Source organism: Agarilytica rhodophyticola, from assembly GCF_002157225.2.
GTDB lineage: Bacteria > Pseudomonadota > Gammaproteobacteria > Pseudomonadales > Cellvibrionaceae > Agarilytica > Agarilytica rhodophyticola.
The window spans coordinates 1,707,058-1,764,728 of record NZ_CP020038.1 but is presented as its reverse complement, the minus strand read 5'-3'; the positions used below and the strand labels follow the sequence as shown (position 1 = coordinate 1,764,728).

General features: G+C 38.7%; 35 protein-coding genes and 1 pseudogene (1 of these 36 running past the window's edge). 27 read left to right on the top strand and 9 right to left on the bottom strand.

Annotation, left to right across the window (positions count from 1 at the left end; genetic code table 11):
* Nucleotides 1-12: 12 nt before the first annotated feature.
* The 8 genes from BVC89_RS07340 to BVC89_RS07300 all read left to right on the top strand — a co-directional run bounded on the left by BVC89_RS07340 (nt 13) and on the right by BVC89_RS07300 (nt 16,254).
* Nucleotides 13-522, top strand: a complete 510-nt coding sequence (locus BVC89_RS07340; RefSeq protein WP_086930564.1) for a hypothetical protein — start codon at nt 13-15, stop codon at nt 520-522.
* Between the two features lie 976 nt (nt 523-1,498).
* Nucleotides 1,499-1,909: a hypothetical protein gene (locus tag BVC89_RS07335; protein ID WP_086930563.1), complete on the top strand. Its 411-nt coding sequence runs from the start codon at nt 1,499-1,501 to the stop codon at nt 1,907-1,909.
* A gap of 499 nt (nt 1,910-2,408) precedes the next feature.
* Entirely contained in the window at nt 2,409-3,899 is a 1,491-nt protein-coding gene (locus BVC89_RS07325; RefSeq protein ID WP_086930561.1) for an outer membrane protein assembly factor BamB family protein, read from the top strand.
* Entirely contained in the window at nt 3,887-14,152 is a 10,266-nt protein-coding gene (locus BVC89_RS07320) for an Ig-like domain-containing protein (protein ID WP_086930560.1), read from the top strand. Before BVC89_RS07325 ends, BVC89_RS07320 begins: the two co-directional genes overlap by 13 nt.
* Before the next feature lie 23 nt (nt 14,153-14,175).
* Nucleotides 14,176-14,640: a hypothetical protein gene (locus tag BVC89_RS07315; protein WP_158657829.1), complete on the top strand. Its 465-nt coding sequence runs from the start codon at nt 14,176-14,178 to the stop codon at nt 14,638-14,640.
* 278 nt (nt 14,641-14,918) lie between these two features.
* On the top strand, nt 14,919-15,359 hold the full coding sequence (locus BVC89_RS07310; RefSeq protein WP_103654242.1) for a hypothetical protein: 441 nt from the start codon (nt 14,919-14,921) through the stop codon (nt 15,357-15,359).
* The gene (locus tag BVC89_RS07305) at nt 15,323-15,715 is read left to right on the top strand and encodes a hypothetical protein (protein ID WP_086930557.1); all 393 of its coding nucleotides are present in this window, start codon (nt 15,323-15,325) and stop codon (nt 15,713-15,715) included. Before BVC89_RS07310 ends, BVC89_RS07305 begins: the two co-directional genes overlap by 37 nt.
* Nucleotides 15,706-16,254, top strand: a complete 549-nt coding sequence (locus BVC89_RS07300) for a hypothetical protein (RefSeq protein ID WP_086930556.1) — start codon at nt 15,706-15,708, stop codon at nt 16,252-16,254. Before BVC89_RS07305 ends, BVC89_RS07300 begins: the two co-directional genes overlap by 10 nt.
* Nucleotides 16,255-16,385: 131 nt before the next feature.
* Here BVC89_RS07300 and BVC89_RS07295 read toward each other — a convergent pair whose 3' ends face one another.
* Entirely contained in the window at nt 16,386-16,862 is a 477-nt protein-coding gene (locus BVC89_RS07295; protein ID WP_086930555.1) for a lysozyme, read from the bottom strand.
* A gap of 98 nt (nt 16,863-16,960) precedes the next feature.
* Complete coding sequence (locus BVC89_RS07290) at nt 16,961-17,167, bottom strand: hypothetical protein (protein ID WP_086930554.1); 207 nt, start codon at nt 17,165-17,167, stop codon at nt 16,961-16,963.
* A gap of 144 nt (nt 17,168-17,311) precedes the next feature.
* On the opposite strand from BVC89_RS07290, the gene BVC89_RS07285 reads away from it, so the two are divergent.
* Nucleotides 17,312-19,201 carry an RHS repeat-associated core domain-containing protein gene (locus BVC89_RS07285; RefSeq protein ID WP_086930553.1) on the top strand — a complete coding sequence of 630 codons (1,890 nt, stop codon included), beginning with the start codon at nt 17,312-17,314 and terminating at the stop codon, nt 19,199-19,201.
* 83 nt (nt 19,202-19,284) lie between these two features.
* Nucleotides 19,285-19,863 carry a hypothetical protein gene (locus BVC89_RS07280; protein WP_158657828.1) on the top strand — a complete coding sequence of 193 codons (579 nt, stop codon included), beginning with the start codon at nt 19,285-19,287 and terminating at the stop codon, nt 19,861-19,863.
* Between the two features lie 93 nt (nt 19,864-19,956).
* Here BVC89_RS07280 and BVC89_RS30700 read toward each other — a convergent pair whose 3' ends face one another.
* Nucleotides 19,957-20,037 carry a SymE family type I addiction module toxin gene (locus tag BVC89_RS30700; RefSeq protein ID WP_086934546.1) on the bottom strand — a complete coding sequence of 27 codons (81 nt, stop codon included), beginning with the start codon at nt 20,035-20,037 and terminating at the stop codon, nt 19,957-19,959.
* A gap of 86 nt (nt 20,038-20,123) precedes the next feature.
* Between BVC89_RS30700 and BVC89_RS07270 the strand changes: the two genes are divergently transcribed.
* The 5 genes from BVC89_RS07270 to BVC89_RS07250 all read left to right on the top strand — a co-directional run bounded on the left by BVC89_RS07270 (nt 20,124) and on the right by BVC89_RS07250 (nt 24,871).
* Nucleotides 20,124-21,707, top strand: a complete 1,584-nt coding sequence (locus tag BVC89_RS07270) for an RHS repeat domain-containing protein (protein ID WP_086930551.1) — start codon at nt 20,124-20,126, stop codon at nt 21,705-21,707.
* The gene (locus BVC89_RS07265) at nt 21,688-22,233 is read left to right on the top strand and encodes a hypothetical protein (RefSeq protein ID WP_086930550.1); all 546 of its coding nucleotides are present in this window, start codon (nt 21,688-21,690) and stop codon (nt 22,231-22,233) included. The genes BVC89_RS07270 and BVC89_RS07265 overlap by 20 nt, the downstream gene beginning before the upstream one ends.
* A 520-nt stretch (nt 22,234-22,753) precedes the next feature.
* A complete protein-coding gene (locus BVC89_RS07260; protein ID WP_086930549.1) occupies nt 22,754-23,290 on the top strand; it encodes an RHS repeat domain-containing protein in 537 nt (178 codons plus the stop codon).
* A complete protein-coding gene (locus BVC89_RS07255; protein WP_158657827.1) occupies nt 23,217-24,227 on the top strand; it encodes an ImmA/IrrE family metallo-endopeptidase in 1,011 nt (336 codons plus the stop codon). The genes BVC89_RS07260 and BVC89_RS07255 overlap by 74 nt, the downstream gene beginning before the upstream one ends.
* Nucleotides 24,228-24,235: 8 nt before the next feature.
* Nucleotides 24,236-24,871 carry a hypothetical protein gene (locus BVC89_RS07250; RefSeq protein WP_103654241.1) on the top strand — a complete coding sequence of 212 codons (636 nt, stop codon included), beginning with the start codon at nt 24,236-24,238 and terminating at the stop codon, nt 24,869-24,871.
* A gap of 81 nt (nt 24,872-24,952) precedes the next feature.
* Here BVC89_RS07250 and BVC89_RS07245 read toward each other — a convergent pair whose 3' ends face one another.
* Nucleotides 24,953-25,222 (bottom strand): hypothetical protein, encoded by a 270-nt coding sequence (locus tag BVC89_RS07245; RefSeq protein ID WP_086930546.1) that lies wholly within the window; start codon nt 25,220-25,222, stop codon nt 24,953-24,955.
* A gap of 683 nt (nt 25,223-25,905) precedes the next feature.
* Between BVC89_RS07245 and BVC89_RS07240 the strand changes: the two genes are divergently transcribed.
* The 4 genes and pseudogenes from BVC89_RS07240 (at nt 25,906) to BVC89_RS07225 (ending at nt 32,597) form a co-directional block, all read left to right on the top strand.
* Complete coding sequence (locus tag BVC89_RS07240) at nt 25,906-26,637, top strand: hypothetical protein (RefSeq protein WP_086930545.1); 732 nt, start codon at nt 25,906-25,908, stop codon at nt 26,635-26,637.
* An 800-nt stretch (nt 26,638-27,437) separates the two neighbouring features.
* Nucleotides 27,438-30,320, top strand: a complete 2,883-nt coding sequence (locus tag BVC89_RS07235; protein ID WP_158657826.1) for a S8 family peptidase — start codon at nt 27,438-27,440, stop codon at nt 30,318-30,320.
* Between the two features lie 116 nt (nt 30,321-30,436).
* A pseudogene (locus BVC89_RS30060) lies at nt 30,437-31,033 on the top strand (helix-turn-helix domain-containing protein); the annotation flags it as partial.
* A 1,183-nt stretch (nt 31,034-32,216) separates the two neighbouring features.
* Nucleotides 32,217-32,597 carry a hypothetical protein gene (locus tag BVC89_RS07225; protein ID WP_086930543.1) on the top strand — a complete coding sequence of 127 codons (381 nt, stop codon included), beginning with the start codon at nt 32,217-32,219 and terminating at the stop codon, nt 32,595-32,597.
* Nucleotides 32,598-33,092: 495 nt separating this feature from the next.
* Here BVC89_RS07225 and BVC89_RS07220 read toward each other — a convergent pair whose 3' ends face one another.
* Nucleotides 33,093-35,954: an FAD-dependent oxidoreductase gene (locus BVC89_RS07220; protein ID WP_086930542.1), complete on the bottom strand. Its 2,862-nt coding sequence runs from the start codon at nt 35,952-35,954 to the stop codon at nt 33,093-33,095.
* 1,374 nt (nt 35,955-37,328) lie between these two features.
* Between BVC89_RS07220 and BVC89_RS07215 the strand changes: the two genes are divergently transcribed.
* A complete protein-coding gene (locus tag BVC89_RS07215; protein WP_158657825.1) occupies nt 37,329-38,483 on the top strand; it encodes an FG-GAP repeat domain-containing protein in 1,155 nt (384 codons plus the stop codon).
* Nucleotides 38,484-38,633: 150 nt separating this feature from the next.
* On the opposite strand, the gene BVC89_RS07210 is transcribed toward BVC89_RS07215, so the two are convergent.
* On the bottom strand, nt 38,634-39,938 hold the full coding sequence (locus BVC89_RS07210) for a hypothetical protein (protein ID WP_086930540.1): 1,305 nt from the start codon (nt 39,936-39,938) through the stop codon (nt 38,634-38,636).
* Between the two features lie 507 nt (nt 39,939-40,445).
* On the bottom strand, nt 40,446-41,246 hold the full coding sequence (locus BVC89_RS07205; protein WP_086930539.1) for a 2OG-Fe(II) oxygenase: 801 nt from the start codon (nt 41,244-41,246) through the stop codon (nt 40,446-40,448).
* 892 nt (nt 41,247-42,138) lie between these two features.
* On the opposite strand from BVC89_RS07205, the gene BVC89_RS07200 reads away from it, so the two are divergent.
* The 4 genes from BVC89_RS07200 to BVC89_RS07185 all read left to right on the top strand — a co-directional run bounded on the left by BVC89_RS07200 (nt 42,139) and on the right by BVC89_RS07185 (nt 46,673).
* A complete protein-coding gene (locus tag BVC89_RS07200) occupies nt 42,139-42,780 on the top strand; it encodes a hypothetical protein (protein ID WP_086930538.1) in 642 nt (213 codons plus the stop codon).
* A 505-nt stretch (nt 42,781-43,285) separates the two neighbouring features.
* Nucleotides 43,286-43,615 (top strand): hypothetical protein, encoded by a 330-nt coding sequence (locus BVC89_RS07195; RefSeq protein ID WP_158657824.1) that lies wholly within the window; start codon nt 43,286-43,288, stop codon nt 43,613-43,615.
* Nucleotides 43,616-44,651: 1,036 nt separating this feature from the next.
* Nucleotides 44,652-45,242 (top strand): hypothetical protein, encoded by a 591-nt coding sequence (locus BVC89_RS07190; RefSeq protein WP_086930536.1) that lies wholly within the window; start codon nt 44,652-44,654, stop codon nt 45,240-45,242.
* A gap of 678 nt (nt 45,243-45,920) precedes the next feature.
* Entirely contained in the window at nt 45,921-46,673 is a 753-nt protein-coding gene (locus BVC89_RS07185) for a hypothetical protein (RefSeq protein WP_086930535.1), read from the top strand.
* Nucleotides 46,674-47,034: 361 nt separating this feature from the next.
* Here the strand turns inward: BVC89_RS07185 and BVC89_RS29610 are convergent, their stop codons facing one another.
* Complete coding sequence (locus tag BVC89_RS29610; RefSeq protein WP_158657823.1) at nt 47,035-47,199, bottom strand: hypothetical protein; 165 nt, start codon at nt 47,197-47,199, stop codon at nt 47,035-47,037.
* Nucleotides 47,200-47,781: 582 nt separating this feature from the next.
* Nucleotides 47,782-49,812 carry a hypothetical protein gene (locus BVC89_RS07180; protein WP_086930534.1) on the bottom strand — a complete coding sequence of 677 codons (2,031 nt, stop codon included), beginning with the start codon at nt 49,810-49,812 and terminating at the stop codon, nt 47,782-47,784.
* Nucleotides 49,813-52,093: 2,281 nt separating this feature from the next.
* Here BVC89_RS07180 and BVC89_RS07175 point away from each other — a divergent pair.
* The 3 genes from BVC89_RS07175 to BVC89_RS07165 all read left to right on the top strand — a co-directional run.
* The gene (locus tag BVC89_RS07175; RefSeq protein WP_086930533.1) at nt 52,094-53,140 is read left to right on the top strand and encodes an acyltransferase family protein; all 1,047 of its coding nucleotides are present in this window, start codon (nt 52,094-52,096) and stop codon (nt 53,138-53,140) included.
* Between the two features lie 570 nt (nt 53,141-53,710).
* Nucleotides 53,711-53,986, top strand: a complete 276-nt coding sequence (locus tag BVC89_RS07170) for a hypothetical protein (protein ID WP_086930532.1) — start codon at nt 53,711-53,713, stop codon at nt 53,984-53,986.
* A 1,943-nt stretch (nt 53,987-55,929) separates the two neighbouring features.
* Nucleotides 55,930-57,671, top strand: the 5' portion of a protein-coding gene (locus BVC89_RS07165) for a DUF1800 domain-containing protein (RefSeq protein WP_158657822.1). Its footprint extends 142 nt past the window's final position; the window shows 1,742 of its 1,884 coding nt (coding positions 1-1,742); its start codon is at nt 55,930-55,932; its stop codon lies off the right edge, out of view.

Here is a 57,671-nt window from a genome sequence, read left to right as displayed (position 1 = left end):
CCTAGACCATTAATGCAAAATCAATTTTTTAAGTGGCCGGTGAAGAAAAGAAGCAGAGAATATGATAACGAGACTATAGGTCATGCTAGAGCACCTGCTATTAGAGGCCGCAAAATAGATCGTTTGAGTAACGAACAGCTCAAGCGTCGTGAGTTAACATTTCATAATGGTAGAGTTTTTGACTCTAAAGGAAATCGATTTGATACACGTGATTCGACAGAAAAAATGATAGGTAGGCCACGAGTGAAAACTGACAAGGCAAACTTTATTATGACAGGGAATGGAAAAATCCGAGTAGATAAACATCCGACCGTTGGCAAAAGGCATCATACGTCTTTAGCAAGAAAAGGAGGTGCTGTCGCAGGTGCTGGTAAAATAGCTGTATATAATGGTCATTTAGTCGATGTTACAGATGAGAGTGGCCATTATAAAACTACTCGTAAAATGATGAAAAATGTGGAGAGGCAATTTAAAGAGAATGGTATAAATACTACAGGAAAATTTACCCGTTTTTTTAGTTAGACAAGGTTTGATGATATACCCACAACTAAGAATTAATACTAGTTAAAACGATTGTCACACGTAATTATTTTGAAGCAATAAAACCCTTAGTAAATTTTTTATCAAGGGTTTTGTTCTTTAAAGATAATGAAATACTACAGAATTTTCTCACATAAAAATGGAGTTTTAAATAGATATTTCTAAGCTGCCTATACGGCAGTGAACAATACAAAAACCACAATAAGCATCTGATTATTAAAGAACTTTTATGCTTTTTAGCATAAATACCCTTTTTTATTTTCTTACATCAAACCCACGTAAAATGCGGACTGTGGTGATACTCGAAAAAAAGGGTACAACCGAAGAATAGTGTAAATGAACAATTACTCATCTCACAAAGACTAAGGTGACAATATTTATACTAACAGCTTGGCACCTATATTTTCATTCTGAGCGCGACAAACTCTCATTTACACCAGAGGCCTTTAAAAAAGTATCTTCTAGTTTCACTTAAGAGCCAATATGAATGCAGGATAATAATAAGTTAAGTTTTTCACAAAACATGTCATATGATTGGTGCATACTCAAATATGTATGATAAAGACACTAGTAATTTGCTGGCTTTATATAAGACTCACTCTATATCAATTCAATTTAGCTGAAGTATTTTCAATCTATTGTGACTTACGTGAAAACTTAAGCAGCTTCACAGTCTCACATAAAAAATATAACAGAGAATAATAATAAAGCTTATCGATGAGATGCATCATGGGATCGCACTATAGAATTACACATTACTTTAGAGCCCTAACGCCAGGAATTAAAAAGGTCTTACGTATTTTTGGTAATTAAGCGACGAATGCCTCGGTGAGTGTTGTCGCACGATGGGTAAAATCGGGGTATATCCCTTGCGATAAAGTATAGGAAGTGATGCTGTTGGATAGCGCCGATTTATTGGCAAAGTTAGGCCATTACAGTGTTTTTGGTATCGAGGTTAATGCGGTGCATTATACCCATCCCTATTAAGTTCCGTTTTCATAATTCTCTTGAAGAAGGGCAACTGTTGCCTATTCCCGATCTTATCGTCGACTACGGGTGTATGCTGTTGAGTGAAAAGTCTTACCGTATTTTTTACGCAATGCTGGCAGAGCATGGAGAATTCTTACCCATCTATTCCGGCAATACACGAGCTTATCTTTATAACCCGCTAAAAGTTGCCAAACAATTTAATGGGCTAGATATAAAAAAATCTACAAAAAATGAATATGAATACGATAACTATCTCGGGATTTATTGCCGACACGATTTTAGCGACACGGTGATGCGTCATAACTTGCGCGGTATTGTTTTTGAAGAAAACATTGCTTTGTCATTTCCAGCAGACCCGGCAGTCTTGGCCGAAGACTAATAATCAATAATCTATGGGGGAGCAAGACCAAGGAAGACGAACACTCAGCAAGGACGCTTTTTTTATCTGTTACACATTACGACCAAAGTCGCATACGCGGCACGAATTATCACAACCTACATTTATAGTTAACATCAACATTATTCACATGTTCATGAGTTATTCATGTTTCTACGTGTAAGGAGCTATGTTGTATGAAAAAAATTCATATAGCTAATATGTCACCTAAAACACTGTATTTTAATACACCTTATGTTAAAATTTTCGACAAGTTAGTGTTTATTTTTCCATATTTTTCTCGAATAACGCGGTGTAATTTTTTAAAAAAATATATTGATATACCGTGTTTTCGCAAAGGTTTAGGAAGCCGATATTTAACGTTTAAGGATACATCACATGTTTATCGTCCAGTAAAGTATTTAATCCCAACGACACATACACATAACATACCTTATGGTGAGGTATTTCTGTGTGCTTTTCATTTATACAAGGAGGATGTATGAATCCCTCTCGCCTTACTATTTCTTGTTGTTCTTTTATTTTTGTGAATATAGAAAAGAAAAGGACATATAACTTAATCAACAAAGCTCTTCTATTCGTCTGTTTTTTTTCGATGACTTACACTTTATCTCGTCCTGCTTATGCGGATATTGTCCCTTTAGATATTTCTCTAGGCGTTAATTACGATGGCTATATTTCCAATGCCGAGGCGAGTCATGCGGCATTATACGATCCACCTTCAAGTTGGGGATTTGTCAGTCGAGATGTTGGTCGTGTCTTTGGCGAACATCAACTGGGCTTTTGGGGAACCTATAGTTGGGATAATCAGAGTGATTCTGGTTTACCTGTAAGTGGTGAGTTATCGACTAACTACGGTATTTTTCGCCTTAATACCTCACGTGACGCAGCACCTCAAGCGGGCTTTGTACTGCCACCGCAAGGATCAACACCACAACTTTCAACACACCCCAATGTTGTGCGAGCACATCGTCCTCATAGCCCATCGCTTGAGCATCCTGGTGCTGCTGTTGACGTTACTTTACCCATAGAGCAACACGCCCGTTACGCCTCCATTAATTTTTTAATGTCAGGTAGTGGCAATAAAACAATGCTCTATGCCCTTTACGACAATGGGCTAGGAGATGTGGATCGCGTATTGATTTATGACTCAATGGGCATCCCTGATCCGGAAGTACAAGAGATCGGGTTTCCTGAACCAAGAAGTGTCAGCACGAATAATCCGGATCTTGTTTCTGCGTTGAGGATGGATAATCGCTGGGAGAATTATGAGGGGCGCTCTCATATTCGTCCAGGCATTACCCATATTTGGACATTTGCTTCCCCGTTAGCGCTTGACTCTTCACGTACATTACGTGGATTTACCTTAGCCGTTTATAACGAAGATATTTGGAAAGCACGCTCCGCATTTATTTATGCGGCGTCGGCGGATCGACTCAACGTGCCTGCCCTCAGTTCAGCGGCGAAAGCCACCACCATTGCTGAAGATGGCTCACGCTATGTCAGTACGCATAATAATTTATTACGAAAAATTGATAACAATGGTGCTGAGCTTTGGTCACAGTCGTTAGGACTAATTAATAGCGAACCGCTCATCGGTGCTAGTAATACATTATTTGTCGGTTCTACCAATGCTCATGTATACAGCATTAATGCCGACGCAGGTAATGTGTTGTGGTCAGCCGATACACAAGGCGCGGTTGCTGGTCTTGCCTTTAATAATGAAAAAAATACAGTATTCGCCATTACTCAAAATGGTTGGCTTTACGCCTTCGATTTAAATGGTACTGAACTGTGGCGTTTACGCCTTAATGTATCGGCCAATGCCACCGTCAATGCTGCCCCCATCGTTTCCCCTGCAAGTGCACCCACGGATTATCTTTATATCAAAGATAGTGAAGGACGTTTGTATGCAGTGGAGCCTGCCAATCCATTACAGAACAGGGAGGCGAGTGTCGTATGGGTACGTTAAATTCTAAAAACGTTGTTCACCGTAGCATGAATAAAAATGATCATATTTTTGCTGGGAGCTTTTTAGCAATGAACCTGCATAATCTTAAATTTTTTCACTATATTTTATTACCATTATTTTTTGTCTTTAGTCCATTCGTAAGCGCACAACAATCCTATTTTAATTTTCTTGATGTGGAGAATGTCAGCGGATCGGGTTCCACAGCCACTTATACCGATACTAATGGCACTTACAGAATTTCTTATTCCTTCCCATTTATCCCTAACATCGATGCAACACGCTTAACGGCAACGCGCACCTTTAATGGCCAACAAACACGCTTGGATTTTGGGTACGTGGATGGTGAAACACGCACCATTACGCTCAACCATGATAACGGTGTGTATCGGTATTATGCTGAGTCGGAAATTAATGATCATGGTGATCCTGATGGTGGCGGAACGGATATTGATCTCATCGGCACTATTACGGTCATTCGTCAACTAGGTTCCATGGGAACCATTTCGTTACCCAACTACTGTATTAATAGTTATACCGTTAGTTGGCCAGCGGTCTCAGCAGCGAATCGTTACGATATTGAAGAATCTTCTAATGGGGGGAGCACATGGACACGTTTAACCAATCCGGCTGGCGCAAGTGCCACCTCAATTTCACGACCCGGCATTAACACCGGCGAAGAACGTCGGTATCGCGTGCGCGCCTATTATGATCAACAACCCAACACACGCACGCCATGGCAAACTTCTGCCCGTTGCCAAGGGAATATTAGGCCGAGTGTTTCATTGTTCTCTCCTAGCAATGGCCACTACCAATTATTGAACCAAGTACTTCTACTGTCAGCCAGTGCGACCGATACCAACGGCTCCGTCTCCTACGTGGATTTTTACCACGGCACAACACGTATTGCCCGTGATACCAGCGCACCGTTTACCGCTCAATGGACACCCACACAATCAGGTGCACAAACACTGGAGGCTCGCGCTACCGATAACCATGGCGCCACCACACGTTCAACCGCTATCACGGTCAATGTGCACACACGCCCCACCGTATTTATTAATAGTCCCGCACCTAACACACAATTTGATGTGGGAGACAGTGTGTCCATCGGCGCAACCGCCAGTGATGATGGCACCATCACCCAAGTACAGTTTTTTCGCAATGGCAGTATCATCAGCACCGATACCAGCGCACCTTATACCGCCACGTGGACAGTCTCCGCTTCGGGTTTACATTCCATTACCGCACAAGCCACCGATAATCACGGCATCACCAGTGCTTCTTCGCCAGTCGTGGTGATTGAAGGGATTGAACAAACCGCACCTAATTCAGCACCGACAGGATTAGCGGCAGACACTGGAGTAAATAACAGCACCGGGATTTACACACTCAGCTGGAATGCAGTAACAGATGCGAATGAATACGAGCTACAAGAATGCCGTTTAGCGACCTGCAGCGATGGCGATTTTACCCGCGTGATTCGCTCCGCCAATCGTGCCGCCTCTTTTACCGGCTTAGGCAATGGCAGCTACACCTATCGCGTCAATGCCTGTAATGATGTGGGGTGTTCAGCCTTTAGTGCCCCTTATACGGTGACTATCACCTTACCGGTACCACAACGCCCCGGCCCCACCTATTTAAAAACTTCAGCAGTATGTGCCAACGGTGCTACCAGTGGCCAAAGCACTGGCGCTTTCGAGATCTGTTGGGATGCGGTTACAGAAAACCTGGATCACTACTTAGTGGAAGAACAAATAGGGACTGGCCCTTGGCAGCAAATCGCCAATCAAAGCGCAACATCACTTGTACTTAATAATAAAACCACCAATACCTATTCCTATCGTGTGCTGGCCTGTAATGATCAAAACGCCTGCAGTACGCCTGGAGGGATTTTATCCGTTAGTGTGATTGATACTCCGGTGATTTACAGCGCATCACTCGCTTGCGATGGCACCTGTGTGTCGATTGCTGGGACGGGCTTTGATACGAATACGCAAGTGGCTGTGAGTTCTATTACAACCAGCCCGTTAAACCAAACGTTTAGTTCACCTGAATTAATCGTTAACAACGATTCCCTGCAATTGCCTATCGATGATGCCTTGGTGATTGATGCCTTAAATAACCTTGGCGGTTTGTCATTAGCGGTGGTCAACACCACCAATAATAATCGCGCGAGCACACAGGTCTATCCCAATAATGCATCACCGGAACCTGCCGTCAATAGTGGGCCACCTACCATCAGTGCTAACGGGATTATTTATATTGGCCGTGGTGATCAACTGTATGCCTATGACAGTGCCGGTACGCTTATTACGGGATGGCCAGTGGATATTCAAGAACCGATTACCACCCAGCCTGCCCTTTCTGTGAATGAAAATACCGTCTACGTGGGCGGCGGTGATCGCCACCTTGTGGCGGTGGGTGGCGCTGAAGATGTACTCAGTGGCCAAATCCATTGGCAATTCCCCGCAGCAGGCGCGGTGGCTTCACCTCTAGTAGATCAATATGACTTTGTTTACGCGGGTGCGATGGACAGCCGTTTCTATTCCCTTGGCACCGATGGCCAGGTTCGCTGGACATATAACGCCACTGCCGGTATTGCCGAAAAGCCAGTGATTTATGGGGATTACAGTCTGTCCTTTAGTTCTGTGGATGGGCAATTGCATCAGCTACGGGCTGGGGTGATCGGGCCGGAGCAACTCAACTGGCAAAGTATCGATCAATCCTTATTGCGTGATTATTTAAGCACTGTTGGCGAAGACTTTGAGCAGTTTGTGGTGGACGGTTGGGATGCTACCGAACTCTTTCAAGTGGGGCGTTTATTTGAAGGCTTATTGCGTCGTCATCCTGATAAAGAAACACTCACATTCTGGACCTATGCCTTACTGCCAGATTATGGCGCGACCTTAGAAGAGGTGACGGAAGCCTTTTTAACCTCTGATTCCGGTGTTGCCCTTTACGGCGGTTTAACCGACTTCCTCTATGTGGGTGCTCTGTATGAGAATGTGTTAAATATTACCGAGTGGGTGGATACACCCGAATATCAAGCAGACCTCGCAGCACTCACCAGCGGTGCACTTACGCGCACGCAATTAGCCATGCAGCTAGTCGGCAGCGAAACCTTCTCTACCCGCGTTGACCAAGAATTACTGCGTATTTTCCAAATCTTTTATGGCTTTTGTTTAGAAGCCAATTGCGACTTTTTACTGGACAGCGATAACGATGGCCTGGGCGATCAGTGGGAACTCACACACTTTGGCGACCTCACCAGCCAAAGCGGTGATGGGGATGCCGATGGCGACGGCTTGACTAATTATCAAGAGTACTTAGCCAATAGCAGCCCTGCCTTGGGCGCACCGGATGCAGCGCCTTTGCCTGCCAGTAAACCGGAAGATCCTGATACCAGCATATCCGATGCCATCGGCTCTATTGAAGGCCAGTTTCGGGTCAATGAGCAGGGTTCTGCTACCTACACGATTCCCATTACCACGATGGCGGGCACCGCCGGTGTTGCCCCGAGTTTTTCTTTGCATTATACCAGTCAAAACAATCGTGGAATTGCGGGCAAAGGCTGGGGGCTAAGTGGTTTATCAAGCATTAGCCGCTGCCGTCAGACGCTAGGACGCGATGGTGTTGCATTGCCGATTACCTGGGGAGAAAGAGACCGCTTTTGTCTGAATGGCCAGCGCTTAGTACTAACCTCTGGCGCATCCTATGGCGCTGTAGGGGCGACCTATAAAACTGAAATCGATAGCTTTATTACAGTCACATCTGTTGGCGGTAGTGCGGGTGCTCCAGAGTATTTCACCGCTGTGGCTAGAGACGGTTCCCTCACTACTTACGGTTTTATTGAAGGTGACAACAATGCCCAACAAAGGACGTTCGATAACGCACATACGCTAATGTGGGTACAAAACCAATTTAAAGACAGTGTGGGCAATCGTATTGAGTATGTGTATGCACAAACAGCAGGTAATGATCATCGAATTGCTTCTGTCCATTATGCTTACGGTAATGGCGATCAAGCCAATGCCGCCGTCTTCTTTGATTACGAAGACCGTCCTGATATTGAACGCTTTAATTTAGCCGGTTATGCCTTTGAGAGTACAAAGCGACTCGCGGCTATCCGCGTACAAAATACAGTGAATAAAACACCTAGCGAAGTGCGACGGTATGATCTCAACTATGCGCCGTATCCCGCTGATGCCCATGTGCAAACCAGCCTCTTAGAAAACATAGAAGTGTGCGCCGGAGATGTATGTTTACTTCCAACAGTGTTTGCTTGGACACCGTCAGGGGAAGGACAAGAGCTTACGGATTTTGACACCACAGAATTTAGCGATGCCGGTTTGCTAGTAGACTATAAGTTTGCCGATTTTAATGGTGATGGTGAGCAGGATATTGTCTTTTTACATACCTCGCCAATGGGCGATCAACAAACGGTCAACTATGCCATGTCTGTGGCAGGCGAACTTGTCGCACAACCGTTTGCATCGGGAAGAACGAGTGAAATTTTACCTGATGTTGTTGGCGGTAGCTTTTTCTCTCGTGCCGCTGCTCAAATTCTAGTACTGGACTACAACGCTGATGGGCGTATGGATCTCGCCACCTATAGCGCCAGTGCTGGGGGTTGGCAGCTGTATATATCGACGCCCACATCGAGCGGTTGGCGGTTAAAAAATCTTGGTGCAGACCATTTCCTAGATGCGAATTCCACATTGCTTTTTCTTGATATTGATAGCGATGGCTTATCCGATGCCGTATATCTTAACCGTCAACAACAGCGCTTAATAATAAGGCGATTAAAGCCTGGCAACGGTGCTATCGAGAGCGATACTTATTTTGCGTTCGGTGCCGAGGAAAGCTTTTCGATTGATCCTCCTGCAGGTATTGAAGATGATATCGACGATGTTGATCAAATTGCCATCGCTACGGGGGATGTGACAGGTAATGGGCAAGCCGAACTGATGCTGCGCTACCGCTCCATTCACGAGGAACAAGGGACATTCCAGTTTTACTATCATATATACACCTTCGGTGAGAGTGCATTGCTTCCTTGGGGCAGCAGTATTTATTTAGAAGAATTGGAGCCAAGCACCACCGCACCGGAACAGTTTCCCCGTGTTAACCTTCAGGATCTAAATGGCGATGGCCTCGCCGACCTCACCTACTATTTTAAAGGACGGCTGAACTATTGGATAAATGACGGTTTACAATTTGGCACGAAGCAATCATTGTCTATTCGCGGGCCGAGTATCGACGACTATGATCGGGCGCCCACGTTTGTCGACTATGATAATGATGGCGATCTCGACCTGATATACCATGCGTTTCCCACCGCCAATATTCGTATGTATCGTTGGGATATTCACACACACGCATTTTCCATCGATACAGAAAACATTCGACGCGGTGTGACGACAGATCCTGAAGAGACTAACCGAGAAAACCATATCTTCTTTGATAGTAATGGCGATGGCCATCTGGATTATCATCGCTATCGCAGTGAGTCTGGTCGGTTGTTACGATTTTTAAGCACCCAGTCCAGCCCTCGCCATGTGATGACGCAAATAGAAAATGGCTTAGGAGGCATTACGGAGATTAGCCATGAAGCCCTTGCGAAAAGCTCTCATTACCACCGTATTGACGTGGGCGAGACACGGGCAACGCCACCCAATGCATTATGTGCCATTTGGGGAGAGTCCTTTTTAAATACCTGCCAAGACTATTACGCCTATGATACCGGGCAATTTTATAGTGAACTTAACAGCAACTGGAGTGAACATAACTCCCTAGGGAAGTATCAGCCGGTATTGGAATTCCACGGCTCTTTGCCCATCGTCACATCCATTTCAAGCTCCGCCCCTTCGGCAGGAGCAACGCCAGGTAATATCAATGCCGAAGCCATGAGTACCATTGCTTATTTCTATGGCGAAGCCAAAATACAAGCGGCAGGGATTGGCTTTTTAGGGTTTGAACGATTAGCCACCTTGGATCAGCAAACGGGAATTAAAACCGTCACGACCTATCGTCAAGATTTTCCTTTTGCCGGACGTCCCTTAAAAACCGAGGTGATTACACCCACAGGCCAACGTCTGAGTGAAACGACAAATCGATGGGCGATAAAAAACTGGCAGAACGACTGGGCGGATATTGCTCGTGCCCAAGGAACCGCTGCCTTAGGGCCATTGAATACCTTTTTAGAACAGAGTGTAGAAACCACGTACCGATCATTTAGCTCGACCTTTGGCAGCAACAATCCGAATATCAGTGTCACTAGCGATGTCCAACAACGTGTGGAAACTACCTCTACCTACGATGACCACGGCAATGCCACCGATATTATTGTGGCCACTACGGGCGACGGCTTTACCCATACAGAAACCGTATCAAACTTCTATGAAGGGTCGCTTGATCTTCACGGTTCAACGTGGAGCTATGCGCAATTGGGACGGGTTACCCAGACCGATACCACCGTTACCCAAAACGATGAGGCTTCGGTAACGCGCACCGCTAAATTTACCTATTACAACACCGGTACCAGCGATAGCCCACATAATGACAAGTTATTTGGATTGTTGGCTACCCAAACGGTGGAACCTGATCCAAGCAAAACCCTGGAGCAGTCCCTGGTGGTGTCGTATTTCTATGATGAATTTGGCAATCAGGAACGTATGGAATCAAAAGGGTGGGATGGCGAAAGTGCTGTGACTCGAACCTCGACAACCCTGTTTGACAACATTGGACGTTACGCTGAGCATACAAGCAATCACTATGGTCAAATAGAACAAAGCATCACCGACGAAAACCGACATCCACTCGGCCTACCTAAACTGACGACAGATTTAAATGGTGTGAAAACCACCATGAGCTACGGTGCCTTTGGCCGTGAATCTTTGCGACATGATGATACGGGGGCTTGGACACAGAGCCTTCTTATTCCGTGTGATAGCACTTGTCCCACCAGTGCTCGCTATATCTCACACACACAACAAGCGGGTGGCGGAGAATCACGCAGCTATATCGATGTTCTTGGCCGCTCCATACGAGAAGGTGTGAAGCATTTTGATGGCGGCTGGGTGTATACCGATATGGAATACGATGCCCTAGGGCGGGTGAAACGTACCTCCGAACCCTATCGTGATAATGATACGCCTCAATACTGGACGGAAATCACCTACGATATTTTAGGGCGGGCGATTGCTACATCTTTGCCAGGGATCGAACGCCCTGTGACGGTGTTTTACAACGGCTTAACTACCACCACCACCAATCCCCTCGAGCAAACCAATACTGAAAAACGTAACGCCATTGGCCAGCTAGCCGAAGTAACCGATGCCGACGGCGCCCGCCTGAGTTATCACTACGATACCCGAGGCAATATTACCCATGTTCGGCAATACGGTAATACGGCCGACCCGCACGATATTAAGGTGACCATGTGCTACGACCACCTAGGCCGTAAAACCGCCATGCTCGATCCCGATAAAGGTGGCCATCGTGCGCAGGTAACGGAATGCCCCACCGCATTTGATAGCCCCATTGCCGGTTGGTGGCTCTATCGCTACAACGCCTTTGGCGAATTAATTGGCCAAATTGATGCGAAGGGTCAGCGCAGCACCATGGCCTATGATGCACTGGGGCGTATGACCTTCCGTCGCGATATCAAAACCGATGGCAGTACCGAAGGCAATACCACGTGGACCTACAACAATAGCACCACTGGCACTCACCTTGGTGTGTTGCAAAATGTTGAAGATGTGATCAGCGGTTATCGTAAAGTCTTTATGTACGATGCACTCACGCGTCCCAGTGAGACTGCCACGCATTTTGCTACTGACGATGTGCACTATGAAAAAGTCACCTATGACCAATTCGGTCGTCAGCATCAGGTGTTTGATGCGGCTGGGGATAATACTTTCCAAAGTAACGCGATTGAAAATATCTACAACTCCCAGGGCTATTTAAGCCAGGTGGTGGATGCCAACAGTGTGAATGGTGAAAAGCGTTCGTACTACAGTATTTTAGAAATGGATAAACGGGGTAATGTGTCCAGCGCGCAGTCAGGGAATGGTGTCACCAGCCAGTATGTTTATGAAGAGGATACCGGATGGCTCAGTGATATTCGCGCGTCCTCCATACTCGGCACTCATGATATTCAAAACCATCATTACGAGTGGGACGATATTGGGAATTTACAATCACGCAATGATTACAGTGGCAGTAAAACATTGGACGAGAGTTTTACTTATGATGATTTAAATCGTTTGCTAACAAGCCAAGTCGCGGGTCGTGATGTTCAAGAAATACGCTACGATAGTTTAGGCAATATTGTGTTTAAAACCGGTATTGGCGATTACAGCTATGGCAGTGATTGTGTGTCTGCCACTCATCAAGATACCTATGGGCCTCACGCCCTTTGCCACACCAGTGAAGATAATGCCCACTATGCCTACGATGCTAACGGCAATATGTTTGCTGATGGTACTGGGCGCACTATTCATTACACCACCTTTGATAAACCCGATGAAATTACCAAGGACGATACGCGCATTACTTTCCGTTATGCCCCGGATCGCAGTCGCTATTTACGCACGGACGAGAATACTGAGGGTACCACCACAACCCGCTATATCGGCAAAGTGGAAAAACTCACCCACCCCGATGGCACTCAAAGTATTAAACGCTATCTTCCTGGTGGGGCTTTAGTCACCATTAAATTAGACAGTGCGGGTAGTCGTGTTAATCAAGAGACTCAATACCTCCATAAAGATCACTTGGGATCATTGGATGTAATTACCAATGCAATGGGCACTATTGCGCAAGACGAAAGTGGTAGAGATCTCGTTTTCAGCTTTGATGCGTGGGGACAAAAACGTGCGGCGCTAGATTGGTCGACCTTAATGGATAACGCGTTAAGTGATTTTAATACGCTGGTGGTCACCTCCCCTATTACACGGGGTTTTACCATGCACGAGCATTTGGATGCAGTGGGCTTAATTCATATGAACGGCCGTATTTACGATCCAAGACTCGGCCGTTTTATGCAAGCCGATCCCTTTGTGCAAGCAGCGAGTAATACGCAAAGTTACAACCGGTATAGTTATGTGTTTAATAATCCGCTTAATGCCACCGACCCCAGTGGATATTTTAGAATCAGTGCGGGTGGCTTCTTAAATTTGTTAAAAGTGGCGTTAACGGCGATCGTGGCTGTGTCTTGTCAAGCCTGTTTGCCTGCGATTGCAGGAATGTTCGGTGCCTTGGATGCCGCCATTGCCGATGGTAATTTAGGGGATATCGCTTTGTCGGCAGTCAGCAGTTATATATCGGCCAGTATCACCTCCTCATTTCTCGCTGAAGAATTTTCCTGGACGGGACTGCTTAAAGTCGCTGTTGTAGGGGGCATCACGAGCGTATTAAATCGTGGGAAATTTGGGCATGGTTTTATCAGTGCCGGTGTTGGCACTTTAGCTGGAGGGACTCTCGCGCCAATAGCAGGCGATACATTCAATAACGTGTTAAAAGGTCTTGGTGGTATTGTGTTAAGTGGTACAATTTCCACAGCAACCGGTGGGAAATTTGCCAATGGAGCGGGCAGTGCTGCTTTTGCTTGGGCAGTTAGGACTGGTACTCAGATTGATGTAAGTGAAGATGTTGAGGGCTTAAGTTGTGAAGAAAATGGTTCAGCATGCGCGCCAGCAAACCCTGAATGGATATTTAAAAACAAAAATAAAGATCTTGGAATAACTATATCTGTTGATGAAAATGGTGTCACTGTTATTAAGGGAGAGATTACGGTGTCTGGATATAAATCTAAATATGCAGCAAGAAGAATTAATAAATATTGGTCTGGTGTTTCTGGAGAGTATAATGGCCAGCTATTTCGATCTGAAATAACTGCTAGATCAGTTAAAAGTGGTGGTCAGGTCAATTTAGTTAAAATAAGTAGGGAAGAAGTTCAATTAAGAAAACAGAACACTATTAATAAAATGAAAGCTCATGCTCTTGCCTGTGATCTAGAAGTAAAAAATATTACACCTGATATGATCTCTTATGGTGGGTACGTTTCTAGAGCGGGTGACAGTACAATTCATTTGGGGGACGGTTGGCGAGGTAGTACTATTGCTCATGAATTTGGACATGTGTTAGGGTTAGGACATGCACCTAAAGGAAGCGGGAGTATTCTTTCCTATGATGAAGGTAGAAGAGTTTTGGGGCGAGATCTTTATAATCTCGCAAACGGTTACAAATAAAATTACTGCTTATGTATAAATTTATGATTAATTTTGTATTCTCTATTTTATTGTTACTTTTAGCTACTTGCTTACGAGCTGAGTCGGTTTGCTTAGTTAATGAAAGCTCTAAAGTTGACGGTAATATTCATTATACTTTTCTTGGCGATGGATTTATAAGGATTGATGTCCGATTTAAAAAAAATCAGGAAAATGATAATTTTTTTAAGGAGGCTGAACTTTTTTATGGCGTCCCTTTGAAAATTGATAACTACGAACTGTTAGATGATAGTAAATTTATTCTTCAAACAAAACTTATTCTTTTGGAGGAAGAAACAATGCTAAGTTCTACTTTTACTGTTAGTGAATTGTTCTCGCCTTTTTCAATATTGATGACTCTAGGGTCGCAAAGTTCGTCAGGAATATGCGATAAAAAATTTGTTAGAACTGTTTCTAATGATGATATAGATTCATCTAAAACGTTTGGAAAAATTAGTTTGCGTAAATAGTTTTAAGCACGAGGCATCATAGATAAAGCAAAGGTTTTCTTAAAAAATATTAACTAGATGGCAAGAATATTTAGTTAAATATTTTTAAATAGATATGATGAAAGTTAGGCTCTATTTAGATCTAAGGGCTGGCTTATGATATTGTTTAATTACATGGCGCTTTAAAGAGCCGTCAGTTATTGTTTTATAATAGCTGGCGGTTTTTTGTTATTGCTAGAATTAAAATGTATTTGTTCCTGAGTGTGTGGTTTACGAAAACTTGGCTGGAGAGAAGAAATATGGGGAAAATAGAGCATTTAAAACTTGTAGCAATGTTCTTGGGCTGGATGTTAGTGACTAGTAACGTCTATTCAAAGGAAGAGAATTTGGATGTCAGTTGGTATGGGACTAAGCGTTATAAAGAGCTTGTTAAAAACTCACCTATCAGTGCTGATGAAGGTAGAAAAATAATACAGAACATTGTCATTCAAAATAAATTGTCGCCATCCAAGTACGGAAACGTTCCTGAGGGGCCTTCTTTCATCTATGATAATTTTATGTTTTTCTCTTTTGAATTAAAAGGTGAAGTGAGTCTGCAAGGATTTTATTTAAATACCGATAGCAGAGAGGTAGAATATCGTCGGACTTCAGATAAGGTCTATATAAAGAAATCATACTTTAAGCATAATAATAAAATCAAGAGGTGGAAATACCTTCAATTCCTCAGAGACAAAGGGTAATAGACCAACTTAGACAGGACGCAATAATTACACCAGGTCTTCCAGAGGACGTATTAGACGTACTATCAACTCATGAAATTAGGCACGAAGATACTTTTGAATTTTCTGGGGTGTGGGAGCCGGGTTATATCGGTATAGGTAATGGTAACCCAGGTGGACGTATGAATTGGGACGCAGCAGGTAATTTAAATAAGCCTGAATTAGTTGACAGCTTTTTTCATGAAGTTCAGCATGGCCGAGACCCGAGAAAAACAATAGTAGATCATCCATCTACTGGAGCAACTCCAGAGTTTCAAAGCCAAGTTGATGAATTAAAAAATATATTTAACCAACACTGGGGTGTAAAATGGAAGTAGAAGGTTTGAGTACTAAAGTTAAACAATCTATTACAAATAAACTCGGAACAAGTTTTTTAATTAATTTTGTTGCCGTGCTTATCCTGATCCAATTAAATAATGAAGCAACCGCAGAGGTATATGACTTTGACTCGGAAGTTCATAAAAATGTTAGGCTTTGCCAACCTAAAGACCCTTTTATGTTCACGAAGGATATTTATTTAGATCGAAAATATATTGAAAGTCGATATGAAAAAGAAAGTGTTGTTAATCAAATATTGACATTAGATCTAGATTACAGGAAAAAAGCTTTAGTCCGATTAAGTGGACATAAATCAAAGAATGGAGTTCATAGAGATATCAATGACCAATTGAAAACTTACGGATATATAAACTTTGTAAAGGTAGCAGAATGCTTAGTTCAGAATCTAAATGATGGAGATGAGCTATATTGGTTTGACAATAAGTCAATATCTCCTAGCGTTCAGCGGGGTTATGTCATTTTAAGAGATGGCATAATAATAGCTAGAGCCGTATTACGTGAGCGGTACGTTAATTAGTGGTAAAATAACTATACATTATGATATAACAAAGTCGAAATAATTATTTAAAGTTAGTTTACTAAGAACAAAGTTATTCAACTCAGGACCGTTAAATAATTTATATGTACTAGGCATATATATCAAGGTCGCTAACATCTACTGTGAAATAGTTGGCGACCATTTTTTATACTACTCAACCAGTATAGAGAAGCTTCTTCTGACCTCCTATTGGCCAACCCCTTTAGCTTTTTCCGGCCAGCCCACACCCATTTTTTTAGTTCATATGGAACACTATCATAGTCACTACGGTTTAGTTTTCTTCGGAGTGTAGAGCGCTGTAAGGTGCCTGCGCCTAAATTAAAAGTAGAGGATACAAGGGCGTCAAATTGACCGGCTGTCAGCGGGACATTAATCAATCGGGTGACCGCTCTCTCTGTTGTTGTTAAATCCTTTTTTAGTAGTTGATCGGCTTCCTCTTCAGTAACACCCTTACTAAAATCATCATGATCCCTAATGAGATGACCGTAGCCAATGGTCGGATAGTTAGCAGGACAAATATATACTGTGTTGCTAAATCCTTCATATTTTTTAATAAGGTCGATACCGGCTTGATTGGTTTTTCTCATAAGCTTTTTTCTTAATGTGTATGTCTAAATTTTGATAGCGCGCGCTGACCGAACCAAAAACTAATCACCTCCGCGAATAGTGCTTGTGTGTCTGCGTCCTAGATTTGGGGGAGCGCTTGATATAAGTGAATATTGTGATCGGTAATGAGAATATAAAGTGTACACGCTTTGACAGGCGCGAACAGGGTGAAAAATAAATAAGTAATCACTGGCCGCACGGATGCACGTAGTTGCCCTACCCATCCCTCGTTAGATAAACTGGCAGGCTCAGTGATATTCGCGCGTCCTCCATACTCGGCACCCATGATATTCAAAACCATCATTATGAGTGGGATGATATTGGGAATTTACAATCGCGCAATGATTACAGTGGCAGTAAAACATTAGATGAGAGTTTTACTTATGATGATTTAAATCGCTTACGTACCAGCCATGTCATAGGCCGTGACGTGCAAGAAGTGCGCTACGATAGTTTAGGCAATATTGTGTTTAAAACCGGTGTTGGCGATTACAGTTACGGCAGTGATTGTGTGTCTACCACTCACCCAGATACTTATGGGCCTCATGCCCTTTGCCACACCAGTGAAGATAATGCCCACTATGCCTACGATGCTAATGGCAATATGTTTGCTGATGGTACTGGGCGTAATATTCATTACACCACCTTTGATAAGCCCGATGAAATTACTAAGGATGATACGCGCATTACTTTCCGTTACGCCCCGGATCGCAGTCGCTATTTACGCACGGATGAAAATACTGAGGGTACTACTACGACCCGTTATATCGGCAAAGTGGAAAAACTCACCCACCCCGATGGCACTCAAAGTATTAAACGCTATCTTCCTGGTGGGGCTTTAGTCACCATTAAATTAGACAGTGCGGGTAGTCGTGTTAATCAAGAGACTCAATACCTCCATAAAGATCACTTGGGATCATTGGATGTAATTACCAATGCAATGGGCACTATTGCGCAAGACGAAAGTGGTAGAGATCTCGTTTTCAGCTTTGATGCGTGGGGACAAAAACGTGCGGCGCTAGATTGGTCGACCTTAATGGATAACGCGTTAAGTGATTTTAATACGCTGGTGGTCACCTCCCCTATTACACGGGGTTTTACCATGCACGAGCATTTGGATGCAGTGGGCTTAATTCATATGAACGGCCGTATTTACGATCCAAGACTCGGCCGTTTTATGCAAGCCGATCCCTTTGTGCAAGCAGCGAGTAATACCCAAAGTTATAATCGTTATAGCTATGTGTTTAATAATCCCCTTAATGCCACCGACCCCAGTGGGTATTTTAGTGTGGGCGGATTTTTAGGCGCAGTACAAACAATCGTAACCGCCATCGCCGCCATCTATTGCCAAGCGTGCATTCCTTATATTTCCGCCGCATTTGGGGCAGTACACGCCGCACGAGCCGGCGGTGATTTAGGGGATATTGCCCGTGCCGCCGTCAGTAGCTACGCCTCTGCCAGTATTACCTCTTCATATTTAGCCGATGGCTTTTCATGGGAAGGCTTACTTCAAGTAGCCGTGGCCGGCGGTATTACCAACGTGCTCAATAACGGCAAATTTGGCCATGGATTTATCAGCGCCGGTGTCGGCACAGCGTTAGGAGGGAAACTCGCGCCAGTCGCCAACGAAACGACAAATAACATATTAAAAGGTCTTGGCAGTATCGTGTTAAGTGGTACAATTTCCAAAGCAACCGGAGGGAAATTTGCAAATGGCGCAGGGAGTGCTGCTTTTGCGTGGGCCGTGGGGGCTGGAGTGGAGAGGCTTAATAAGCCGGAGCCTGCGGCCTTTGCTGATAAAGCTGCAGGTGACTACACCGCTGAAGATGTTATCGACATAATTAGGTCTACTAAAACAGGGAAGGCTGCTTTTGATTCAGCAAAGCCTGAAGTTGTTTTGGATAGTAAGAGGGGGGCATATTTTAATTCAAAAACTAACACCCTTCACCTAAGAGCTAACGCTAGCCTTGCTGTAAATGTTCGATCCATGGCCCATGAGCTTGGTCATGCGTATCAAACACATTTAGGAATTAATAAACCTTCTGCGAAAAAGATGTCGAGAGAAGATTATATCAATGGAATGATAACTAATGAGTCTATGGCAGATCATATGCGGCATCAAATTTATTCTGAGTTAGCAGATCCAAGCATGATGGCTAAGCCTACGGGACATGATGCTTGGGTTGGGGCTAAACCGGCAGAAAGGATGCAATTGATTAAGGATAGATTTAGGGGGCCGGCTGCGATATATAAAACTAGTACTACCGGTCAGACATATGGGGATTACTATGGAGCTTACTGGGATAGGGTGAATCAATAATGTTTAAACTTACAATTCAGCTGACTATCGTTTTCGTATTCATGGGGTCCATTTTTAACTCTTGTTATGCAGAGAAATCGACCGTGGAAAATGACGAAATCATAAAATTGTTAAAATCGCAAATTATGGATGCTGATTTTCAGAATGTTCTATCTAGCTCTGATGATGTTGATATACAGAGTTTGATAAATAGAAGCGATTTTACGATTTACAAAATTTCATTTCATGATTTGGGTTTGAATGAACATGATTTCACTTTTGCTCTAAATGAAAATTCTGATAAGGTAATTTTGTTAACTGGGTCTTTAAATAATTATAATGAATATATTCTTCCTTTATACTCCAGCCTTTCCCCGTCAAATGTTAAAACGATTGTTGCTGAGTCTTTTCTATTTACGAGGGTGTTTTATAAACAATTTGTTGTTCTTGATGATTTGAGTAAGGCCGAAGAATGGTTAAGTGAAGAGGCGCTTGGTGCTCTGAAGAAAAATCGTTACAAGATGGATTGCGTGACTGATAATGAGGGTTATATGTGTCATGTGCCAATTGTTTTGGGTCGAGATTTGATATTGAGGAAGGTTGTTGTAAAGAAAAGTGATATAGCTTTTGAAGATAGATTAGTTGTCAAAAATGCGAGTAAGTTTTTTAATCCTCATGACTAACATTTAAATAAGACACCCACCTTAAGCCCTAGATTTTTAACCTAGGGCTTTTTATTATTTACTGTCTTATCCTCTTATATATTATTTTCCACCTCACTTATCACAGGTCACCACCAAACACCTATCCCTGACCCTCACCTTGACCGGCGCATTAATCTCAAACCCCGCTTGAATTAACCAATGGCCTTATTCATTACACCACCTTTGATGAGCCGGATGAAAACACTGACGGCACCACCACGACGCGCTATATCGGCAAAGTGGAAAAACTCACCCACCCCGATGGCACTCAAAGTATTAAACGCTATCTTCCTGGTGGGGCTTTAGTCACCATTAAATTAGACAGTGCGGGTAGTCGTGTTAATCAAGAGACTCAATACCTCCATAAAGATCACTTGGGATCATTGGATGTAATTACCAATGCAATGGGCACTATTGCGCAAGACGAAAGTGGTAGAGATCTCGTTTTCAGCTTTGATGCGTGGGGACAAAAACGTGCGGCGCTAGATTGGTCGACCTTAATGGATAACGCGTTAAGTGATTTTAATACGCTGGTGGTCACCTCCCCTATTACACGGGGTTTTACCATGCACGAGCATTTGGATGCAGTGGGCTTAATTCATATGAACGGCCGTATTTACGATCCAAGGCTTGGCCGTTTTATGCAAGCCGATCCCTTTGTGCAAGCAGCGAGTAATACGCAAAGTTACAACCGGTATAGTTATGTGTTTAATAATCCCCTTAATGCCACCGACCCTAGTGGGTATTTTAGTGTGGGTGGATTTTTAGGCGCAGTACAAACAATCGTAACCGCCATCGCCGCCATTTATTGCCAAGCGTGCATTCCCTATATTTCCGCCGCATTTGGGGCAGTACACGCCGCACGAGCCGGCGGTGATTTAGGGGATATTGCCCGTGCCGCCGTCAGTAGCTACGCCTCGGCCAGTATTACTTCTTCATATTTAGCCGATGGCTTTTCATGGGAAGGCTTACTTCAAGTCGCGGTAGCCGGCGGTATTACCAACGTGCTCAATAACGGCAAATTTGGCCATGGATTTATCAGCGCCGGTGTCGGCACAGCGCTAGGAGGGAAACTCGCGCCAGTCGCCAACGAAACGACGAATAACATATTAAAAGGCCTTGGCAGTATCGTGCTTAGTGGTACAATTTCCAAAGCAACCGGTGGGAAGTTTGCTAATGGGGCGGGCAGTGCCGCTTTTGCTTGGGCGGTTAGGGCTGGGATAAGTTCTCGGCAGTCTGTTCTACAAGATAGCGGTCATGGCAATACGCCTATAGGAGAATGCGCTTCAAAGGGCAAATGCCATTTTAATGATTTTACACCCGAAGAAAGAGCTGCGATTCAAAAGAAAATTGATACTCTTTCTGTAGACTTACAAAACAAACCTTTTAATTCTACAGAAGACGCAGCCATTGCTTTACATGAGTCAGGTTTAGTTGAATATGGTAGTGAGCTAGGCATAGAACTTTGGGCAAAAATAGATGATCAAAATAATATATATGAAGTTTCAACAGGTTTTGATCATAGTGCAGCTATTGGTGCAACTGAAACTTTACCCTATAAGCATAGTGCTTGGCATACTCATCCAAGCGGTAACTGGGTTCATGCTGGAGATTTGGAAGCAATAATAAATAGAGGTGGAGCCGCTGTATTTGCTTCTGGAAGAGAGCTTAGTAGGATGAGAAATCCTAATTTTGATCCAGCTACGAGAATTGGTAGTGGGTCGCTTAAAGATTTTTCAAGATATAGAAGATCAGTAGGCAAATTTAAATTTGAAGTTTATAACGATGGACTATGGGATACTTATGAAACACGTGGCCACTAAATTTTTCGTATTATTTTTATTTTTTAATTTTAGTAATTCACTTGCCTATGAAAAAAATATTGAAGATACCAGTTATTTTTCTGAAAAAGACTCAATTGCATTTGTACTAAAATTAAGTGGGAAAATTGGATGCGGATATTTTAATTCACTCCTGCATAAAAATCATATATCTACAACTCATAACTGTGATAAAAAGCTAATTCAGAATAGATTGGATAATTTAAGTAAGGATATAAAATACGAATCTTTTCTCATTGTAAATAATATAAGAGGCAAGTTTCAGCCAGGACAAATAATCAAAGTGCCTTACGACAGAAACCCTGGCCCATCGACCTTACAGACAGGTGAAGAGGGTGTTATATTTTTTAAAAAATTGACTCATGAGGGTAGAGACATTTATTTGTATAGCAGCTGTGATGTTTTTTACTCAGAAGATATGGTAGATTATTTCTCTTCACAGGAAAACTATAGTAAAGATACTTTGATTGATTACATTATTAACAAAAAACTTTCTAGTTGTAGCTGACTAATTAACAGACAATACAACTATCCAAAGCCCTAGTTAACTAGGGCTTTTTATTTTTTGCATTTCAGGCTACATAATTTACAATCTAACTGTTGATGACCAAATTGGCATAGTAGTTTTGGCCAATTTGTTGGTCGTAGTATGTGTTAAAAATAAGTAAGCGGTGGACTAACTCCACAATTTTAGTTAGGTGTAGCGTCCCACTTTACTCTCATACTTTGAACCAAATTATTCATCATACGATTGCCGTATAAATGCACAGTATTACCCCATTACTATCGTACACTAAAATAGCAGTACCACATTATTATCATACTTCTTTCCACACTCGCATCATAACCTTTGTGGATAACTATTTTTGATAACGAGAAGTCGAAAAAAAAGGGGGTTCGCCCCTTCATGATGTTTGTTTTAATGCTAGCGCAGCGAGCATTAAAAAGACCGGGTGAAGTCGTCAATAGAAGAAGAATGATATTCCTCTTTGATGTCCACGCCCGTTTTGTTTTAAGCCACTTGCTGCTTGGGCACTCAAAGTATTAAACGCTATCTTCCTGGTGGGGCTTTAGTCACCATTAAATTGGATGCATCAGGTACACGTGTTAATCAAGACACTCAATACCTCCATAAAGATCACTTGGGATCGTTGGATGTAATTACCAATGCAATGGGCACTATTGCGCAAGATAATAGCGGACGCGATTTAGTCTTTAGCTTTGATGCGTGGGGACAAAAACGTGCGGCGTTGGATTGGTCGACCTTAATGGATAACGCGTTAAGTGATTTTAATACGCTGGTGGTCACCTCCCCTATTACGCGGGGTTTTACCATGCACGAGCATTTGGATGCGGTGGGCTTAATTCATATGAATGGCCGCATCTACGATCCAAGACTCGGCCGTTTTATGCAAGCTGATCCGTTTATTCAAGCAGCAAGTAATACGCAAAGTTATAACCGATATAGCTACATTAACGGCGATCGTGGCTGTGTCTTGTCAAGCCTGTTTGCCTGCGCTTGCAGGAATGTTTGGTGCGTTGGATGCCGCCATTGCCGATGGTAATTTAGGGGATATCGCTTTGTCGGCAGTCAGCAGTTATATATCAGCCAGTATCACCTCCTCATTTCTCGCTGAAGAATTTTCCTGGACGGGACTGCTTAAAGTCGCTGTGGCCGGCGGTATTACCAGCCTGCTCAATAACGGCAAATTTGGGCATGGATTTATTAGCGCCGGTGTTGGCACAGCGCTAGGAGGGAAACTCGCGCCAGTCGCCAACGAAACGGCGAATAACATATTAAAAGGCCTTGGCAGTATCATGCTTAGTGGTACAATTTCCAAAGCAACAGGAGGGAAGTTTGCAAATGGAGCGGGAAGTGCTGCGTTCGTTTGGGCTGTTAGGGCTGGGATTCGGGGAGAGACCACAGCCCCCCTAGCGCCACAAACTGGCGGTGTTTCGGATCTGTCTATGGATTGGACTGCCGATGATATTGTAAGAGTATCTTCGGAGTCTGAATTTGCTCGTAAGTTAATGAGTAGTTTGAAAGTTAACGTCGAAATTGTCAACGACAAAACTACATCAAGTAAATATGATCTAAGTGAAAATACTATTATAGTTAATAGGCGAACTTCGAGGACTTTAGGTGCTGCCCTTAAAACATTCGCTCATGAGTTAGGGCATGTTTACCAACATGCAAATAATATTAATGTTACAAGAGGTGCTAGAAGAGAGCCTAACCGTCAAAGATACATTGATGTAAGGATAAGAAATGAAGCAGCAGCAACAGCGTATGCCGCAGAAATTTATAAACAGCTAGGTAAGTTTGAAAGCCTAAGTTTTCCTCCAGTGCCAGTTAATGTAGATGCTTTTCTTGGGATGAATATTCAACAAAGAACAGATTACTTAATCCCCAGTTACTATAATGGGAAAATAAATAATCGTTTTGGTTCCTATGTCGACTATTATGGAAATTCTTGGGATAGGGCTAATGGGGTAGATTGAGAGCTTATATGATAAATATATTTAAACAAATGCTTTTTTTATTTGCATATTTCCAATGCACAGATTTATTCGCTGATGATTTAATAGGGTCTAAATTAAATGAACTAAAAAATAGGTCAAGCTTCCTTGAGTTTGTAAGTTCTTATGATAATTATGAAATAAAGAAATTTAAGTTGGGGTGCCTTAAAATTGAAGGCTTTTATGAGGTTTTAGCATTTGGCGAAGACTACGAGAGAATTCCAGGGTTTGTTTTTTATTTTGATGCAGAGTATTTTGGGATCGTGACAGAAAGCATTTCTGTTCTTAATGATGTACTCCTAAAGAAAAAAAGCCAATTTTTATATCAACCTGATGAATGCCTGACTGAAGATATTTTAAATCTTACAAGGCCTCAATATAGAATTTTCAAAATAATAAAAACGCCTGCCAATGCAGACAAATGGTTGCTGGAAAAGTTTGTGCCAAAAGATCAGAGCTCCTACTTCAATAAGGTTGTGACGGATAAAGGTTTTAAACATGACTTAATTATACTTGATGGTACAAACCTTTATAGGCGAGAAGTCTTATTTGTAGATAAACGAGTAGAGTTCAATGACGTTTTAGTATCAAGAAATGCCGCAAAGATATACGATACACATAATTAACGATAAACAAGCCAACCATATTAAGCCCTAGACTTTTATCTAGGGCTTTTTATTTTTACCTCTTACATTTTGTCTTACGTCTCACTTATCACATATTAACCCCCAAAAATTACCTCTCACCCTGATTTTCATTAGTGTATTAATACCACTTGGATCTACAAAAATAGCACCACTGGCACTCACCTTGGTGTGCTGCAAAATGTTGAAGATGTGATCAGCGGCTACCGCAAAGTATTTATATACCATGCACTCACGCGCCGTAGTGAAACCGCCACCCATCTTACCGCTAAAGACCTGCATTATGAATTTGAGAGAGTTGGGTATCGTCATGTGTGCGAGTGTTACGAGCATAGAAGATGAGCTTTTTTAGTGGCCAGGGCACCGCTAAGTCTATAGCGATGAGCGTCATATATATCTTAATATAATAACCAAAAACGGAAAAAACAAAGATATAGGAATACGAAACAAAAACAAATGAAAAAGTCATACAAAGAAAAATGTACGAACTTGAATATAATAGTGAAAATCTACTAACCGCGAACCACTCAATAATTTCTACTGCCAGCTAAACCCAGCGGGCTTGACACCCACCTAAACCAAATGATTATTTTGTATTCTCAAAAAAGATCTCAGACGTTCGAAGAATGTTTTACTAATTTTATCATTGATTTTGAAAATCGAAATACCATAGTGAATGAAATTATCAAAGGTAACATTTTTTAAGAGCCATACGATGTTCGAGTGAGAAAATAACAGCAAATATTAAACTATAAAAATAAAACAAAAACAGTATTTAAGTTAACTATATAATATATACCTAATACTACTCCTAACAACACGCAAAATTACCATCAAATCTTTTAACTAGCCTTCCCCACCAAGATCTCGCGGCTAAAAACCGAACTTTTTAATTCATTTAACTACCCATGGAATAACTTATTAAAGATACTTAACTTTATAAATTGTCTAATTTTTATAATGTTAATTGTATAACTTGATAATTAAATTAATCATAATTTTCAGGAGCTAATTAATTGATTTTAAGAAACACAATAAGTAATTTTTCTACATGCCCACAGTCCGGAAAAAATATAACCAACGGAAGCCAACCATCCATATTAAACTTCAAGCCAAAAGTTGAAGTGGCTACAGCGTTATTTGGTATTGCAAAAAGCAACTTGATTGAGCAGGCAGGCTATGAAGTTGGATATGCAACTGGGCCACACAAGAAAAGGCGTGAGGATACACGACCAAATTTAGAAAGTTTCGCATCGTTACATGGTAAAGATAATCGTCATATGGTTTTTTCAAAAGATGATGGTGAAGACCCAGCAATGGATAGAACAAAAACACTACTCGATACTTACGGAGTAAGAAATAAGAGTAAAAGAAGGTCTGTTTTTGCTCACGGGAGACGATCCGATGAAGTTCAGCAAAAAAAAGAGGGCGTAGTAAAGATTAAAGATAAAGACAAAATAATTGAATATAGCCCCTTAGAGTTTTCAGTCGCTGTCAAAAATAAGCTTCCCTCCCCAGCATCTTCAAGAGGTAGCTCTATAGAAATAGGGGTATGTAATTCTACTATTAAGGGCGCTAATGGAGGCCCTTCAATAGCTCAAAGTTTGGCCAACATGACACGAAGAAACGTACATGCACCAAGCCATGGCCCATCTGTGCTCAGAACGGATAAAAAGACAATGCAAGCAACCATAGTACCACAAGACCCAACTGCATATATGCAAGTATTTAAACCTGCTCGCAAATGATGATATTGGGCAACCAAAATTATTTTCTTCACTATAATCGAGTATAAATTCGATACTAAAAAATACAATAATTTATCCTTATGCCTACAAACAAAGATAGTTTTTACTCATATATAGGGTTTCCTCATATATAGGGTGTCCTCTTCGATATCCGATTTAACTCGGGTATCGAATTATGTTAGCAAGGCGCGGTGTCCAAAAAAATTGTTCGCCTTTAACTTCATACCCTTACCTCCGATTAAAGAATATAATCACCAGCGTATAAAAGATTATTTTAATAATAGGAAAATTTCTTGTGTATTATCTTTTTTGTACTTAGAAAATATTAGTACCGCTATCTCAAGCTTACCAACCTCAGAAAAAAACACCGCTCAAACTCCAAGGCTGCCACTGCAGAAGGTATTTCCCCAAGTTAGCAGTATAAGTGTAAAGTAATAAAACAGAGAGAATAAAGAAGTCTTACACAGGTATCTTTATCTGACAGCCATAAAAATTTCTTAATAAATCGCACTGGCAGTGTAACAAAATGTTATTCTCTAGATACAGCCTGTTACACATTCTTATATTCTACTAATTGGTTAAGCATATAAAAACATACTTCAATCTAAATATCTTTGCGCTCTGCGTTAATTTATTTTTTGAAAGCTAATTAGTTTATACTTCATTTTTATTACAAAATTTTAATCTAAAAAAGTTTATTGTTCATACTCGGTTCAGTTTAGTTTTATATCATCTTGCTGCTGTTAACCTGTTTTAACATCTATTTTTAATATTTCGAATTTTTTATGAGAGCTTATTATATGCTTTTTAAAATATGTAAAAAGATTCTACCTGCAGCCGCCATATGCTGCACTGTATTGCAGACCCATGATGCACATGCTATTAACGATCAAGTTGAAAAGAAAAAATTCAATAGTGAAAGAAAAACGAATAAAACTGTACGAAGTACTAGAGAATATTTTGTACGTTTAAATGTACTTCCACTTATTCCATGGACGAAAAACCATGAGAAAAACGCGGCAATCGTAACATCTCAAAGAAAAGTAGAATATGCTAACCAACTTAAGAAGCTAGTTGCAGACAAAATGGCAGAATTCGAATCTCAGGGTTTAGAGACGAGTGACGCTGTGGTATTAACAGATGTAGGTTTTAGTGTTTATGCTAAGGAAGATGAAATTTTATCATTAAGCAAAAACCCTGGCATTAAATCTATCATTGCTAAACAGAAAGTAAAGTTCTATCGCGATCATAGCACTTCTTGGGTTGGTGGAGATCGTGCCCACGCAACTGGTATTACAGGGAAGGGTCAGGTAATTGCCATAATTGATTCAGGACTTGATTACACGCATAAAGATTTTTCTGGTGACGGTAGCTATTTAAATAATGATCCTAATATATTAGAACCGGATTCTTTTCCCACTCAGAGAGTAATCGCTGGCTATGACTTTGTTGGTGATGTTAAAGGCGATGAGGGGCCAAAACCTGATCAAGACCCAATGGATTTTGATGGACACGGAACCCATGTTGCCGGGATTGCTGCGGGAAATGGTATCGAAGGAATAATCGCTCCAGGTATCGCTCCGGGAGCAAGTTTGATGGGCTATAAAGTGGGTTCTGATAATGAGGACTCGGACACAGATGAAGGATTCTTCAATAAGGTCGCTAATGCTATAGAATTGGCAATAGATCCAAATCAGGATGGCGATATGAGTGATTCAGCTGACGTTATTAACTTGAGCTTGGGAGAACCATTCGGTGATTTATTTGGTCCTGCAACCGTAGCTATAAAAAATGCTGTGGACAGTGGTGTTTCTGTTGTCCTCGCCGCAGGTAATTCTGGTAATAATGTGCGTTACGACATCAGTAATATTGGTGTTGCAGTTGAAGACTCTATTGTAGTTGCTTCCAGCGTACCTGGTAACGTACCCAAGATGTTTGTACCGTTAATATCTGATTCTGGAAAGCGTTTTGAGTTTTTTGCAACCTATGCCGACAAAACACTGGCACCAGCGTTGGATAAGATTATTGTGGGTGATATCACAATGGCAATACCTTTTGATGGATGTTCCAAGTTAAAGAACTCCCTGACAAATAAAATAGCCATGATTTCTGCAGATACAAAAAATTGCCAACTCAATGTTAAGTTGAGACATGCCTTACAAGCGAAGGCCGATGCCGTTGTGTTTGCAAGTACATTATCGAATCTGCCACAGGAACTAGAAGGTGATAGTGTAGTAAAAATTCCTACATTAATGATCTCATCACAAGATGCCTCACTATTGATTAACGAGTTAGGTAGTAATAAAGTTAGAGCTGAACTGGCAAAAACAAATGTCAAACTTTACGAAGCCGATGACAATATAATTTCAGATTTTAGTTCTAGAGGCCCAGGGGCTACTGGGCTTTTTAAACCAGATATTTCTGCACCAGGATTTAATATAAATTCTACGCGGGCTCGTTCTGGCGATAAAACCGAGGTGTTATCTGGTACTTCTATGGCTTCACCGCAAGTGGCTGGTATGGTAGCTTTATTGAAAGAAAAATTCCCTAATTTAAAGCCCTCTGCAATTAAAGCTATCATTCAAAATACTAGTACACCGGCAAAAGTACTTAACGTCCCCGAAGCAAGTCCACCTTTAAGTTTGCAGGGAACGGGTGTTATCAATATAGAGAAAGCACTTCAAGCTTCAAGTTATGCTTATCCGGGTGGCATTGGTTTTGGTTTTGTTAATCCCGAATACAATGCTTCAGCTACTCGTTATCTCACCATCACTAATATGTCCGACACAGGGAAACGCTATACCATTCACCATGAACCAAATCAAACTTTACCTGGGGATGTTGTCTCAATAAGTATCAATAATGAAGTATATGTCAGCGCAGGTAGTACTCAAAAAATTCCAGTGAACTTGCATATTAATGCGCATGGTATACAAAATATTATGAGAAATGAAGTGGATGGTTGGTTTGTCATAAATAGCGGTGACGAAGTTATGCGAGTGGGCTATATGGCAGTGATTAGAGCTGCATCACGCCTAAACTTCAGCCAACACGGCGATATAGTAACACTCCGTAACGATGCCTTTGGCGATGCTATAGCGTATCCCTATACATTATCGCTAACACAAGACAAAAATGTAGAAGATGTTAACTCTATAAAAAGTATCGGTTTTCATAGTATTAGTGATCAAGCTATATTGATCGGTGTTAACGCTAGTAACGATTGGGCAAGCTTCGGGACAAAAGCCTTAGATATGTTAATCGATCATGATGAAGATGGTAACGACGACTTCTTAGTAAGCGTAGCTCACCTATCATATTTCGGAGAAGAAGGTAATGATTTTGCCGTGAAAGTTGAAGATTTGGTAACGGAAAATGAATTTTTCTTTAGCCCTGCATACCCCGCTTTTAATAACTCCATTATAAGGTTTGCAATTCCTCAGGACTTTATGAAAAAAGGGGATACGAGTTTCAATTATAGAATTCGTATTAGAGATCGCTCTGTTTTAAACGAAGAAGGCTTTGTTGGTGGAAAAATAGATTTAACAAAACAGGTGAAATTTGCAGAACCTTCAATTACCATAAAGCCACAACAAGCGGCTTCGATAAAAGTCAGTGGTTCTGGAGAAAGCCTTTGGCTAACACCCACTGAGAAAAAAGGGCGTCGCTCGTTAGTCAGATAATTTAGTGCGTATAGACTGGTCTGACCACGACCATATCTGACATATTTCTTTGAAAAATAGAGAGTTACCCGTTTTGATAAAGGTACGAATCTTAAATCAAAACAAAGGTAACTCTCATGTTGCATACTAACAACCTACTATAAAACACAAAATCGGTTTACTTAATCTAGCACAAGAATTAAGTAATTTGGCTAAAACCTGTAAAGTGATGGGCGTATCACTTAATACATCTTACCGCTAACAAAAACTTTCTGAAGACGACGACCTTAATCAACTGAATAATAACAACCGACGCACACTGAGTATGAAGAATCACGTTGATTCTGCCGATTAACAAACTAAAAAAGGAGGTCAAAAGCTGGGAGTGTATTAACTGCTCCCATTGTTAAGGCATCATGAATTATCGGTACCACCCATATTGACGGATAATGATACAGAGTATTATGGCCGCGTCAGCTACTATGGTTCCCTGCTACCGATTTATGAGATTGATCATACTAAGGCAAAAGTGATGTCACCCAAAAAAGGTGATATTTTACCGTTTTAAGAAGGCAATTTTGAAAAAATTTTATCGGATCACATTCAGAACAAAGCTAGATACATGGGTCAATGAGTTACAGTGAGATCTGGATGACTAGGTGGAATAGTGTAATAAAAACAAAATATATCAAGGAAAAGTGTGCTATATTCGAACACCTTGTAATACATTGGTTATAATGTTTAGCATTCAGTTGCATACCAAAGTTAAAGTTCCCTCAGTCTGCACACCCATATTTTCCAGAATAGTTTCTAAATTTGATATCTCAACAATATTAGGCACAGGTAACTTTTCTAAACCAATGATATTAAACCATATCATACATTAAATAATAATCTTTTCTTAAGTAAGAAATTGTTAATCTGATTTTTATTCATCATCTAAAAATAGAGTAGTTTCACCTATTGATGACTTTTTTAATTTTATACGGTTTAATATAAGTAGTGCTACCCATTGACAAGAACCCTCTACAGTTGCTGCATAAATATCAATAACTATTTGTGGATTACTATTAATAGACGCGTCAATAATTTCATATAATTGAGATTCGTAGTTGCGTCTAACTGTTCTGCTCTCCGCCAGGTGTTATGAGCATATAGATAATAGATTGGCTTAAGCGATCAATACCTACTCCCTTATTTCTAGTGTCGACCAATTCCATTTAAGATTAAAATAATCAGGTGCGTATTTTTTAAATTTTGGAGGTATGAAATTGAAATTCAGCCACCTAAAACTAAAGGGCCAAAACATAAGGCCTTGTATAATATTTCGGTAAATAAACATGTTATCTTTCTTTAATGCAACAACACATGCCACCCAATAAGAAAGCTACATAAATTTATACGCACAGGATTTCGCCCTTAAGCATAGCTCGACAATATAATTAATAGCAGCGAGAAAGATGAGATTATTTATATACACTATATACACTATTAACAATACATTGAAAAACATTATGCTTTGGCATTTAACACCTTTTTACTTTCATAACCTTATTTTAATAAATAATTTTTTTCAGCTACATTCTAAATACTGGAAGTTTTAAGGCGCATTAAAATGACAATAAATAAAAAATATTTTAAAAAGTCGTATTAATTTTTTATGAGATGATAGTTAGCTCTCACTTTTATAGAATTAAGTATTAAAAAAAACATATATAATTTAATAATAATTTTTCACACACAACAATCGGTAAAACCAAAATAAATATTAAACATACTTGCTTTTCCGCTATTATCGGTGCCTCTTTATTTTTTAGTCAACTTAGCTTTGCAGATATTACACAGGGAGTTTTTGAACCAGGAAAATCACTACCAATAGGAATATCAGTAGGCGATACTAGAGCAGAAGTCGAATCAGTGCTGGCAACCATACCTGAGTTTGATTTAAATGATCCAGATAATACTATTTGTGACGCCCATAATAATTGTTTTTATTTCGCAGAAGTTAGCACGGATAATTTTGAAGTTTTAAAAATTAGTTACCTAGATGACTCTGCAAGAAATCTTACTTGGACATTCGGAGACTGGACAGTGAATGGAGTATCACTAAATGATATTGCTGAGGAGACATTTACGGAATCAGTTTTGGTCGCAGCTTTTCCAACAGCACGGTTAGCTCGGATCGTGAATTTTAGAGGTGTTAGAAGAGTAGTTATGACAAGTCACAGCGAAGGTGTAAGTATTGTTAATGACTCATTCCTAGGCACTCTTGCAGGAACAATACAAGAAAAATTTTGACGTAAACTATGTTGACCATACAACACAGTTTACGTTTTTAGTTTATTATTAAATTTAAAAGAAGTGTTATTACCATAGTAACACTTCTTCATAAGTGTGGATTAAACTTACTAATATGATATCCAAGCTTTGTATCTCATTCTTTAGTTATGATATTGCCATCCATCGTAAAATCTTTGAGTTCCTTTGCAATTCAAAACTAAAATGATTAGCTACTGTTTGCCTTAATTTTGGACATCAAAAATTTATATTCGACTACCTAAAAGTAAAATTATTCCACAATAATAATTATCTGCCCCGTTAGAAAAACAATCATCCACTTAAACTTCTCTTCCTATAAAATCTTTTTCACATGAGGGGCGACATTGACATATTAAAACCACAAGGTATTAATCTTTATATATATTCACTCACCTCATCATGTTATATTAGAAGGGACAAAAAATATACCACAGACGAGCTTAAATATTTAATATCAATAACAGAATACCTCTTCTAAATAAGTTTTTTTATTAATTTTTTAGCTTTATCTTTCTCATCTTCCGTTATTTCCAATAGCTTATCCAAATCTTTAAAGGTACAGCTAGGATCTAGGGCTTTTTTAATCCAACTGTCTATTGAACTCCCTTTTAGGCCCAGCATACTATCATCTCTAGATTCTGCATACTTTTCTATACTATCATAGATTTTTTGCTCGTCTTCTGGCAGGTTTCCGTCAAAAGGACGGTGACCATAGGCAAGTTCAATAGCACTTATACCTAGTGACCATATATCTTGATGATTATCATGTAACCCGTGGCCCCCATTTTTATCAGCGGCTATATATGCTGGTGATTTGTAATGAGGAGTAGTCACCACTGTATCAGTAGGTGCTTTTTCTATCGCCGTAGTTCCAAAATCTGCGATCTTACTAATAACTTTTGCTTTCCTTGAAGCAATTTCAGGATCTAATTGCAGTAATATATTATCGGGTTTTAAATCTCTATGCACAGCTTTACCATCCATAAATTTAAGTCCTTCAGATACTTGTGAAATGATAAATTTTGCAATCGTTGTTCGATCTCGTTGAGAGATTTCACCACTACGCTCAAATGAATCCAACTTTTCAAGTAAATTTCTTACTGATCCTCCATTATAGAATGGTAAAGCCATATAACCTCTGCCTTCTACAGTTCCGAACCCTGCATAATCACATATATATGGAGATGCTAGCTTATTAATTTCTTCAAGTGCTTTTTTTTCCGTTGTAAAATCCTCTATCTGTATTTTCATTAGCTCTTCACGCTTTTTTGGGTCAACGGGTATATTTTTATCCATGTCTCCTTTACTTTCTACCGATCTGTATTGAAAATACTTTTTCACTACGATTTTATTTTGATTATCCGGGTTCTCAAATAAAAATGCTTCCCCTCCAAAACCTGTACCTAACTTTTTTATTTCCTTGAATGTTTCTTCTCCAATAATTATCGATTCAACACCGTGTGCATCACGATAAGCTTGCTTAATACTAGATACAGTTCCATCTAACGATGGCTCAACATTCAATATAGAAGCGCCATCTGGTAGCTTAAATTTATCCAACTTAGATACACGTCTTTGATTACTATCATAAGTATGTCCGAAATCTGTAGGTAACTTATCTTTCTTAACATTAGCTTCCACTTGACGATCTATATCATGAAGATTGGATTTATTATGTATTAACTTAGAAAGGTTAGAAGGTAAAGGAATTTCAAACCGCGACCCGACAGAAATACGATACGGTATAGGTTTACCTTCGAGCGAGCTAGTTGCTTTTGGAGAAATTATTGTTGCACTACTTTCTCCTACACGTATTGCACCACTGCGTGATTTTAAATCTGTACCTGGAATTGGGACGTACCCCGGTATAGCTGTAACTCGAGTAGAGGCACCAGCAATATTTGGCATCAAATCGGACAAATGCAGCAACATATTATTAACTCTACGCTGAGAGCTAGGCGATACATCACCATTCAATTCTTGAAGAAATTGTTCCGGTACATCTGGGGATGATTGGCCTGGAGCAGCAGAAATCTTACCATTTTTTACATAGGTACCATCTTCATTCGTAACATTTAAAACACAACCCGAAGCACCATATGGAGTAATATGAACCATAGGCTTACCCATAATGTAAGACTGGGGAAAATTTGACATGTCCTGATGGCTTGTAATAGCACCGGCATATTTAATATCAATGGATCTCTGGGCAGAAGAATTTAGTTTATCATCAAACTTCCCAGTATTAATTCCACTCGCATTAATCAAATAATCAAACTCTTTCTTTTTATCATGATCGGTAACTTGTACTTTTTTTGGCTTTCCCGGGATATGCTTTTCCTGAACATTACTAGGTTCGACGAAAGTGTTTTCTTTGATATCTACATTTTGTAGCTCATTTCTTATAGAAACTTTAGCTCGCTGAACGTTTATACCTGGTTCATGGACAAGTGCAATCGGCCATTGTAACTCGTCTATAACATTAGCATCTAGTTGTTTAGACCACTGACGAACCCATTCATCATTTCCTGACAACTTATTTGATTCAGTTCTCAATTTTAAAATATCTTCTTTCGTATACGATTTATAATATTTATCGACATCACCAAACACTTTATTTGAATAATCTTCCTGAACTTTAGATTTATAAAGTGAAGCTTGGCGCTCAGAAGCAGATACCAACATTTCAGCAGTCCGGGAATCATTCTTCTTCAATGCGAATATTGTTGGTCGATTATTCATTGCATCGGGTAAAATTTTAGCAAATTCTAGACTAGATAAAAAAATTTCATCTCTTTCTTTAGCTGGCAAATGACTATAACCAGGACCACCACCGTACAAATGTGCTGGGATTTTACTCGCTCCTTCTAAAAGACCGTTTTTTTCATAAATTGTTACATTATGTCCAGCTCGAGACATTTGGATCGCAGATAAACAGCCGGCAAACCCCCCTCCAATTATACCGATATCCTTTTTTTGAAACTTCGTCGGATAAGCGTTTTTCGGCATAATCAGGTTATTAATCTTAGCCGTCGATTGGTAGTCAGAACTGTCTTGTAAAAGATAGTGAGTAGACTCTGATCTTATGTTGTTATTTAAAGGCGTAAAATATTTAATATCCGACAGAGATTTACTCCTTTTCATCGCTGTACTCACGCTCGTATCGGGCAATGAATTTATAACGACTTTCGCATTAATAAGTCCTTGGGTGTCGGCTTCGATAGATAATTGCGGTTTAGCACATGTAGAGATAGCATCCGCCAATGGATTAGTGGTTGCTCCTGCATAGTTAACAGAATGTCCGTATGCTTTATAGTCAGATATTTTTTGTAACAAATTTAAATCTCCTGATTTTTTTAGAATGTGGAAAAAATTTTATAAATTATTGCAAATACGCTCGTATGTATCGCAATAAAAAAAACAGTTCGTTATGTAAAAAAAAAATATAAAATACTAAATTAACCAATCTTTCCGTTCTAGTTTTTCAGATATACTTAACATATATACTTTATACTGACTCTTTATCAACCAGTCCATAATATATTTTCGAATACCACAGTGTTATTTATAATAACCTTCTCTATACGATCTTGCCCATTTAGAGTGAATTTTCATCATAGTTACTTACTCCGTTCTGATGACAGTTTGATAAATAGAGTTTTGAGAAAGTTATTCATACTTTATACATATTTTTCTGCCTATTAGAAGTTAGGTTGAGTGTATATACTATCGTCTTTTTCACCCTAAAAACGCCCATAAACAGCTCACAAAAAACGATCATTTTCGAAAAAATATGCTTATCACACGAACTTTTACCATCAGCAAGAAATTATAAATAAGAGAACGTAGTATTAAACTTTTCAATTAGGACAAACCTATGTTGGGTTTGCCAATTCAGTAAATAAAGTAAATTTATGAGACTTTAATTATGAATTTCGTTACAACTGGAGAAATAGATGTAAATTATGGAAGTTATAAAAGAGAAGATAACCTCATAGGGAGTATAATTAAACCGAATGATAAAAACCGTAAACAATCAACTTCGTACTCTTAATTCAACAATAGATACAATACAATCCTAACGGTTTACTGTTATAATGTAATTTATCAAATAGCTGTAAAGGGTATGTTCTCGATGCCTTTAAACCAAATCCCTATTCCTAAAAAATAATAACTCTAACTGTCGACTATGGATATTAAATGCGACCAATGCTTTATCGTATTTAATTTAAATAATAGTTATATTACTAATAATTCAGTTTCTTACAATGTAGAATTAAATAGCGAGCACAATAAAATTATTGGGTTTTTTCTTTAGACCCACATTTATTTGTAGCTGGCGACACTAAGTTATAATATGTAGATATTGGTTTTGTATATACATTTTACAATATGTATAAACCATGCACTTAAATTGATCAAAAAAAATATTCCTCTTAACTATGTTAAATATAGTCATACGTATTAGTCGATAATACTAAACGGCCATGTAAAAAAGTGAAAATATGGCGCATAGAAAACAACTTCATTACAATGCCTACTATAATTATCTGGGCTCAAATTATATGAATAATTTACTCTCTTTAATTAAGAATGTTTACATATATTAAACTATTAAAGGTTAAGGAAATGATGGGAAATTCAAAGCTAATTATTACTAGCTTACTATTTTGTTTTCTAACTTCTTATAAAGTTATAGCTGCAAATCTAATGATGAGCAATGAAGTTACTATAGCTTACGATCAATGGCCAGCTGCTCTGCAATATGCAACTATTGATACAAGTATAGAAAACTCACTTTCAGATATAACTGGGTTTGAAACAAGCAAATGGGATGACTTTGGCACTAACTCGGGTTGGACAGCTCAAGTCGTTGGTGATTTTAATAATGATGGCTTAGATGATGTTGCCAATTTTCACCCGAGTAATGGGACTTGGTGGGTCTCTATTTCTACCGGCACAAGCTTTAACACAACACAATGGGATGACTTCGCTACTAGCTCAGGTTGGACGAGTCAGGTCGTCGGTGACTTTAATAATGATGGCTTAGATGATATTGCCAATTTTCACCCGAGTAATGGGACTTGGTGGGTCTCTATTTCTACCGGCACAAGCTTTAACACGACACAATGGGACGACTTTGGTACTAACTCAGGTTGGACAAGTCAGATTGTCGGTGATTTTAATAATGATGGCTTAGATGATATTGCCAATTTTCACCCGAGTAATGGGACTTGGTGGGTCTCTATTTCTACCGGCACAAGCTTTAACACGACACAATGGGACGACTTTGGTACTAACTCAGGTTGGACAAGTCAGATTGTCGGTGATTTTAATAATGATGGCTTAGATGATATTGCCAATTTTCACCCGAGTAATGGGACTTGGTGGGTCTCTATTTCGGCCAATACAAGCTTTAATACGACACAATGGGATGACTTTGGCACCAACTCGGGTTGGACGAGTCAAGTCGTCGGTGACTTTAATAATGATGGCTTAGATGATATTGCCAATTTCCACCCGCATAATGGGACTTGGTGGGTCTCTATTTCTACCAACACAAGCTTTAACACGACACAATGGGATGACTTTGGCACTAACTCAGGTTGGACGAGTCAAGTCGTCGGTGACTTTAATAATGACGACTTAGTTGATATTGCCAATTTCCACCCGAGTAATGGGACCTGGTGGGTCTCTATTTCTACCGGCACAGGCTTTAATACGACACAATGGGATAACTTTGGCACTAACTCAGGTTGGACGAGTCAGATTGTCGGTGATTTTAATAATGATTACTCGGATGATATTGCTAATTTTCACCCGAGTAATGGCACTTGGTGGGTATCCAAAGCTACGAGTAATTAACGAATCTCCCCCGCTCAAACTTTTTAGGTGGGGGAGTTACCAATAGATAAAGTATTCAGATCAGCCATCAAGTGTTCATTTACTTTCCGGCCACCAGATTATTACTCAAATTAATGAATAGCAGAGAGTCTTTCGCGCGCTCATAAGGGACTATGGTAATTCATCCAACCACTCAATAATAACCGCAGCACCACGATTACTGGCTGACTCTTCAGATCCGGGGCCTCTACAAGGTTCTTCTGCTACACGTTGCCAATCTTCGTCAAGATAATTGGCAGGCACTCTAGCTGTAACGCCGGTAGTGCAATTAATAAAACCTGTTTCTATCGATGAGAATAGCGGTTCCGCAATAGAGGAAATAAAACCACTACCGCCATAACCAAATGCAGTCCTATTAGTACCTGAGCAAGAGCCAGTGGAAAGTTGTCCCCCCATATAGCCGGCACCACCACCACCACGGCCTACTCTGCAGCTTGCGGCCATATTATCGCTAATGGTTAAATTGGCCGGATCATTACCATTACGCCCATTTCGAATTCCAAATCTCCCATCACTACTCGCTCCTCCCCCGCCTGCTACTATTATTGCCCGTGCTTGATCACTGGAAATAACAGCTTCCGTACCACTAAAAATGCCAGATAAGCCTCCACCTGAACCGCCGAAACCATAATGCCCCACGCCACCATTATTACCCCAACGTCCAACAACAACGGTATATACTTCTCCCGCAGAAATAGGAATTACCGCTGTTGTATAACCTCCCACACCTCCACGAGCGCCATTATCGCGATTTCCTCCTGCCCCCCAGGCTTTAACTCTCATAAATTTAGCTCCAGCGGGGACAACAGTAGACTGATCACTCCCCACATGGAAAAAATCTTCTTTACAAGCATTTTTATCCTCAGAAAGCAATTTTTTACAAGCAAGTATTGGTTCTCCAGGTTCATCAATCTCTTTGCTTAGATAGGAAATTTTTACAATACCGGGATTATTAGCGCACCCTCCCTGCCCTATTAGAGTAAGTTGAATATAATATTTACCATTTATTATTTTTATTCTTTTATTTACTAACTCAACAACAGAGTCTAGCTCTTCGGTCAATTTATTTTGCTCATGATCTTGTAATTGATATGTTTTAACAACTTGCTTGCCACTCCAATACAAGTAAAACTTGCCCCTACCAAGGGTTTTATAATGTATCGGCCCTTCATAAATGCCACAATCATTAGATTCGCCTTTAGCAAAAATTGATGCCGCTGCAAAAGCACCATTATCTACGGTTATTGTTCCATTTCCATAAAATGTTATTTTCCCTTCAGTGCTTGAGTAAAGAGGATCAACGGTTTCATTTCTAACATTCCAGGTGCCAATTAACTGTTCCTTAGATATTGATATCGCCTTAGCAATATCAGTGAAAAATAAACTTATAAATAGAAATAACACTTTTTTTATCATATATCACCCATGTAATAAGTTAAGGGAAAAGGTGCTGCTTTTCAGCGATAAGATCTTACTATTTTCTATCATCTACGCGAGCGCTAAAGAATAATTTAGTCGCTTAATTCTTCTTAAGTAATTTATTTGTTACCTATATAATTGGCTTTAAAGATATTTTCAAATGTCTATTAGACTATATAAATAAGCTGGATAAAATTCTCAGAAAGTTGATTACAAAAAATAACACAGCACAAATTTATAGCACTAAATTCATGGCACTATTATGCTCATCAGAGATCGCCGAAGAATATACAACTATAAGATAAGCTAATGAGATAGGTTAGAAAAGTTATAGTAATAGTAACTCCCGCAAAAGTGACAGCGTAGTAAAATTAGATTTATGAAATTCGTAGCGCAAGGCTAGCATGTAGATTTAGAATACACCTAAGGCGTTACTTTTCTCAACGGTCAACCAAGTCAACGCCAAGACGTGTATATTTAAAATTAATTGAGCAGACGACATGCCTAGGCTACTTTGATTAGTTTACTAATTTTATTTTTTGCCCGTCGTAAAAAACTCTCCTCAAAACTTAGTTCTTCACGTTTTCCAGATTCATTTAAAAATACAGTACTATGTGATTTTTTTGCCTGTTCCCCTCTTTCTCCTGCAGTGTAATAATAAAGCGCTAGAGACATACGACTTCTATCTTCTGGGCAGTTTAAAGGCTCGGGATGACCATGAAAACTAGTATTAGTGGTGGTAAAAATTGCCATTCGATTATAGAGTGGTAGCAGACGTTTTTGACAGCCTTCACGCTTTTCATCCCACAATTCAAGATGACCACCCCACTCCTCTTTCCAATCTTTATTGAGATACACGAGTACATTTAATCTTCGATAAACGTTCATTGTTGTATGTTCGTTAAAATCAACATGAACACCCAACTTACCACCACGAGGTATCTTATGAAGACCTCCGCCAACAAGATAAGGATCTGGGATCAAGCCCTTGATGCCCGTCAAATTTTCTAGAAAATTAAGAAAGGGTTCAGAATTCAAATTATGAATAAATGCTCTTGTTACTGGTTGAAGATTGATATCTCGGTTCATCTGAAGTTTTTTTTCATACTTAGATTCAAATTCCTTCCATTGTTTTTCACCTTCTTCGAATTCATTAATTATTATATCAAGGAGTTCAGGCTCGAACACATCGTCGTATACACCATGAGCATAAGGATGTGAATTTATATAGCGTTCTGATTCAAACTCTGCAATCTGCTCAAGTTTAGTGATAGGAAGTAGCTGGTTATGATTTAAATTAAACATGCTTGGAACTCCTGTAGGACTTCTTCAGACGAATAAAATATAAGTTATCTGGTAATAGGCTGGTTTTATCGACTTAGAGTTAATATATCAGATTTTTGCATGAATATAATTCTTCGTCAATAAAGTAAACAATTCACTAAGACCCAGAAAAGATCCAGAATGAAACATAAAGAGTCAGAGCGTCGAGGAAGGCGATATATTTAAATAACTTTAAAATAATTTAATAGAAATATCTAACTTATTATAGGCGACAACTTCGTACACATTAGTTCCGATATGCTTTACGAAAACATACAAACATTTTGAAACTCCTATTAGTCAATTTCCATACTAAAAATTTCAGCTAAAGACTGATTAGTAAGAAAACACACTGTGAAAAACCTTTATGAGTCATTCTCAAAACAAAACATGATTTATCTCAACACATACAAAATTAAGAAAAGAGAAAAGCTAGGCAGTAATTTTTTGGTTTTTCTTAAGCGAAAAAAACTACTAAAGGCAGATAGAAATTCATAAACATATAGCCTCCAAATCCATTATATTTAATTATTAAAAGCCTATATTTTTCGCAATCAATAATGCGGCGTAGATTTCACCTTAATAAGACAAAGTACAATTCAAAAATATGACAAAAAAATATTTTAAACGACAATTTATCATACAGATAACGAATACATTACCTTTAGAGAAAACTTTATGATCTAATAATAAAATCATAAAGCATAGGAACTACGAATATTTTTTGGGAACAAGTATTAGAAAAAATGAAAAATAAAAATGGAGGAAAAAACTAGAGTAATTTAATACGGCTTCGAATTTTTAGACAAGCACGTTCTTTTTAAATATATAAACATTGTATTCATTTAAATTATAATTACCTTAAGGATAGAAAATGAAATTTAGTCGCATCATTATTTCATTAACATTGATACTTAGTAACATATCAGCTTTTGCGGAAAGTCATTTATATTCCAATTTTCAAAACCCTAGTAGGTTAGGAGTTCCGGGAGCTGTTTCTGACTTATCAGAAAGCTTGAATAAGAGCACTGAAGTCTTTCATGAGTTTACTCTTAGAAATGACAGCTACGTTTCGAGGGTAAGCTGGGTTGGCAGCAAAGTACCCGGTTTCGAAGTAACTGCCTATCCACTTTTTAGGATTAGCTTTCATGAAAGTATAAGAGGTTCAGCGAACTGCCCAGCGGATTATAGGATGATTATATGCCCAGACCCTTCACCAATAGCGCAATTTATTGTGGAACCATCTTTAATAGATAACTCTGTAGGCCACAGTGGCCAGGGCGCAAAGTACTCGGTACATCTTGGCAGCCCAGTGTTTCTACCTAGCGCACAGAATTACTGGGTGTCTATTGCATACTTTGCACCAGATATTAATTCTAATAGTGCAGACGGTTATGAATGGCATTGGGGCGTAGGGGATAACTTAGTTCCGCAAGTTCAGTACGATTTTGATACAGAGCGTTACGCCTATACACTTGGCCACACTTTTTCTTTGTATGGAAATATCGCTGAGTAAATTCACATAAAATTTGTGCTAGCCAGCAAGTTTGACTTAAGCTTCTCGTAGAGAGAGCAAATATTTAGCCAACTCATTTTTTGTTCCCGGTGGATATTATTTATTAAGCAATACTAAAAGAATGGAGTTCAAACCCACCCTCTACCCACCACCAATAACACAAAGCCAACCCTTATTAGGTTGGCTTTTGTATATTTTCATACCAACAAATGGGTAAAGACCATAGGTTTACGGGCTTATACTATAGAGTATTCTTTGATATATTGCTTAAAAAGTAAGCTTATACCTAATGTAGTACTATCAAGCTCTTATCTATGTGAAGATTATCAACTTAAAGGCTTAGAACATAAAGCTTATAAATTTACTTGCTTTATAATTTCTTATTAACATAAAGAACTTATTTTTTTATAACAACACACAGGAGTACATTAATAAATAAAGATAAGAGCTTTAATTATGTCAATTAGTTTTCAAAATTATAATAATCTTTCTCCACTAAGACCTCATGCATCCGTTAACAATACGACACAACCTAGGTCGTTTGGAGCAAAGGCTGTTGCCGCTATTCAATATTGCTAAAGAGACGTTTTCACAAACGCCTATGCAAGCTTTAGGCGCGCTATCACTGGAAGGTTCAGGTATTCAGGGCTTTGAAAAGTTTGGTATGGCTGGAGGATCATCTAAAAAGAAATACTATAATATGACGATAGATGAGCTGGTCAATGTACTGAAGCTGCCGTCATCAATAGACCCAAATACCGGTAAAAAATACAAAAAAATGGATTTACTAGAAAGAATTGACGCTGCTATCATCTTAACTAAGATGAAAAAGTAATTCTAACAGTAGTTAAGTGGTAGCTTAAATAGAAGGAACATACAATTTATAGCAACACTTAATACATATATTATCTCTCTCACGAGGGATCGTGAACTCAAAATAAGGTCTGCTGTCCCTTGCTTTTATAGATTTCCTGCAAATATTAACCTTAGAGCCAAAAAAGCAGCCATCCTGATTAAGAATCAAGTTTGATGGATAACCTCTTTGTAAGTATCCAAAAAATTATCGCGGAGTAAAATTTATAGTACCTCCTCAATATCATCAAGCTTTTCGAATCTACCTATACGAACTTGAGCAATAAAAACTATGATAAATACCTAATTGTTAAGTCGCTTTTATGCTTTTTATAAAAAATACCTTTTTTATTCTAGAATATCAAACCTATGTGAAATTGAGGCTGTAGCAATACACGAAAAAAGGATAAAGCCAGGTGGAAGTTATAAATGAATGCGCAATTATCCTAACATGACTAGGATAATAATATCTATATTGATAGCCTGAAAACTATATTTCCATCTTTTATACAGAAAATAAATATAACTACCAAGTGAAATTTATATCTAACTTTACCCAAGAGAAATGATCTAAAAATGGCTTAGCAATAATTTAGATAAAATTCAGTAAATTAAAGAAATTCGCACAAAGTATTGCATACTGAAGCGATGTAAGGTTAATAAAAATAAAAGTAACGTTTGTGAGGGAAAAATGACACGCTCTCTACATTAAAACGTCGTATTATGTGCTAGACATTCAATGAGTAAACTAATATAGTATTGACGACTCGATCATTAAGAAAGGCATATAAAATAACAAGAGACGAAAACGTAACGTTATTTCATTTGGGTCAGAGCTACCAATACGCTAGTCAAGCTGCTATTCGATAATTACATTACTATAGGCCTAAACGGAGTGTAAGTCGACGAGATTATTTTGTTTAATTATAGAACAACACCGATTGGCTATTAATAATGAATGAAAAGAATGGGAATTTTGAATAAAATGATGTTGTACCTTCTGAGGTTTTTATAAACATATGGATGAAAATGAACTAAGTGAGAAAATTCTAAAAATTGCTAAAGGATTTCAAATACAAGCAAAAATCATAGAGCAGAAATTTAACTCAATTGCAGCAAGATTCGGTAGCGAAAATCTATTAGCTCCACACAGACTTACATTAAATAACTTACCAGAAACAGAATCACGTTTATCTGCTCTTTTTGAAGCAGGAACAATTTTGGTTAAAGATTACCAAGAATATTCAATTAATTTTTTAAAGAGTGTATATGAATTAGCAGACCAACAAAATGAGAGTACAAGATTAAAAATAATAGTACCTTTCATAGAAAAAATTTCTTTTGATTCTAATCAATTTAAACTTTCTATGGTTGCCTACAATAAGCATTTAGAAAATGCCGGAAAATTATTTACCTTTCTCAAGAAGAACTCACAAGGCTATCAGATCGAAGGGCCCGGTATATCATTCTTCGATGATGAATTAGAGAATAATTTTGATAATATTATGAACAATATAAAAAACTCATTCTACTATCTAGGGGAGATCGAAAAGCACTCAGCACAGGATGTCAAAAATGCCCTTAAAGATTTGGGAGAATCATACATATAAGGGTATATACCTACCATTATACGTCATAAGTATCTGCACTCAATGTGGCAACAGTTGAAAAATCATCATCCGCAGCTGATCTTCTCTGTAATTGAGTGCAATAAAAAAATTGATCAGGACGATATATTTTGCTACTAGGCTGATAGTAAGCCTTAGCACAGCGGTTTTAATAGAGATACTAATCGCTTGTTGAAAAAATATTTATCTAGATGAGAAGATTTGTCGATATATCCTTATATAAAATTGAATTCTATAATGCGCCAATTAAATATTCGATCAAGGAAAACTTTGAAATTTATCACGCCGGTATAAAAATTTAATACAAGTATTGTATCGATTAGTCAAATTCAAAGCGGTTTTCAGATGCATTATCATCTATTCTAATATTTGCTATTATATCAAAAACTTGCTCTTAATATTACAATTATAGGTTTCTATTAATCTGGATCAGTCACCAAGTTGAATTCGAATTTCAACTCTATTTGCAGAACAAAATTGCTACCCTCCTTTTAGCGGTAAAGACCATTTAAGTGTCTAGTCGTTGAATAAAATGTCAAGCACACATGTAACACGAGAATTATTTGAGGTGTCTAAAGTAACACTCGTTGAAACTTCTACAGCCATGGTGATTCGCACAAGAAATAATTTAATCCACAATTTAACGATGAGAAATCTAAAATGACGATCAAAGCTAAAGATTTAGTAAGTGTTATTTTTCTTGCAGTTATAGCAATCAATGTAAACGCGGAGTGCCCAATACCCAATAGTGAACCAGTTTTCTTGGGAGAGTCCGATGATGTTCAACAGTATGTATGGGATCTAAATAAAGCCAAAGGCTGGTTAGCCGAAGCAGATAAGCCCGTTGATGGCTACATTGAGTCTTATCAAAATTATGTTGTGGCTAATACTGATTTAGATCAAAGGGGATTACTAGAGCGTCAACAAGATATTTTTCTCAGATTTCTTGGGGCTGATTATCCTGGCGTTGCTAATTTTCAAATTCTCCTTGATGGCGAAGCAGGTAGGTTTGAAAAGGCTTCTTGTTTAGATCAACTACTACTCTCAGGACAATTTCAACGAGTAGACTATACTTTACCAACTGAATTTGTTGCTGAGATATATAAACGTGGTAACCGTCTTAGAGTTTATGTAGCGTGGAGAGCTGAGCAAAGTTACATTGGACCACCCGTTGATTTAAGCTCTCAAGAGCGTTTTGAGCTTATTGATTCCAACTGGACTTATTTAACTCACCTACATAACCATCCATTCTTTTTCGGTAACTTCGACATCGCCGGCACTATAATAGCAAGTGGTGCCGACCTTAACGCTTATAATAATTTTTACAGCATATATCCGTTACAAAGTGCAAGAATCACCAATGGCATTGATTCCGCTATCTATAGCCAAGCAGATGTCGATTATATGCAATAGTTTGTTTATTTACTACTAACCTACTAACTATAGTAGTTGTCTCGTACGTAGGTTTAGAACTTAGAGATGCATTTTTGCCTCCAGCAGACAACTAGCTAAAAATGCTGGAAGTCTAGATTTTTCACAAAATTATCATTGGTGAAATTTTTAACTTCGCTAACAGAGACACGTTTTGCGTGTCCTGTTGGTTGGCTATATTAGAGCTATCAAAAATTTTTAATCTGTCTACTTTAACGCTAAAGTCAATTAGACAAGTCGAAAAATAACACCATGGATATTTAGTTAAGTAAAATATCCACGTTCTTAGAAGGCTGGCACCAGCTATCGCAATCCTATTCAAATATCTACTAGAATTTTAACTCTAAATTTGGCTATAAAAAATAACTTCAAATACCAAAGCAAGATCTTCATTTTTACTAAAAAATACAACTGAAACAGCTGCTGCAATGTTATTCTTTTTAAATATTTCGCTACTCAAGTGACGCAAACCTATGCTGGCTACTATTATTTCTTTATTGCGTTTCATTAGTACCTTTCCCCTCAAAATTTTAATTTACCTCGATCCACCAATTTCACTCTTAAACCAGTTTTCTCTCACTCAAGCTCACTTTTTTACAAACCTAATGATCAAATGCATGAATTAAAGCGATTGGTACGACTAAAGTCCCTAATTCGAATGAGCTCGGAGATGATATCGATGTTTACATCGGTGCTGATAATGGACCTAAAGTTGTAAAATGTTAGTGACGTCATCATTACAATTGCTATAAGCCATATATGCGATGACCAGCCGCCATATAGTGAAAATGTACTTGGGTCTCGAATTAATAACGTGATGTCACAATATCTTTAAGTTGCCTGTGGGGTAGTGAATAGCGGATCAGTAGATCCGCTTTTTATAAGTTTTCTAAAAAACTAACATAGCTGTAAACAAATAAAAATCCAAATATAATGCTATGACGTTACTCATCGCTATTGATCACTTTAGTTAAATATTTAACAACTATTAATGGGAAAGTCGTATGAGAAATCCCATGTATTATTTTTCTGCTTTTAATCTTTAATAAAAAATAGTTTGTTTAGCTAGTAAAAATATAATTTATTTAGATCAGCAGGATTCGGCAAATATAGCGGTATCATCTTTCCGCCATCCAGGTGCAGAGTTAGCTGGGCTTGCAGGTTCAGGCTGAGCATTCGCAAAATCAACATCATCTACGGCAATACAACGTAGATCAGGATTATTAAATATTGTAAAGGCCTGGAGAGCATCTGTACCGTTGCGTACGTCCGCTGCCGTTAGTTGATTGAATCTAAGATTAATAATTCTCAATCGCTCTTGCGACTGTAAATTAATAGTGGTGAGCTGGTTATTAGCAAGGTTTAGTGTCTCAAGATTACCGTTATTGCTTAAATCCAGACTTTGCAATTGGTTACGCTGTAGTGAAAGGTTTTGCAAAAGAGAATTGTTCGCAAGATCAATGAAACTAATTTCATTTACTACTAAATTTAAATTACGCAAAGCAAAGTTCGAACTTAAATTAAGATTAGACAATTGATTGCGATATGCCAGTAAAGTTTCGAGGTTAGATAAGCCATCCACCTGTAAATTTTGAAGATTGTTATCCTGGATATTAATTACTCTCAGTCTCGCATTAGCTTGAAAATCTGCAAAGCGAATATTATTGCTTTGTGCATATAGCTCCTCCAGATTAACAAACGCATTGATCCCTGTAAGATCTACGATCCCCGCTCCTTGAATTGAAAGTGATTGAATGGCTTCAATATCGGCAATGCAAATTGAACCGTCAATTTCACCGCTGGAATCAATCCCTTGCTCCACTAATTGCCTTTCAAAATTCATATCAGGAATGGCGACAGTTTCACACTCAAAAACTGGGGAGGTGAGAAAGCGTGCAAGTCGAAAAATTCTAGTTGAGCTTCTAGACTCTAACCAACTCCCACTTGAGATGACTTGTCCGTTATCAAGCAGTTCCATCGCTGAGGAAGCCTCCGCAGCGAAGCCAGCCTCACCGAGACGCACAAAGGTGGGATCGAAGCTACCATCCGTATTTAGCCGCGCAATGCTACTTTGAACAAAACCATCGATCTCGGCGAAAAGGCCGCCAATAATTATTTTGCCATCTGGCTGCACCTTAATGTCGTATACGAGCCCACCCGACTGACTAAAAGTAGGACCGAAACCGCTATCGATATCACCCTCACGATTAAGTCGAAACAGTCCGTTCAGACCAACAAGAATATCTCCATTATCAAGGACAACAAGTCTTCCAATCCTACCACTAGTCGTTGCTCCCCGAGGTATAGAACTCAACAAGCGCGTTCCATTAATTCCGAAATTTTCGTTCAAACTTCCATCAGGGTGGAAGTTACTAATTAGAAAGTCGGTACCGTAAGGATGTACCCCGGCACGTTTCCAAGTAACGAGAATGGTACCATCATTATGTAAGGAGATATCCATTGCACTAAAGACAAATTGCGTGTTGGTATCGTCACTTGGGCCGCCTGTTGTTGCAAAACTCTGATCCAGACTACCATCAGTGTTAAGGCGTGCGATATTTATATGCTCTCTTCCATCGATCGCACTAAAAAAACCTGCAACAAGTACTTTGCCATCGTTTTGTACCGCTACTCGTTTGATTTTACCTTTTCTTATTCCTCCTGCTTTAATCGTAACGTTGTCTACGTTGAAGGACGAATCGAGGCTACCATCTTCATTTAAACGGAGAAGGTCACCGCCACTTGTGATAAGGATTTTTTTATTATCATACATAGATAAGTCATCAACCACGGTGCCGATATTTGGAATAGAATCAAAATCACTATCGATGGTACCATCCAAATTAATCCGGACGATTTCTTTTCCAAAAATAACACTTAGACTGTCAGATCTATAAAGGTTATCTGCAAGTAATATTTTACCATCTGGTTGCTGTAAAATTACACCGCCGCCATCGACTTCGCGATTGGCGTGAAAGTCTAGATCAATTCTGCCATCCACATAAACGGCTGCAAAGACGATATTAGGTGTGAGTATAAAGAAAAATAATATAGAAAATACTGTGTAAATCATTAAAGTTAGTATTGATTTTTTTTGCGTTATCCCGATTGAGTGAATCATAAAAACCTCAGTTATCCATTATTAAATACAAACGGGAAAATATGATGATTTCATTGATGAGTCAATAACTAAAAATAGTATTATTAAAAAAACTGAATACAATTTGATAATTAATTAGCACATTACAATTAATTACATTTAATTACTTAATTGTAACAATTAAGTAAAATTAGATTCATACATATTCGTTAGTAAAATAAAATTGGGAAGGAAGCCAATACTAAAAACCATGAGTCGTATAATGAATTATTTTTCAGCTTTATCATTTTACTCTCCCATTTACTTTAGTACATGCCTAAGTTGTCTATTTAGCAACGGATATTTTCGTCTCTTGCGTTATTTTCCTTATCACTTTTTTGTGAATTTACGCACCTCAACTTTCAACATTACGGTCTTGAATTTTTTCAGAATTTTGTCTCTTCAAGCCTAGCTTTTATATATTTATTTCAATACAAGAATTTCGCCAAAAGCATCATTTTTTTTACCACCACTTAACACTCAAGTATAAAAAGCGATCTGAATAAAAAATGCAGTTACAGAATAGCTCAGCTATACAATGAAGTATTTCTATCGCAAGGGCACATTTAACTAACTTTTTAAATTTAATCACCAAAGGTAGCTTTATGAATGACAATATCTCTTCTTATTCTACTGCGAAGCCTACTAACATTAACCCTAGCAATAGTTCCTCAAGTATAAACCTTGCAAGTGTTAGAACATCTAAAAATAGGCTAGGAATCAAAGTAAGATAAGAATCGTTTCCTCTCCTATTTAGGGCTGGCTCAAGCCCTAAAAAAACAAGCATCAGTCATTAGCTTACTTAATAAGCCGGAAAATAAACTTCTTAAAAGTCAAATATCGAGAGTCGAGAGAGAAACCAATAGGTATGTAGAGATAAAAACAATTTGGTTTTATTTTTTTATCACATATAGTCACTTAAAATTCATATTTTTTTTAAAATGAATATAAGGCCATAACACATACTAAATTTATTAAAATACATTAATATTAATTTAGCCAATAAATTACTGACCCAAAATAGTGATGAAAAGAGTTTTAAACAGTGAAAAAAGTGGTTGTGATAGCTATATTATGCGATACATATAATTAGCTATGTATCGCAATTGAACAGATTTAGCGGACTGTTTGTCCTATAACTTTATCGGTAATATTCTGCAGAAAATTTGATATTGTATTTTTTGACAATCTTTTATGTTATGTTTTTTATAATTTTACCCTTCACTTTGCCTACCTATATAGTTGTGATATATTCACCAAACTTATCATTCTTTAGACTACCCTCAAGTATTAATCCAAAACTTATCATTAACCCAAGCCCTTCATATGACATTCAATTTTTAACATACCCTAGTGAAATCACCGCCCACCTTGCCACTAATAACGTGTATTATGAAAGAATTTACTTAAAGTTCAATTTTATCATCAATATCAAATATTTGATTGCGCAGGAGATAACACCTTGCAAAATAATACGACCGAAAATATCTGTAACTCTCAAGGCTATTTAGGTAAGTGGCTAAACGTCAATACCGTGAGCGGCAAGGAATTTCACCTCATAACGTTTCATCAGTTTTTAATTGCAGTTTACTATCATATAATAATAGCGATCATCTAAAAGATAAAATCATTTCTTTAACCTTGGCTTAAACATATTGCACCAAACACAGTAAATTTTATATTACGGAAAAATCTTCTCTTCTATTATTTTCCTATTTTCGAAAAATATCTTCAAAAAAAATGCACTTTTCAGTATATTAACACTTCATATTTTTCGTTTTACTGTCACCAAAAACTAAATCAACTATCATCACCATGATGATGCTCCAAGCTTCTGGTTAGTGACGATTTAAAAAACACAGACAATGATTATTAAACCCCATAAAGCTCTGAGGTTGTTTTATAAGTTTTTTATTTTATAAACCTGTGGGAACAAAAATCATACATAGTCGAATATCATCATACCTTAATTTTTATCAAAATAAATTTGTACGCCAATCTTATTCCTTAAATGCCAATACCGTAGACAAATATTAGAAAAATATTATACTAAACCAATGTGAGAAGTAATTTCGATAAAGCTAAAAATAGCTTTCTAACCTTACACAAAGGATGGGTGGTCAATACTACTCCTTCTTAGCATAAAAAGACTTTACTCGTTCTTTGCGCTGGCCGCTCAGAACAAGTACTGTCTATGTAAAATAAAAACGTCAGTTACCTTTATATTAAAAAACTTAGTTCACATATTACATGGAGAGTTAACATGTACAATTCTAGATCTGTAAATTGGCCACTACTCGCAGGATTACGTTTTTTTCTTGCCTGGATAGTAATGACTGCTCACGTAGATTTTTATGCACCAGGAGGGATCGCAGCAGCATTTTACATGTTTGGAGCAAAAGCTTCAGTCGCTGCTTTTTTGCTAATTTCTGGATTTTCAATTGCCGCGTCTATCGAGAGCAGGCCTCAGGGTTTTATACTGAGACGGCTTCTTCGTATTTACCCTCTCTATTTTGCTTCACTTTTGTTAACTCTTTTCGTTCAGAGTTTTATCGTCTCAACTATGGATAACCCAATATTTCCAGCAGATAGCTGGGGGAAGATAATCGGCAATATGTTCATGACGCAAATGTTTTTTGTTAAAGCATTAGTATATAACGGCCCTTTCTGGTCGTTAAGTATAGAGTTCTTTTTCTACGTTTTAGCTCCTATATTTTGCTTTATGAAAAAGAGGTATTTATATATACTGATTGCTATTTCAGGTATTGTATATATTCTACCGAACAAACCTGAAGCAAGTATATTTTATATTATGCTACTTAAATTTAATGCACTTAAATACTTGTGGATTTGGTTATTGGGCTTCTGCCTATACAAGAGAGAACCAAAGCTAGATTTTATTGGTGGTATACTGTGTATAACCTTACTAGTGTTAAGCAGTAATTTCACTCATAAATTAAACATAGTGACGCTGGGTGGCACTTACTTAATATTATTATTTTCACACTATATTAAAATCGGTGATTCTGCAAAAAATATATTAAATTACCTCGGCGATTTATCTTATCCACTCTATCTTATGCACTTTCCATTGATACTTCTCGTTGTATATGGCCTAAATATTAAATCAGAATTTATACTTTATTCTGTTATATTTTTAACTACTTCTCTTAGTATTATAATTTTTGATGTATATGTGAAAAACAAGTTATTCAAACCATTATTTACTAGGATACTCAGCTCTTCTATATGGACAAAGAAATTGTTTAGCTATTTACCCCGAAGAATTGCTGTAAGTTATCGAATTTAATAACCAACAGCATAATTCTTTGCGACTTAAAAAAAGCGGAAGTAAGCTGTAAATGACTTACAAGCGCTAGCGCAGAACCCTAAACAATAAAACCAAACCGTTAAGAGTTATCGGCGATAATAGCTTGCCTCGCCACACTCTATCTTAGATTGCGATAAGGCTATTTGGATGCAGATAACCTCTTATAGAATGAGAACAGAAGGTACAAATGAATTATTGCATTCAATTTGGCTCAATTCACTTTGGACAAATTCAGCAGTGACCAGTACTTAACGTCAATCAATCTCATAAGGAGGAGATCAATGATTACTCAAACAAATGTTTGGTTATTTATTTGCCTATGCTGCTGATAGCACTAATCAACTAGTCTACTACGGATACTCGTTACTCATGAGTTGACAAAAATCAAAGAGACCTGTTTGGCATCTAAAAAACCGAACAGTATTCGATAAAAACGCCACTATTAGGACGTAAGTACTTATTAGAATATATTTCTGCCATTTTATTTATAACAGCAACAATTTATCGTAAAAGTTTATACATTATTTATAAGGTTATTTGATACTCAAAATGAACACAGTTAGCCAGACACAAGACCTTTGTATAGCGGAGGTTTCTATTGAACGCATTTTACCCTGTCGAAGAAAATCTAAATGGGTCGATAGTTTTTTTTATAAGACACTCTGGAATGATCATCCTGCTTATATTAAAGCAATGTGCTGTTTATCTGTTCCCTTGGAACATGCCGACTACTTAGTTGATCTATACACTGATGATGAACCTCGACAAACATTTTATCTCGGTGAACTAGGTTATCGAACCTTTATGAAATACTACATATTTTAATAAAATTATACGATCTATTAGAGGACTACTTTTAATATAGTGTGAACAAAAACAGTAGTACACGTCCACACTATAAAACAGAGATGTCTATTAAACGTATTTTACCTTGTCGGCGCAAATCTAAGCGCCTTCATACCTTTATATATTCTACATAGTGGAACGACCACCCAGCATATATTGAAGCCAAATATCGTCTAAGTGTCGATTCTAAACACGCCAATTATTTAGTCGATTTATATACAAATCATACTTACCGAGCGACGTTCTATCTCGCCAAACTCAGTTATCGTACGTTAATCAGAGGGTATGACTTCCAACAGTACTATGACATAGGTTAATTCTACGAAAAAATACTGCTTATATTACACTCTATGTCCTCTATGCAAAATCATAAAAGTTACTTAACAAGTTTAATGGTGAGACCTAGGACTGTTGGTGGTCGTTGAATCCAGCCGTCTTATCATATCTTCCCTAGTATATTTTGTCAGCTTCAAATAATAACATCCACATAGTTGAAACCTAGCTCCACTACCTTCACACCGAGGCAGGTTCTCTAGTACGCAACTAGAGCCGTAGAAAAGATGGTGTATAATATATCGACTAACAGTGGAGTATGTTATTGCTTTCTCTATAAAAATCTCATGAAAATTGTTAGCCAATAGTTTACATATTTAGAAGATGGATTCCTTGGCCCAAATATGTAAAACCGGGATACCGATAAGCAATAATTTATCTTTCCAAATTTTATTAGCCAATATTTCTTTCAGGTTATTTCATATAAAATTTTAGGATTTAATTTTCTTACTTATTTAATGGACACATGTATAAATTTCATAACAATTTCTCAGACATAAAAAATTGCGCATCTATGAAGCACTTAAAACATCTTCAATAAAAACTAACTCTTCTTAAAATACATTTTATAAGTACATATCAAAATCCTTATAAACCGTAACTAACGTAAGAAAACTAAATGTTAAATTGGGCTACGTCAAAATAAACTTAACATAGAAAAATAAAAACTGAAGAAGATTTTATACCTATTATGCCGTATATATGAAATAAGCACCCATTGCTTACGGCTACGACAAGATTTCAGTTATGATTGGAAAACACATTAAACTCATATTTCACAATCCTGGCTGCAAAGAGTTAACAGCGAAAAATATTAATGTTCGTGAGCATTCACAATCTCCTCCCCCTAAAAAGACTTGGACGAAAAGTAACATTAACAATCAAAACAAGTGACTTAGTCACATTAAGAGATACCCTAAGTCTGATAGCATCAGATCAAGCACCTATGAAGAGCAACCAATACCAATGTTGTTGCTCTTCATAGCCAAAAATTAATTCTTAAAGAGCTTCACCTACTATTATTATATGTCTTTGGGATTCAGAGTTTTAAGAGCCTTGTTAGTACGGGATAATAACAAGAGAAAAAATTAATATAGAAAAATACAATGCTAATGCATATCAGGGAGCTAGCAGGTTTATTTAAAGACAACTATTCTGCTAAGAAAGCAAATAAAAATACATGGTGTATGTTATTAATTTGTTGTAGTTGAGATATTCCAATTATTAGAGAATACTTGTCGGTGTTATAGTACGTTTAAGTAGAAGATAAAATGCTTTATCAACGAAGATTTACATACACTATGTCAGTTTTATTTTTTAGTAAAAGTTGAAACTGTATCATAAAAAAATTGAAACCGTATCGTAAAGCGAGGCGATATCTGCTCCCTCTTCTATTGGACACACGCTATCTTTGGTAAAAAATATTGGGTAAAAAAATAAATATCATTGTGAATTAAGGCGCATCGCTTCGCCCAAAACTTTAGTAAGATCTCTGTGGATAATTCCTACTGTTTTGATATGCAGTCAAAATAATGCTTCATAATACACCAGTCACATACTATAAAATAACTCAACCATTGACAAAAACGATGTTTAAATTAGCGCAACTCACACAAAATAAAGAAAAAAACACTGATAGCAATAATAGGTTGAACCTGCTTGTCGTACTAACGAGTGTTGCTTTGTTAAGTGGCTGTGGTGGGAATGGCTCTGAAGGTCTTTTTCCAGCACAAGATGATAGCCTCGGTTCCTCGGATTCACCCCCAGGCACTGTCTTAACGCCATCCCCCGCCCCGACTCCAGTCATCAGGCAGACTTCCACACCAAGCCCGACGCCCTCCTCAGCCCCAGTGGTAGCTTCGCCACCAGACAATCTCAATGTACTCGACACGCCACAAAAAAGCGCAGCATTTTTAATCAAAGCTAGCTTTGGTAATACCATCGAAGACATAGAATCTTGGGTTGGTCGAGACGCTGCCGAGTGGATAAAAAACGAATTTGCAAAGCCTCGCCGCTCTCATGTGTTAGCGCCGTTGGTAGCGCGAGATCAAATTGACCCCATACCTACAAATGGTCAGTACCATGTTCCCTATGTTTGGGAATCTATTCTCGATCGTGAAGATCAATTGCGCCAACGTATGATCTTCGCATTGTCACAAATTATCGTGGCGGCTGATCAGCCTATGAGTAATCAGTCCCTGGAAGTTGCTTACTATATCGACCAGCTATCAAAAAATAGCTTCGGTAACTATCGCCAGTTGCTGGAGGACATCACCTATTCTAATTGGATGGCACGCTATCTCAGTTACATGGGCAATAGGAAAGGTGACCCAGCGACTGGGCGTAGACCAGACGAGAACTATGCACGTGAAATTATGCAGCTGTTTTCTATCGGCCTGGTCGAACTCAATATGGATGGAACGCCCAAGCTCAATAATGATGGCAATGAAATTGAAACCTACACAAACGATGATGTGGTCGGTTTAGCACGCGTATTCACAGGGCTCTATTCAGAAAGTTCTGATTTTGGTAATTTCAGAAAGCGTGTACGTGATTTTGAATACTTGCCTTTAAAGATGTTTGAAGAACAACATTCAAAACTTGAAAAAACTTTTTTGGGTCTTACCATTCCCGCCGATACGGACGGTACAACTAGTATCGAGATGGCACTTGATCATATCTTTGCCCACCCTAATGTAGCGCCTTTTATCAGCCGTATTTTAATTCAGCGCTTTACGGCAACTCACCCCTCTAAAGACTATGTGGAGCGAGTGGCTAATGCGTTTGAGTCGGGTCTTTACACATCGGCAAACGGAACAAACTTTGGAGATAGCCAGCGCGGAAATCTGCGGGCCACAATCGCGGCTATTCTTCTGGACAGAGAAGTACACAGCGATACGAACACTACTACAGCATTTGGAAAAATTCGAGAGCCTGTGCTGAATTTTGCTCATTGGGTGAGAGCCATGAAAGTTAAAGACATCTTGCCGTCAAATGAATTTTCTTTAAATACTGGTCGTGGCGCACCTCTAGGACAGCAGCCTTTTCGTTCGCCCTCAGTATTTAACTTTTATCGCCCAGGCTACGTCGCACCATCAACAGAAAGCGGCGCTCGAAATTTAACAGCACCTGAACTGCAATTGTTTACACCGGTGAATATTTATCGTGCTAATGATGCACTAAGTACGTTTATTTACAACAGGTCATCGCGGATTGACAGGGATATAGATTCCTTCACCCCTAAATATGAAGACGAAATAGCATTGGCCGATAACCCTGCCGAACTTGTAGACCACCTCGATTTACTTTTGACAGCTGGGCGGCTTACACA

Excerpts from the sequence above, each read along its gene's own strand:
- BVC89_RS07310 (WP_103654242.1), top strand. The coding sequence starts at position 14,919 with ATGGGGAAAATAGAGCATTTAAAACTTGTAGCAATGTTCTTGGGCTGG.
- BVC89_RS07315 (WP_158657829.1), top strand. The coding sequence starts at position 14,176 with ATGATTAATTTTGTATTCTCTATTTTATTGTTACTTTTAGCTACTTGC.
- BVC89_RS07215 (WP_158657825.1), top strand. The coding sequence starts at position 37,329 with ATGATGAGCAATGAAGTTACTATAGCTTACGATCAATGGCCAGCTGCT.
- BVC89_RS07290 (WP_086930554.1), bottom strand. The coding sequence starts at position 17,167 with ATGGGTGCCGAGTATGGAGGACGCGCGAATATCACTGAGCCTGCCAGT.
- BVC89_RS07195 (WP_158657824.1), top strand. The coding sequence starts at position 43,286 with ATGCATCCGTTAACAATACGACACAACCTAGGTCGTTTGGAGCAAAGG.
- BVC89_RS07245 (WP_086930546.1), bottom strand. The coding sequence starts at position 25,222 with ATGCTCGTAACACTCGCACACATGACGATACCCAACTCTCTCAAATTC.
- BVC89_RS07190 (WP_086930536.1), top strand. The coding sequence starts at position 44,652 with ATGGATGAAAATGAACTAAGTGAGAAAATTCTAAAAATTGCTAAAGGA.
- BVC89_RS07210 (WP_086930540.1), bottom strand. The coding sequence starts at position 39,938 with ATGATAAAAAAAGTGTTATTTCTATTTATAAGTTTATTTTTCACTGAT.
- BVC89_RS07340 (WP_086930564.1), top strand. The coding sequence starts at position 13 with ATGCAAAATCAATTTTTTAAGTGGCCGGTGAAGAAAAGAAGCAGAGAA.
- BVC89_RS07175 (WP_086930533.1), top strand. The coding sequence starts at position 52,094 with ATGTACAATTCTAGATCTGTAAATTGGCCACTACTCGCAGGATTACGT.
- BVC89_RS07180 (WP_086930534.1), bottom strand. The coding sequence starts at position 49,812 with ATGATTCACTCAATCGGGATAACGCAAAAAAAATCAATACTAACTTTA.
- BVC89_RS07170 (WP_086930532.1), top strand. The coding sequence starts at position 53,711 with ATGAACACAGTTAGCCAGACACAAGACCTTTGTATAGCGGAGGTTTCT.
- BVC89_RS07265 (WP_086930550.1), top strand. The coding sequence starts at position 21,688 with ATGAAACACGTGGCCACTAAATTTTTCGTATTATTTTTATTTTTTAAT.
- BVC89_RS07200 (WP_086930538.1), top strand. The coding sequence starts at position 42,139 with ATGAAATTTAGTCGCATCATTATTTCATTAACATTGATACTTAGTAAC.
- BVC89_RS07250 (WP_103654241.1), top strand. The coding sequence starts at position 24,236 with ATGATAAATATATTTAAACAAATGCTTTTTTTATTTGCATATTTCCAA.
- BVC89_RS07335 (WP_086930563.1), top strand. The coding sequence starts at position 1,499 with ATGCGGTGCATTATACCCATCCCTATTAAGTTCCGTTTTCATAATTCT.
- BVC89_RS07235 (WP_158657826.1), top strand. The coding sequence starts at position 27,438 with ATGCTTTTTAAAATATGTAAAAAGATTCTACCTGCAGCCGCCATATGC.
- BVC89_RS07185 (WP_086930535.1), top strand. The coding sequence starts at position 45,921 with ATGACGATCAAAGCTAAAGATTTAGTAAGTGTTATTTTTCTTGCAGTT.
- BVC89_RS07320 (WP_086930560.1), top strand. The coding sequence starts at position 3,887 with ATGGGTACGTTAAATTCTAAAAACGTTGTTCACCGTAGCATGAATAAA.
- BVC89_RS29610 (WP_158657823.1), bottom strand. The coding sequence starts at position 47,199 with ATGAAACGCAATAAAGAAATAATAGTAGCCAGCATAGGTTTGCGTCAC.
- BVC89_RS07295 (WP_086930555.1), bottom strand. The coding sequence starts at position 16,862 with ATGAGAAAAACCAATCAAGCCGGTATCGACCTTATTAAAAAATATGAA.
- BVC89_RS07300 (WP_086930556.1), top strand. The coding sequence starts at position 15,706 with ATGGAAGTAGAAGGTTTGAGTACTAAAGTTAAACAATCTATTACAAAT.
- BVC89_RS07325 (WP_086930561.1), top strand. The coding sequence starts at position 2,409 with ATGAATCCCTCTCGCCTTACTATTTCTTGTTGTTCTTTTATTTTTGTG.
- BVC89_RS07205 (WP_086930539.1), bottom strand. The coding sequence starts at position 41,246 with ATGTTTAATTTAAATCATAACCAGCTACTTCCTATCACTAAACTTGAG.